Origin of the sequence: Microbacterium sp., from assembly GCF_031180975.1 — a bacterium.
GTDB lineage: Bacteria > Actinomycetota > Actinomycetes > Actinomycetales > Microbacteriaceae > Microbacterium.
Map to the genome: position 1 here is coordinate 227,782 of NZ_JAPSLI010000003.1, position 55,999 is coordinate 283,780.

56 protein-coding genes, 1 tRNA gene and 1 pseudogene (2 of these 58 running past the window's edge) are annotated in these 55,999 nt (G+C 69.6%); 38 read left to right on the forward strand and 20 right to left on the reverse strand.

Features of this window, described 5'->3' with window-relative positions:
• The 3 genes in view from RIF65_RS05860 to ndk are tightly spaced (at most 1 nt apart) and all read left to right on the forward strand, a layout consistent with a single transcriptional unit that may run on beyond the window.
• A protein-coding gene (locus RIF65_RS05860; RefSeq protein WP_309066254.1) for a bifunctional folylpolyglutamate synthase/dihydrofolate synthase crosses the window boundary here: on the forward strand, positions 1–220 show its 3' portion. It extends 1,133 nt beyond the left edge of the window; the window shows 220 of its 1,353 coding nt (coding positions 1,134–1,353); its start codon lies off the left edge, out of view; it ends in the stop codon at positions 218–220.
• On the forward strand, positions 217–612 hold the full coding sequence (locus tag RIF65_RS05865) for a DUF4233 domain-containing protein (protein ID WP_309066253.1): 396 nt from the start codon (positions 217–219) through the stop codon (positions 610–612). The genes RIF65_RS05860 and RIF65_RS05865 overlap by 4 nt, the downstream gene beginning before the upstream one ends.
• A 1-nt stretch (position 613) precedes the next feature.
• Positions 614–1,030 carry a nucleoside-diphosphate kinase gene (gene ndk / locus RIF65_RS05870; protein WP_309066252.1) on the forward strand — a complete coding sequence of 139 codons (417 nt, stop codon included), beginning with the start codon at positions 614–616 and terminating at the stop codon, positions 1,028–1,030.
• A 21-nt stretch (positions 1,031–1,051) separates the two neighbouring features.
• On the opposite strand, the gene RIF65_RS05875 is transcribed toward ndk, so the two are convergent.
• Positions 1,052–1,663 carry a vitamin K epoxide reductase family protein gene (locus RIF65_RS05875; protein ID WP_309066251.1) on the reverse strand — a complete coding sequence of 204 codons (612 nt, stop codon included), beginning with the start codon at positions 1,661–1,663 and terminating at the stop codon, positions 1,052–1,054.
• 271 nt (positions 1,664–1,934) lie between these two features.
• Between RIF65_RS05875 and RIF65_RS05880 the strand changes: the two genes are divergently transcribed.
• Positions 1,935–4,376: an Rne/Rng family ribonuclease gene (locus RIF65_RS05880; protein ID WP_309066250.1), complete on the forward strand. Its 2,442-nt coding sequence runs from the start codon at positions 1,935–1,937 to the stop codon at positions 4,374–4,376.
• Here the strand turns inward: RIF65_RS05880 and RIF65_RS05885 are convergent.
• Positions 4,332–4,607 (reverse strand): DUF4031 domain-containing protein, encoded by a 276-nt coding sequence (locus RIF65_RS05885; protein ID WP_309066249.1) that lies wholly within the window; start codon positions 4,605–4,607, stop codon positions 4,332–4,334. The two genes, RIF65_RS05880 and RIF65_RS05885, sit on opposite strands and share 45 nt — an antisense overlap.
• A 204-nt stretch (positions 4,608–4,811) precedes the next feature.
• Here RIF65_RS05885 and rplU point away from each other — a divergent pair, with 204 nt between their 5' ends.
• The 9 genes from rplU (at position 4,812) to rsfS (ending at position 11,441) form a co-directional block, all read left to right on the forward strand.
• Complete coding sequence (gene rplU / locus RIF65_RS05890; protein ID WP_193596249.1) at positions 4,812–5,120, forward strand: 50S ribosomal protein L21; 309 nt, start codon at positions 4,812–4,814, stop codon at positions 5,118–5,120.
• Positions 5,121–5,141: 21 nt separating this feature from the next.
• Entirely contained in the window at positions 5,142–5,399 is a 258-nt protein-coding gene (gene rpmA / locus RIF65_RS05895; protein ID WP_309066386.1) for a 50S ribosomal protein L27, read from the forward strand.
• A gap of 84 nt (positions 5,400–5,483) precedes the next feature.
• Positions 5,484–6,980, forward strand: a complete 1,497-nt coding sequence (obgE, locus tag RIF65_RS05900; protein WP_309066387.1) for a GTPase ObgE — start codon at positions 5,484–5,486, stop codon at positions 6,978–6,980.
• Positions 6,977–7,765: a glutamate 5-kinase gene (gene proB / locus RIF65_RS05905; protein WP_309066388.1), complete on the forward strand. Its 789-nt coding sequence runs from the start codon at positions 6,977–6,979 to the stop codon at positions 7,763–7,765. Before obgE ends, proB begins: the two co-directional genes overlap by 4 nt.
• Before the next feature lie 50 nt (positions 7,766–7,815).
• Complete coding sequence (locus RIF65_RS05910; RefSeq protein WP_309066389.1) at positions 7,816–9,087, forward strand: glutamate-5-semialdehyde dehydrogenase; 1,272 nt, start codon at positions 7,816–7,818, stop codon at positions 9,085–9,087.
• A 49-nt stretch (positions 9,088–9,136) separates the two neighbouring features.
• Positions 9,137–9,361, forward strand: a complete 225-nt coding sequence (locus RIF65_RS05915) for a hypothetical protein (RefSeq protein ID WP_309066390.1) — start codon at positions 9,137–9,139, stop codon at positions 9,359–9,361.
• A gap of 6 nt (positions 9,362–9,367) precedes the next feature.
• On the forward strand, positions 9,368–9,970 hold the full coding sequence (gene nadD, locus RIF65_RS05920) for a nicotinate-nucleotide adenylyltransferase (protein WP_309066391.1): 603 nt from the start codon (positions 9,368–9,370) through the stop codon (positions 9,968–9,970).
• The gene (locus RIF65_RS05925; protein WP_309066392.1) at positions 9,967–11,055 is read left to right on the forward strand and encodes a hypothetical protein; all 1,089 of its coding nucleotides are present in this window, start codon (positions 9,967–9,969) and stop codon (positions 11,053–11,055) included. Before nadD ends, RIF65_RS05925 begins: the two co-directional genes overlap by 4 nt.
• Positions 11,055–11,441, forward strand: coding sequence for a ribosome silencing factor (rsfS, locus tag RIF65_RS05930; protein WP_309066393.1), 387 nt, complete (start codon positions 11,055–11,057; stop codon positions 11,439–11,441). Before RIF65_RS05925 ends, rsfS begins: the two co-directional genes overlap by 1 nt.
• Positions 11,442–11,539: 98 nt before the next feature.
• On the opposite strand, the gene RIF65_RS05935 is transcribed toward rsfS, so the two are convergent.
• Entirely contained in the window at positions 11,540–11,860 is a 321-nt protein-coding gene (locus tag RIF65_RS05935) for a hypothetical protein (RefSeq protein ID WP_309066394.1), read from the reverse strand.
• 142 nt (positions 11,861–12,002) lie between these two features.
• Here RIF65_RS05935 and RIF65_RS15155 point away from each other — a divergent pair.
• A pseudogene (locus tag RIF65_RS15155) lies at positions 12,003–12,178 on the forward strand (transposase); the annotation flags it as partial.
• 212 nt (positions 12,179–12,390) lie between these two features.
• Here the strand turns inward: RIF65_RS15155 and RIF65_RS05945 are convergent.
• Entirely contained in the window at positions 12,391–13,083 is a 693-nt protein-coding gene (locus RIF65_RS05945; protein ID WP_309066396.1) for a TetR/AcrR family transcriptional regulator, read from the reverse strand.
• Positions 13,084–13,178: 95 nt separating this feature from the next.
• Between RIF65_RS05945 and RIF65_RS05950 the strand changes: the two genes are divergently transcribed.
• Together RIF65_RS05950 and RIF65_RS05955 are read left to right on the forward strand one after the other, a co-directional pair.
• Complete coding sequence (locus RIF65_RS05950) at positions 13,179–14,033, forward strand: nuclear transport factor 2 family protein (RefSeq protein WP_309066397.1); 855 nt, start codon at positions 13,179–13,181, stop codon at positions 14,031–14,033.
• A gap of 26 nt (positions 14,034–14,059) precedes the next feature.
• Positions 14,060–14,965: a VOC family protein gene (locus tag RIF65_RS05955; protein ID WP_309066398.1), complete on the forward strand. Its 906-nt coding sequence runs from the start codon at positions 14,060–14,062 to the stop codon at positions 14,963–14,965.
• A gap of 256 nt (positions 14,966–15,221) precedes the next feature.
• Here the strand turns inward: RIF65_RS05955 and RIF65_RS05960 are convergent.
• Positions 15,222–15,297, reverse strand: a tRNA-Ala gene (locus RIF65_RS05960).
• A 128-nt stretch (positions 15,298–15,425) separates the two neighbouring features.
• On the opposite strand from RIF65_RS05960, the gene RIF65_RS05965 reads away from it, so the two are divergent.
• On the forward strand, positions 15,426–16,493 hold the full coding sequence (locus RIF65_RS05965; RefSeq protein ID WP_309066399.1) for an NAD(P)-binding domain-containing protein: 1,068 nt from the start codon (positions 15,426–15,428) through the stop codon (positions 16,491–16,493).
• Here RIF65_RS05965 and RIF65_RS05970 read toward each other — a convergent pair.
• A complete protein-coding gene (locus RIF65_RS05970; protein ID WP_309066400.1) occupies positions 16,490–17,275 on the reverse strand; it encodes a uracil-DNA glycosylase in 786 nt (261 codons plus the stop codon). The two genes, RIF65_RS05965 and RIF65_RS05970, sit on opposite strands and share 4 nt — an antisense overlap.
• Before the next feature lie 76 nt (positions 17,276–17,351).
• Here RIF65_RS05970 and RIF65_RS05975 point away from each other — a divergent pair, with 76 nt between their 5' ends.
• Positions 17,352–18,503: a glycoside hydrolase family 3 N-terminal domain-containing protein gene (locus RIF65_RS05975; RefSeq protein ID WP_309066401.1), complete on the forward strand. Its 1,152-nt coding sequence runs from the start codon at positions 17,352–17,354 to the stop codon at positions 18,501–18,503.
• On the opposite strand, the gene RIF65_RS05980 is transcribed toward RIF65_RS05975, so the two are convergent.
• The 3 genes from RIF65_RS05980 to RIF65_RS05990 form a co-directional block, all read right to left on the reverse strand.
• Positions 18,493–19,359: a 3-methyladenine DNA glycosylase gene (locus RIF65_RS05980; protein WP_309066402.1), complete on the reverse strand. Its 867-nt coding sequence runs from the start codon at positions 19,357–19,359 to the stop codon at positions 18,493–18,495. The genes RIF65_RS05975 and RIF65_RS05980 overlap by 11 nt on opposite strands.
• 67 nt (positions 19,360–19,426) lie before the next feature.
• Positions 19,427–20,488 carry an App1 family protein gene (locus RIF65_RS05985; RefSeq protein ID WP_309066403.1) on the reverse strand — a complete coding sequence of 354 codons (1,062 nt, stop codon included), beginning with the start codon at positions 20,486–20,488 and terminating at the stop codon, positions 19,427–19,429.
• Positions 20,489–20,501: 13 nt separating this feature from the next.
• A complete protein-coding gene (locus tag RIF65_RS05990) occupies positions 20,502–21,164 on the reverse strand; it encodes a DedA family protein (RefSeq protein ID WP_309066404.1) in 663 nt (220 codons plus the stop codon).
• Positions 21,165–21,206: 42 nt separating this feature from the next.
• On the opposite strand from RIF65_RS05990, the gene pabB reads away from it, so the two are divergent.
• On the forward strand, positions 21,207–22,520 hold the full coding sequence (gene pabB / locus RIF65_RS05995) for an aminodeoxychorismate synthase component I (RefSeq protein WP_309066405.1): 1,314 nt from the start codon (positions 21,207–21,209) through the stop codon (positions 22,518–22,520).
• 31 nt (positions 22,521–22,551) lie between these two features.
• Here the strand turns inward: pabB and RIF65_RS06000 are convergent, their stop codons facing one another.
• Complete coding sequence (locus RIF65_RS06000; RefSeq protein ID WP_309066501.1) at positions 22,552–22,740, reverse strand: DUF1918 domain-containing protein; 189 nt, start codon at positions 22,738–22,740, stop codon at positions 22,552–22,554.
• A gap of 170 nt (positions 22,741–22,910) precedes the next feature.
• On the opposite strand from RIF65_RS06000, the gene leuS reads away from it, so the two are divergent.
• The 4 genes from leuS (at position 22,911) to holA (ending at position 29,582) form a co-directional block, all read left to right on the forward strand.
• Positions 22,911–25,487: a leucine--tRNA ligase gene (gene leuS, locus RIF65_RS06005; protein WP_309066406.1), complete on the forward strand. Its 2,577-nt coding sequence runs from the start codon at positions 22,911–22,913 to the stop codon at positions 25,485–25,487.
• A gap of 98 nt (positions 25,488–25,585) precedes the next feature.
• Positions 25,586–26,206, forward strand: a complete 621-nt coding sequence (locus RIF65_RS06010) for a ComEA family DNA-binding protein (RefSeq protein WP_309066407.1) — start codon at positions 25,586–25,588, stop codon at positions 26,204–26,206.
• Entirely contained in the window at positions 26,203–28,482 is a 2,280-nt protein-coding gene (locus RIF65_RS06015; RefSeq protein WP_309066408.1) for a ComEC/Rec2 family competence protein, read from the forward strand. The genes RIF65_RS06010 and RIF65_RS06015 overlap by 4 nt, the downstream gene beginning before the upstream one ends.
• 50 nt (positions 28,483–28,532) lie before the next feature.
• Positions 28,533–29,582, forward strand: coding sequence for a DNA polymerase III subunit delta (gene holA, locus RIF65_RS06020; RefSeq protein ID WP_309066409.1), 1,050 nt, complete (start codon positions 28,533–28,535; stop codon positions 29,580–29,582).
• Positions 29,583–29,623: 41 nt separating this feature from the next.
• Here holA and RIF65_RS06025 read toward each other — a convergent pair whose 3' ends face one another.
• The 7 genes from RIF65_RS06025 to RIF65_RS06055 form a co-directional block, all read right to left on the reverse strand.
• A complete protein-coding gene (locus RIF65_RS06025; protein ID WP_309066410.1) occupies positions 29,624–31,480 on the reverse strand; it encodes a DUF222 domain-containing protein in 1,857 nt (618 codons plus the stop codon).
• Positions 31,481–31,594: 114 nt separating this feature from the next.
• Positions 31,595–31,855: a 30S ribosomal protein S20 gene (gene rpsT / locus RIF65_RS06030; protein ID WP_309066411.1), complete on the reverse strand. Its 261-nt coding sequence runs from the start codon at positions 31,853–31,855 to the stop codon at positions 31,595–31,597.
• Positions 31,856–31,990: 135 nt separating this feature from the next.
• The gene (locus RIF65_RS06035) at positions 31,991–32,734 is read right to left on the reverse strand and encodes an alpha/beta fold hydrolase (protein ID WP_309066412.1); all 744 of its coding nucleotides are present in this window, start codon (positions 32,732–32,734) and stop codon (positions 31,991–31,993) included.
• A gap of 89 nt (positions 32,735–32,823) precedes the next feature.
• Positions 32,824–34,542, reverse strand: a complete 1,719-nt coding sequence (locus RIF65_RS06040) for an ABC transporter family substrate-binding protein (RefSeq protein WP_309066413.1) — start codon at positions 34,540–34,542, stop codon at positions 32,824–32,826.
• A 149-nt stretch (positions 34,543–34,691) separates the two neighbouring features.
• Positions 34,692–36,617: an ABC transporter ATP-binding protein gene (locus RIF65_RS06045; RefSeq protein WP_309066414.1), complete on the reverse strand. Its 1,926-nt coding sequence runs from the start codon at positions 36,615–36,617 to the stop codon at positions 34,692–34,694.
• A complete protein-coding gene (locus RIF65_RS06050; RefSeq protein WP_309066415.1) occupies positions 36,614–37,543 on the reverse strand; it encodes an ABC transporter permease in 930 nt (309 codons plus the stop codon). The genes RIF65_RS06045 and RIF65_RS06050 overlap by 4 nt, the downstream gene beginning before the upstream one ends.
• Position 37,544: 1 nt before the next feature.
• The gene (locus RIF65_RS06055) at positions 37,545–38,528 is read right to left on the reverse strand and encodes an ABC transporter permease (RefSeq protein WP_309066416.1); all 984 of its coding nucleotides are present in this window, start codon (positions 38,526–38,528) and stop codon (positions 37,545–37,547) included.
• Positions 38,529–38,786: 258 nt separating this feature from the next.
• Here RIF65_RS06055 and lepA point away from each other — a divergent pair, with 258 nt between their 5' ends.
• The 12 genes from lepA (at position 38,787) to RIF65_RS06115 (ending at position 50,806) form a co-directional block, all read left to right on the forward strand.
• A complete protein-coding gene (gene lepA, locus RIF65_RS06060) occupies positions 38,787–40,637 on the forward strand; it encodes a translation elongation factor 4 (protein ID WP_309066417.1) in 1,851 nt (616 codons plus the stop codon).
• A 181-nt stretch (positions 40,638–40,818) separates the two neighbouring features.
• Entirely contained in the window at positions 40,819–41,469 is a 651-nt protein-coding gene (locus RIF65_RS06065) for a DUF1990 family protein (RefSeq protein WP_309066418.1), read from the forward strand.
• Positions 41,469–42,719 (forward strand): radical SAM family heme chaperone HemW, encoded by a 1,251-nt coding sequence (gene hemW, locus RIF65_RS06070; RefSeq protein ID WP_309066419.1) that lies wholly within the window; start codon positions 41,469–41,471, stop codon positions 42,717–42,719. The genes RIF65_RS06065 and hemW overlap by 1 nt, the downstream gene beginning before the upstream one ends.
• Positions 42,720–42,775: 56 nt before the next feature.
• Entirely contained in the window at positions 42,776–43,819 is a 1,044-nt protein-coding gene (gene hrcA, locus RIF65_RS06075; protein WP_309066420.1) for a heat-inducible transcriptional repressor HrcA, read from the forward strand.
• Between the two features lie 34 nt (positions 43,820–43,853).
• Positions 43,854–44,957 (forward strand): molecular chaperone DnaJ, encoded by a 1,104-nt coding sequence (dnaJ, locus tag RIF65_RS06080; RefSeq protein ID WP_309066421.1) that lies wholly within the window; start codon positions 43,854–43,856, stop codon positions 44,955–44,957.
• Between the two features lie 25 nt (positions 44,958–44,982).
• Positions 44,983–45,711, forward strand: coding sequence for a 16S rRNA (uracil(1498)-N(3))-methyltransferase (locus tag RIF65_RS06085; protein WP_309066422.1), 729 nt, complete (start codon positions 44,983–44,985; stop codon positions 45,709–45,711).
• A gap of 60 nt (positions 45,712–45,771) precedes the next feature.
• Positions 45,772–46,119: an HIT domain-containing protein gene (locus RIF65_RS06090; RefSeq protein WP_309066423.1), complete on the forward strand. Its 348-nt coding sequence runs from the start codon at positions 45,772–45,774 to the stop codon at positions 46,117–46,119.
• A gap of 67 nt (positions 46,120–46,186) precedes the next feature.
• Positions 46,187–47,212, forward strand: coding sequence for a PhoH family protein (locus tag RIF65_RS06095; RefSeq protein ID WP_309066502.1), 1,026 nt, complete (start codon positions 46,187–46,189; stop codon positions 47,210–47,212).
• Positions 47,209–47,667 carry an rRNA maturation RNase YbeY gene (gene ybeY / locus RIF65_RS06100; RefSeq protein ID WP_309066424.1) on the forward strand — a complete coding sequence of 153 codons (459 nt, stop codon included), beginning with the start codon at positions 47,209–47,211 and terminating at the stop codon, positions 47,665–47,667. The genes RIF65_RS06095 and ybeY overlap by 4 nt, the downstream gene beginning before the upstream one ends.
• Positions 47,664–48,959, forward strand: a complete 1,296-nt coding sequence (locus tag RIF65_RS06105) for a hemolysin family protein (protein ID WP_309066425.1) — start codon at positions 47,664–47,666, stop codon at positions 48,957–48,959. Before ybeY ends, RIF65_RS06105 begins: the two co-directional genes overlap by 4 nt.
• On the forward strand, positions 48,952–49,845 hold the full coding sequence (gene era, locus RIF65_RS06110) for a GTPase Era (RefSeq protein ID WP_309066426.1): 894 nt from the start codon (positions 48,952–48,954) through the stop codon (positions 49,843–49,845). The genes RIF65_RS06105 and era overlap by 8 nt, the downstream gene beginning before the upstream one ends.
• A gap of 1 nt (position 49,846) precedes the next feature.
• The gene (locus RIF65_RS06115) at positions 49,847–50,806 is read left to right on the forward strand and encodes an alcohol dehydrogenase catalytic domain-containing protein (protein ID WP_309066427.1); all 960 of its coding nucleotides are present in this window, start codon (positions 49,847–49,849) and stop codon (positions 50,804–50,806) included.
• Between the two features lie 15 nt (positions 50,807–50,821).
• On the opposite strand, the gene RIF65_RS06120 is transcribed toward RIF65_RS06115, so the two are convergent.
• A complete protein-coding gene (locus tag RIF65_RS06120; protein ID WP_309066428.1) occupies positions 50,822–51,478 on the reverse strand; it encodes a hypothetical protein in 657 nt (218 codons plus the stop codon).
• Between the two features lie 192 nt (positions 51,479–51,670).
• Here RIF65_RS06120 and leuA point away from each other — a divergent pair, with 192 nt between their 5' ends.
• The gene (gene leuA / locus RIF65_RS06125) at positions 51,671–53,425 is read left to right on the forward strand and encodes a 2-isopropylmalate synthase (RefSeq protein WP_309066429.1); all 1,755 of its coding nucleotides are present in this window, start codon (positions 51,671–51,673) and stop codon (positions 53,423–53,425) included.
• A gap of 99 nt (positions 53,426–53,524) precedes the next feature.
• Here leuA and RIF65_RS06130 read toward each other — a convergent pair whose 3' ends face one another.
• A complete protein-coding gene (locus RIF65_RS06130) occupies positions 53,525–53,905 on the reverse strand; it encodes a VOC family protein (protein WP_309066430.1) in 381 nt (126 codons plus the stop codon).
• Between the two features lie 66 nt (positions 53,906–53,971).
• Between RIF65_RS06130 and RIF65_RS06135 the strand changes: the two genes are divergently transcribed.
• A complete protein-coding gene (locus tag RIF65_RS06135) occupies positions 53,972–54,721 on the forward strand; it encodes a TetR/AcrR family transcriptional regulator (protein ID WP_309066431.1) in 750 nt (249 codons plus the stop codon).
• 151 nt (positions 54,722–54,872) lie between these two features.
• On the opposite strand, the gene RIF65_RS06140 is transcribed toward RIF65_RS06135, so the two are convergent.
• Positions 54,873–55,568 carry a trimeric intracellular cation channel family protein gene (locus RIF65_RS06140; RefSeq protein WP_309066432.1) on the reverse strand — a complete coding sequence of 232 codons (696 nt, stop codon included), beginning with the start codon at positions 55,566–55,568 and terminating at the stop codon, positions 54,873–54,875.
• A 36-nt stretch (positions 55,569–55,604) separates the two neighbouring features.
• Between RIF65_RS06140 and recO the strand changes: the two genes are divergently transcribed.
• Positions 55,605–55,999, forward strand: partial view of a DNA repair protein RecO gene (gene recO, locus RIF65_RS06145; protein ID WP_309066433.1) — the 5' portion only. The gene runs 334 nt beyond the window's last position; only the first 395 of its 729 coding nucleotides appear in the window; it begins with the start codon at positions 55,605–55,607; its stop codon lies beyond the right edge, outside the window.

The window sequence follows — 55,999 nt, forward strand, 5'->3', positions numbered from 1 at the left end:
GGACCGCGCCGCCGACGCCGACCTGGTCGCCGACCTCGTCGAACAGCGCGGCCGCCGCGCCACGGTCCACGAGTCGCTCGCCGAGGCCGCGGATGCCGCACGCGAATGGGCCGCGGCCTCCGACCGCCGCGCCGTCATCATCGCGGGCTCGATCGTGCTCGCCGGGGAGGCGCTGCTGCTCGCCGAGGACGAGGACTGGAAGAGCGGGTGGCGCGGATGAGCGCCCGCGCTCGCGGGACGCGAACCCTGGCGCAGAAGCTCGGCGCCATCGTGCTCGGGTTCGAGGCGATCGTCGTGATCCTCGCCGGCCTCACGATCTACGGGCTGCGGGCACTGCCCGACGGCATCCCGCAGTGGTGGGCGATCGCCGGGGGCGCCCTCGTCGCGGTGGCGATGGTCGCCGTCGCCGGCGCGATCGCGCGGCCGTGGGCCGTTCCGGCCGGCTGGGCGCTGCAGGCCGTGGTGCTCGCGGGGGCGTTCCTCGAACCGGCGATCGCCTTCGTCGCGCTGATTTTCGGCGGCATGTGGGCGTATGCGACGATCGTGGGGGCCCGGATCGACCGACGAGGTCCCGCCGGGACCACGCCCGACACTCAGACAGAGAGCGAATGACATGGCCACTGAAGAAACCCTCGTCCTCGTCAAGCCGGACGGCGTCGCACGCGGCCTGACCGGCGCCATCCTCGCCCGCATCGAGGCCAAGGGCTACGCCCTCGTCGACATCCGTCTGGTCGAGCCCGACCGCGACCTGCTCGCCGCGCACTACGCCGAGCACGAGGGCAAGCCGTTCTACGAGCCGCTCATCGAGTTCATGATGTCGGGACCCTCGGTCGCGATCCGCCTCGCCGGCAACCGCGTCATCGAGGGCTTCCGCTCGCTCGCAGGCACCACCGACCCGACCACCGCCGCCCCCGGCACCATCCGCGGCGACTTCGGCCGCGACTGGGGTCTCAAGGTGCAGCAGAACCTCGTGCACGGCTCGGACAGCCCGGAGTCGGCCGCCCGCGAGCTCGGCATCTGGTTCGCCTGATCCGGCGTCGGGTCGCCGGCGTCAGAACACGAGGCCGGCGACCTCGCCGAGCAGATCGAGCCCGGCCAGCTGCGCCATCGCCACGATGACCGCGTAGGCGAGGATCGTCGCCAGCGGCACCCAGACCATCATTCGTCCGGCCCGCTCGCGTGCGGCGGCCGAGCGCGCCAGTGTGCCGTTGCGCATGAGATGCACGACGGTCGCGAAGAAGGTCGGGATCGTCACCGCCCACGTGGCCATGCACCACGGGCACAGCACCGCCAGCACGTAGATGCTCTGGCCGATGAGCCAGCACACGAATACGAACGCACCGCTCACACCCAGACCGAACAGGCCCCAGAACCACCGCGGGAACCGGGTTCCGGCGAGCACCGCGACGCCCATGACCAGCACGGCCATCCACCCCGTGACACCGAGGATCGGGTTGGGGAAGCCGAACACCTCGCCCTGCCACGAACCGAGGTTCTTGTCGCACTGCAGCATGACGCTGACGAAGCAGCTGGTGGTCTCGCCGGGATTCTCCAGCAGGAAGAACTTCTCGAGGGTGAGCTGGAACGCCGCCCACCAGCCCACCACCGCCGCCACGACGAGCCAGATCCCATAGCCGACGTGACGAGTGCGCTGCGTGGTCATGGCGCGATTATGCCAACGGAATCTATGCGGCTCTGGTGAGGTGCGACCCGCGCGCCGCGGGGCGGATGCCGCGCCGGAGGCGACGAGGTGCGATAATGGCAGGAGATGCCGTCGTGACGTGTCGCGACACGCATCGATCAGACTTCGGGGCCGGACGCCCCATGCGGTCACGGCCACTGAGCAGACCGCAGGCCGATTGAGTTCGCGGTCGCAGTTTCACCGCACGAGTTTTCGCGGAGCACACGATGCCCGCGCAGGGAGCTAGCCAGAGATGGCCGATGAGAACGATGACAACAACACCCCGACCCTCGACGCGACTCCGGAGCACCCGGTAGTCGAGCAGGACGCCGCACCGGCGCCTGTCGCCGAGGCCGAGCAGCCCGAGACCGAGCAGCCTGCGGGCCAGCAGTCCGACGCGGCACAGCCTGCTGAACAGCAGGAGCTCGCGGCCGCCGAGGCGACGGCCGATGAGACCCGCGGCGACGAGCCGGAAACAGCGGCACCGGCATCCGAACCGTCGACTGAGCCGGATCAGTCGGCCGAGCCCGAGCCCGAGCCCGAGCCGGCACCCGAGCCCGAATCCGAACCCGAGCCGGCACCCGCGTCGGAGCAGCCGATCGACTCCGAGCAGGCCGAGCCGCAGCCGGTCACCGCAGTGAGCCTGGGCCTCCTCCCCGAGGTGTTCGTCTCGAAGGTGTCCACCCAGCTGCACTTCTACGCACCCGAGATCGTGCCGCTGCCGGCACGCACCCGTCGTGACCAGGACGACGAGGACGATCGGGGCGCCTCCGGTCGCCGCGGTCGCCGCCGTCGCGGTGGCGATGACGACGTCCGGGACGAGCCCCGACAGCGTCAGCGCACCGTCGAGTACATCACCGAGCCGAAGGCGATCAAGGGCTCCACGCGCCTCGAGGCGAAGAAGCAGCGCCGTCGCGACGGCCGCGACGCCGGCCGTCGCCGTCCGGTGGTCACCGAGGCCGAGTTCCTGGCCCGCCGCGAGGCGGTCGACCGCATGATGGTCGTCCGCTCGAAGAACGGCCGCACCCAGATCGGCGTGCTCGAGGACAACGTGCTCGTCGAGCACTACGTCGCGCGCAACCAGGACGCCTCCCTCATCGGCAACGTGTACCTCGGCCGAGTGCAGAACGTGCTTCCCAGCATGGAGGCGGCGTTCGTCGACATCGGCCGCGGCCGCAACGCCGTGCTGTACTCCGGCGAGGTGGACTGGGACGGTGTGGAGACCGGCAACCAGCCGCGGCGCATCGAACTCGCCCTCAAGCCCGGCGACCGCGTGCTCGTGCAGGTCACCAAGGACCCGGTCGGTCACAAGGGTGCCCGTCTGACCAGCCAGATCTCCCTCCCCGGCCGCTACCTGGTGTACGTGCCCGGCGGGTCGATGAACGGCATCTCCCGCAAGCTCCCAGACAACGAGCGCGCGCGCCTCAAGCGCATCCTCAAGGAGGTGCTGCCGGAATCCTCCGGCGTCATCGTGCGCACCGCCGCCGAGGGTGCCACCGAGGAGCAGCTGACCCGCGACGTGCAGCGCCTCACCGCCCAGTGGGAGCACATCCAGAAGCAGGTGCAGTCGCAGCAGGCTCCCGCGCTGCTGCACGCCGAGCCCGACCTGCTGGTCAAGATCGTCCGTGACGTCTTCAACGAGGACTTCACGAAGATGCTCATCCAGGGCGACGATGCGCAGCGCACCATCCGCGCCTACCTCGAGAGCGTCGCCCCCGACCTGCTCGAGCGCGTCGAGACGTACACTGACGAGGTCGACCCGTTCGACGCGTTCCGCATCACCGAGCAGATCGAGAAGGCCCTCGATCGCAAGGTGTGGCTGCCCTCGGGCGGCTCGCTGGTCATCGACCGCACCGAGGCGATGACCGTCGTGGACGTCAACACCGGCAAGTTCGTCGGCTCCGGCGGAAACCTCGAGGAGACCGTCACCAAGAACAACCTCGAAGCGGCGGAGGAGATCGTCCGCCAGCTGCGGCTGCGAGACATCGGCGGCATCATCGTCGTCGACTTCATCGACATGGTGCTGGAGTCCAACCGCGACCTCGTGCTGCGTCGTCTCGTCGAGTGCCTCAGCCGCGACCGCACCAAGCACCAGGTCGCCGAGGTCACCTCGCTCGGGCTCGTGCAGATGACCCGCAAGAAGCTCGGCCTCGGGCTGCTGGAGACGTTCAGCGAGCCGTGCGAGGTGTGCGCGGGCCGCGGTGTCATCGTGCACCACGACCCGGTCGTCAAGCACCGCAACGGCGGCTCCTCCGGCGGTCAGCGCCGCCCGCGCGGCAATGGCGCGCCGCCGGTCGCCCCGCAGACGCCGGCACCCGTGAACGGGGTCACCCACAGCATCCCCGAGGGGGCGAAGACCGCCCTCGCGCAGATCGCCGCCTCCACGATCCTCCCGACCGCCGGCGAGCCCGCGGTCACGGTTGAGGCGCCCGAACCCGAGCGCCCCAAGAAGGCGCGCAAGAAGCGCGGCGACCGCAGGGCACCCAAGACCGAGGCCGAGCAGCTGCTCGACTCCGTGCTCGACGCGCTACCCGAGCCGAAGGCCCCCGGCCAGGGGCGCAACCGCCGGCGCGTGTCCACCGCGGCGCTCACCGGCACCCCGATCGTCCGCCCGGAGCAGTCCGTGCCGGTCACCGGACCGCTGACCGAGTCAGAGCGGGCGGCGACGCTCCCTGGCCTTGACGCGGAGTCCTGAGCCGATCAGACGCCTGACCAGCTCCTTGCCGCCGACGTGCTCAGCGCCGGCGGCAAGGAGCGCCGGCAGCATGTCCGCCGGAACGTCGTAATGATCCCGATCGAACGCGCGCGCCGGGACGTTCTGCGCGGCCGCGAACGCGTGCAGCTCGTCCAGGCTGGTGTCGCTCACCAGATGCGCCCACAGCCGGCCGTGCGCGGGCCACAGCGGATCGTCGACGAGAACGGCCATGCCGCGATCTTAGGCGGGAGCCGTGTCGCTTTGCGGCATCGCCCCGCATCCGGTAAAGTTGTCCTTTGGTGCGCGACCCCTGTCGTCCCGTCGGTCGGGCAGGAGAAGCCTTGCGTCCGCACCCGTCGCCCCGCGACGACGCAAGCAACAGTCTTCCCGTGAGATTCCCGGAGCCGACGTGCTCCCCAACGAAACAGGTATGAAGTGGTTTACGCAGTAGTGCGCGCCGGTGGCCGGCAGGAGAAGGTCGAGGTCGGCACGATCGTTCAGCTCGACCGTGTTCAGGCTGCCCAGGGCGAGAAGATCGAGCTTCCCGCCGTGCTTCTCGTCGACGGTGCCACGGTGACCACCGACGCCGACAAGCTGGCGAAGGTCAAGGTCACCGCCGAGGTCCTCGGCGACCTCCGCGGCCCGAAGATCATCATCCAGAAGTACAAGAACAAGACCGGCTACAAGAAGCGTCAGGGCCACCGCCAGGAGCTCACGCGCGTCAAGATCACCGGCATCAAGTAAGCACGGAAGAGGCCCCAGGACATGGCACACAAAAAGGGAGCGAGCTCGACCCGCAACGGTCGTGACTCCAATGCACAGCGACTCGGCGTGAAGCGCTTCGGCGGCCAGACCGTCAACGCCGGCGAGATCCTCGTCCGTCAGCGCGGCACGCACTTCCACCCCGGCGTGAACGTCGGCCGTGGTGGCGATGACACCCTGTTCGCCCTGGAGTCCGGCGCAGTGCAGTTCGGCACCAAGGGCGGCCGCAAGGTCGTCAACATCGTCGCTGCCGCGCAGTAAGCACAGCAGCATCCGGACGGGGCGGGCTTCGGCTCGCCCCGTCCGCGTATCCGCGTCACACTCAGAAACCGAGGAAACCCCCGCATGGTCACGTTCGTCGACACCGTCACGCTTCACCTGCGTGCGGGCAAGGGCGGCAACGGCTGCGTCTCGGTGCGCCGCGAGAAGTTCAAGCCGCTCGGCGGTCCCGACGGCGGCAACGGCGGTGACGGCGGTGACATCATCCTCGTCGCCGACCCGCAGGTGACGACGCTGCTGTCGTACCACCACTCACCGCACCGCTCGGCAGGCAACGGGGGGCCGGGCGCCGGCGACCTCCGCGCCGGAGCGGCGGGGGAGGACCTCGAGCTTCCCGTGCCGGTCGGCACGGTCGTCAAGGACCCGTCCGGCGACGTGCTGCACGACATGGTCGTGCCCGGGGAGCGCATCGTGATCGCGCCGGGTGGACGCGGCGGCCTCGGCAACGCGGCGCTGGCCTCGCCCAAGCGCAAGGCTCCCGGGTTCGCACTGCTGGGCACACCCGGATTCGAGGGCGACGTCGTCCTGGAACTGAAGACAGTCGCCGACGTGGCCCTGGTCGGGTTCCCGTCAGCGGGCAAGTCGAGCCTCATCGCGGCGATGTCCGCCGCGCGCCCCAAGATCGCGGACTACCCGTTCACCACCCTGCATCCCAACCTCGGCGTGGTGCAGGCCGGTGACAGCCGCTACACCGTCGCCGACGTACCCGGACTCATCGAGGGGGCGAGCGAGGGTCGCGGGCTCGGCCTGGACTTCCTGCGCCACGTCGAGCGCTGCTCGGCGCTGCTGCACGTGCTCGACTGCGCGACGCTCGAGCCCGGTCGCGACCCGCTGTCGGACCTGGATGTCATCCTCGGCGAACTCGCCGCCTACCAGGTGCCCGAGGGGCAGACGCCGCTGCTGGAGCGGCCGCAGCTCGTGGCGCTGAACAAGATCGACGTCCCGGAGGCGCGCGAGCTGGCCGAGATGGTCCGCCCCGATCTCGTGGCACGCGGGTTCCGCGTGTTCGAGATCTCCACAGTGTCCCGCGAGGGCCTGCGCCCGCTGAGCTTCGCGCTCGCGGAGCTGGTCGACGCGCACCGCGCGGAGGTCGCCGTCGAGCAGCCCCGCGAGCGGATCGTCATCCGCACCAGGGGCGCCGAGGCCGAGTTCACCATCCGGGTCGAGGGCGGGACATACGGCAACGTGTACCGCATCCTGGGCGAGAAGCCGGTGCGCTGGGTGCAGCAGACCGACTTCCAGAACGAGGAGGCAGTGGGCTACCTCGCCGACCGCCTGGAGCGCCTCGGCGTCGAGGACGCGCTGTTCCGTGCCGGAGCGACCCCCGGCTCGACCGTCGTGATCGGCGAGGGCGACGGCGTGGTCTTCGACTGGGAGCCGTCGATCGCGTCCGCGGCCGAACTCGCCACGGCGCCGCGCGGCACCGACCCGCGCTTCGACCGCAGCACGCGCCGTACCACGAGCGAGCGTCGCGAGCGCTATCACGAGCGGATGGATGCCAAGGCCGCGGCCCGCGAGGAGCTGGAGGCACAGCGACGCGCAGCGCGGGAGGACACCGAATGACGGCACGGACACGCGCGGACCTCGCCACGGCGGAGCGCATCGTCGTGAAGGTGGGCTCCTCGTCGATCAGCGGCGAGTCGTCGTGGCGGATCCCGATGATCGTGCAGGCGCTGTCCACCGCCCATCGACGGGGAGCCGAGATCGTGCTCGTGTCGTCGGGGGCCATCGCCACCGGCATCCCGTTCCTCGATCTCGAGGCGCGACCCACCGATCTCGCGACCCAGCAGGCGGCCGCTGCGGTCGGGCAGAACGTGCTCGTGTTCCGCTACCAAGAGGCGCTGCGTCCGTTCGGCATCGTCGCCGGCCAGGTGCTGCTCACCACCGGCGACCTCGAGAACGCCACTTCGCGCAGCAATGCCCGCCGCGCCATGGAGCGGCTGCTGTCGCTGCGAATCCTGCCGATCGTGAACGAGAACGACACGGTCGCGACGCAGGAGATCCGCTTCGGTGACAACGACCGGTTGGCGGCGCTGGTCGCGCAGCTGCTGCGCGCCGATGCACTGGTGCTGCTCAGCGACATCGAGTCGCTGTACACCAAACCGCCCACCGACCCGTCCGCCGAGCCCATCGACGTCATCCGGGCCGACGCCGACCTGGCCGGACTCGAGTTCGGCGCCACCGTGGTCAACAGCGTCGGCACCGGGGGAGCCGCCACCAAGGTCTCCGCCGCGCGGATGGCGGCGGCCTCCGGCATCGGCGTGCTGGTGACCAGCGCCGACCTCGTGGGCAAGGCTCTGGAGGGAGCCGAGATCGGCACCTGGTTCGAGCCCGGCGACGTCCGCTGACCCGCGTCACGGCGGGCGCCGCCCGCACCGCGGCTCGATACACTGACCGGATGAGCATTCCGACCGCCGACGCCGTGGACACCGCCCAGGACCGCCTGGTCAGGGCGAAGGACGCCGCCCGCGAGGTGGCCCGACTGACCAGCAGCGCCAAGGCCGACGCGCTCGAGGCCATCGCCGTCGCGATCGAGCGGAACGCCGCTCGCATCATCGCCGCCAACGACGCCGACATCGAGCGCGGCCGTCGTGACGAGATCGGTGACGCTCTCATCGACCGTCTGCGGCTCGACGACAAGCGCGTCGCCGCCCTGGCATCCGCGGTGCGCGACGTCGCCGCCCTCCCCGACCCGATCGGCCGGGTGGTCGGCGGTCACCGGATGCCGAACGGCGTCGCCCTGGAGCAGGTGCGCGTCCCGTTCGGCGTCGTCGGCGCCATCTACGAGGCCCGCCCGAACGTGACGGTCGACATCGCCGCACTGGCGCTGCGCGCCGGCAACGCGGTCGTTCTGCGCGGCGGCAGCGCGGCCCGGGAATCGAACACGGTGCTCGTGGCGGTGATGCGCGATGCACTGGCATCCGTCGGGGTGACCCCTGAGGCGATCCAGACCGTCGACGACTTCGGACGGGAGGGTGCGAAGGCGCTCATGCACGGACGCGGCTTCATCGACGTGCTCGTGCCGCGCGGCAGCGCCCAGCTCATCGAGACCGTCGTGACCGAGTCGACCGTGCCCGTCATCGAGACCGGCGCCGGGGTGGTGCACATCGTTCTCGACGAATCCGCGCCGATCGATTGGGCCCGTGACATCGTCGTGAACGCGAAGGTGCAGCGTCCCAGCGTGTGCAACGCCGTCGAGACCGTACTGGTGCTGCGGCAGGCCGCGCCCCAGCTGGTTCCGGTCGTGGCGAGCGCGCTGCAGAGCGAGGGCGTCGCGATCCACGGCGACGACATGGTCGCCGGGCTCGTGCCGAACGTCATCCCCGCCACCGAGGAGGACTGGGCGGCGGAATACCTCAGCATGGACGTCGCGATGAAGGTGGTGGACACGCTCGACGATGCGCTCGAGCACATCCGCAAGTACAGCACCGGGCACACCGAGTCGATCATCACCACCGACTCGCGGAACGCCGAGCGGTTCCTCGCGGAGGTCGATTCGGCGGTGGTGATGGCCAACGCGTCCACGCGGTTCACGGACGGCGGCGAGTTCGGCTTCGGCGCCGAGGTGGGCATCTCCACGCAGAAGCTGCACAGCCGCGGCCCAATGGGCCTCACCGAGCTGACCAGCACCAAATGGCTGGCGCGCGGTTCCGGTCAGATCCGCGGCTGAGGACTAGACTGGACAGGCGTTTGCTCGCACGGTCAGGAACGGAGTCAGGATGAACCTCGTCGCACAGCTTGCGATGGCAGCCGCGGAGGCTGAGCACCACGGGAACGTGGCGGCCGAGACGGTGATCTACGGGATCATCGCGGCGGCGATCTTCGCGGTGCTCGCCCTGGTGACGCTGTCCTACCGCAATGTCGCGAACCGTCACTCGGCGAAGGCGGAGGCCTGGGCCGACAAGCACGGCAAGGACGCTCACGGAGCGGGGCACGGCCACTAGGCTCGTATGCACTCCTCGACCGGTCGGGCACCGCGCATCGGCGTGATGGGTGGCACGTTCGACCCCATCCACAACGGTCACCTGGTCGCCGCGAGCGAGGTGGCGCACTCGTTCGACCTCGACGAGGTCGTGTTCGTGCCCACCGGTGAGCCGTGGCACAAGCAGAACGTGACACCCAGCGAGCACCGCTATCTCATGACGGTGATCGCGACGGCCTCCAACCCCGACTTCACGGTCAGCCGGGTCGACATCGACCGCGACGGCCCCACCTACACGATCGACACGCTGCGCGACCTGAAGAGGGAACGCCCCGACGCGGAGCTGTTCTTCATCACCGGTGCGGATGCCGTGGCGCAGATTCTCAGTTGGAGGGACCATGATGAACTGTGGGACCTCGCCCACTTCGTCGCGGTCTCCCGCCCCGGCCACGTGCTGAGCACGGACGGACTGCCCACCGAGGACGTCAGCCAGCTGGAGGTGCCGGCGCTGGCGATCTCGTCGACGAACTGCCGGGAGCGAGTGGAGTCTGGGGAGCCGGTCTGGTACCTCGTCCCCGACGGCGTCGTCCAGTACATCGCGAAGCATCATCTGTATCGGAGCAAGGCATGAGCACATCGGATCAGAACGGACACATGCAGCTCACGCGCAAGCAGCTGCGTGAGCTCCGCCTGACCGGTTCGACGCCGGTCATCAGCGAACAGGAGGCCTCGGATGCCGCCGCGCAGCAGCCCGCACCGGTGCTGCCGCGGCCCGCGGAGCCGGCCCCGGTTGCCCCGGCACCTGCCGCGACGTTCCCCGCGGATCACCCGGTGGACGCCAACGGCGTCCCGCTGACGAGACGGCAGATCCGCGAACTCGAGCGCCTGCGCGAAGCCGGTCAGGCCGGCACGCAGCATCCGACGCCGTCCACCGCCGGGCCGGATGCCGTCGAGCAGCCGCCGGCCGAGAAGCCCGGGGGGAAGTCGCCGGCCGAGAAGCTTGCGGAGCCCGAGCTCGTGTCGGAGGTGCCGACCTTCGCGCCGGCGCCGGCTGTCGCGCCGACCTGGGCCGATGCCGACGCTCCCGAGGCGCCCGCGCCGGAGCCCGCCGCCGCGCAGACGGGGGGAGAGTCCGTCGAGGATGAGGCATCCGCAGACACCGCGCCCACGAAGGTGCCCACCGGCCCGGAAGAGGCACCCGCGGACGAGCCCGCCCAGCGGCCGATGGTGGGCGAGGCGTTCGGTCTCGGCGTCAAGCGGAACCCCCAGCCGCCCGCGATCCCGGCGCTCTTCGACGACCTCATCGAAGGCGACTCGGCGGGGTCGCACCGCACGCCCACCGCACTGATCTACACCCACGCCCCGGGTGTGGGATCGCTGTCCGGTCCGGTGGCCTCCACCGGCGAACTGCTCATCACCGGCAGCTACGAGCTGCCAGAGGGGCTCGGGTCGCAGGGGCACGCTCTGGGCACCACCGACGGCAAGGACATCGACGCCGTGCTCATCGACGGCGAGCTCGCGCCGTCGTCGTCGCCGACCCCGATCGCCGCGAGTTCAGCCATCAGCACCTCCCGGCCGGCCGGTGAGGTCATCCGGCCCCCGGCGCCCGAGAAGGGCAACCGTCTCATGCTCACCCTGGCGATCGTCGCCGGAGGCCTCGCCATCGCGCTGGCCGCCGTACTGATCGTCGCCTTCACCACGAACGTCTTTGGATGATGCAATCACCTGATACAGCAGTCGACATGCTCCAGATCGCCGCGGACGCGGCGGCATCCAAGGGCGGCGAGGATCTCATCGCCCTCAACGTGTCGGGGCCGCTCCCGCTCGTGGACATCTTCCTCCTCGTCACGGGGAACAGCGAGCGCAACGTCGCCGCCATCGCCGACGAGGTGGAGGACAAGCTCATCGAGGCCGGCCACAAGCGGGTGCGCCGCGAAGGCCGCGCCGAGGCGCGCTGGGTGCTGCTGGACTTCGGCGACCTCATCGTGCACGTCTTCCACGCCGAAGAGCGGGTCTACTACGGCCTGGAGCGGCTGTGGAAGGACTGCCCGATCGTACCGATCGAGACATCCGGCCCCGCAGCAGGCTCGATCAGCGGCTGACGCCTCACCGCGGGTTCCGCGTCTTGCGGCGCGTGCGGCGCTCTCGTGGGAGCCGAACGCAGGTTCCGGGCGCTTCGTACCGGACTTAGGCTCCCACGCTAGTCGCGGCGGGTGCCCACCCCGGGGGTGTCGTTCGTCTCCGAGAGGTCCGGGATGGCGGCCTCGTCGTCCGGGTCGACCTGGACGGCATCCGCCGCGCCGGAATCCGCTCCCGCGCCGCCGGCTGGAACATCCTCGACCGCGTCCACGGCGTCCTCGTTGCCCGCCGCGATGCGGTCGGCGTCGGCGCTGTCGATCAGGTCAGGGTCGGCGTCCTCGTCGAGCACGGTCTCCCCGTCGACCTCACGCGTGGGCACCGGCTGCTGCTCGTCGTCGGTGTCATCCGGGTCGGGCAGGAAGTTGGGGGTGGGGTTGCTCATGATCGGCTCCTTCCGGTCGTCCGCCCACGCTAGGGCGGCGGCCCCCGGCGCGCGACGCCGTTGACGCGGTCGCGGGGGAGCGCTAGCGTCGCTCGGATCCCGAGCGTGCGACGCCGGACGATCCGCAGTACGAGATCAAGAGCGCAACGTGCTCGCGAACGTCCCGAAGCATCGGGGCCGATGGTCGCGTCGATCATCCGCACGATCTTCACGCAGCCCGACACGGAACACGTATTCGCGCAGTTCCACGAGGTCGTCCGGATGCTGACACGCCCGCATCCGAGGATCGCCGATGTGCTCGAGGGCGCGAGAGGCGAGGCGCAGGAGCGCTGCGGTGTTCGGGAACGTGCCGAGGACGTCGGTGACCACCGCTACCTCAGCGAACACTCCATGAAGCTCCTGCACGAACTGAACGCGGCCTACTCACAGAAGCTGATCCCGCACGGTGTCGAGAAACTCCGGCCACACAGCGGGACGTCACCCATCGGCAGCACGGTGCGTTCTCTGCGAGAAGCAGGAGTCTTCAGCAGCTACGGGCCCGAGTTCGGTTGAGCCGCATCCTCCACAGGTCGGGCCGCGATCCTCTCGTGCGCGAATGTGCGGTAGAGCTGCTGAACGGTCGGCGGTTCAGGCAAGACCTCTCGCCCGGTCTGAATGGCGTCGATGGACAATGTGGCGACCCTTCTCCAAGCATTGGGCGCCGTGTGTCGTGTGGCATTGGCCACGCCGGCTATTGCCAGCAGGAGCAAGGCCACATCCTGGTGAACGAAATCGGGGCGCAGTCGACCAGTCGCGCGTGCGCGTTCAACAAGCTCAGGTAACAGACTGCCGGCGCGTCTCTGCTCACGCATGAACTCCGGGACATCGGGGAAGCTCATGGTCAGCACATCCGTGAATGCGCAGTCACCAGCCTGCATCTCGAACGCCGTCTCGAGGTACGCGCGGAATCCACGCCATCCCTCCGGGTCATCCAGGGCGCGCTCAATGGCGGCGACGTACAACGCCATCTTCTCGGCGTACGCCGCTGCTATCAGTCGACTGCGTGTGGGGAACCGCCGGAAGAGCGTCGCGATGTTGACGCCCGCGCGACGCGCTACTTCGTTCATGGACGCGGACGAGCCGGACTCTGCGAAAACCTCGCGGGCGGCAGCAACGACCGCCTCGCGGTTGCGCTCTGCGTCGGCACGCAGCACCGGAGTGCTCTTACGGGGTTTGTCGCTCATGTGTCCATCCTATCCGAAACGCAATACCCACTTCACTTCCGTGGTACGCTGAGTCAAGTCAAGTACCCACTGCGTTTCTACCCGAGAGGTTCATCATGTCGTCATCGATTCCGGACGCCACTCACGCCACTCCTGCTGTCGCCGAGCGCGTTGCCGCCTACCAGGGCGTCAAGACGAACAAGGACGTTGCCGCGACGGTCGGCTACTTCTCGCGTGACCTCACCACCTATTCCGACGCGGTGCTGGGCTGGAAGCTTCCGAGCGCCGAAGCGGTGAACGGCCTGTTCTCGCAGTACATGCCGAACTGGGGCGAGGGTCGTTCGTACGCGAAGAAGGTCATCGGCGACGAGAACGGTGCGGTCGTGTTCGTCACGAACACCCCCGAGCTGTTCGGCTCCGAGATCCAGACCATCTCGACCATCGACTTTCGGGACGGCAAGATCGCCCGATTCGTGGACTACTGGGATGGTCGGGCGTTCGGCGCAGAACTCGCCGCACAGCTGCGTGTCCCCGCGGCCGAATTCCCCGACACGTTCGGCGAGGAGCTGCTGACCAGCTCCGCGTCCGCCGAGCTGGCATCGACCATCGACGCGCTCCACGACACCCTCACCGCTAATACTGCCGAATCCCTGTCGGGTCTGCTTCACCCGGATGTGCACTTCGAGGACTTCACACTCCGTATCAGCGTGCGCGGGCGCAAGGCCGTCAGCGAGTACCTCGCCACGGTCGCAAAGTCGCTCCCTTACGGTGCAAGAGCACAGATGCGTCACACCGTCGGCGGCGACCTCGGCGGCGCTTACGAGTGGACCAACCCCTCGCACGCCGTCACCCGCGGGGTGACCGCGATCGAGCGCACGGACGGCCTCATCAGCGGCATCACCGCGGTCTGGGACGGCACCATGGCCGACGACGACACCATCGTCGCGCTCATGACCGCGGCGCGGGCATAACAGCACCCACACGGAAGAGCACACGCATGTTTCCCCAGAACCCGCACCCCGATTCCCTGAAGAAGCGCTCCCGCGACGAGCTCCTCCCCCCGGACACCCGGATGGGTGCCGTCGAGCTGCTGGTGCGGGATCTTGACCTGATGCTCCGGTACTACTCGGAGGCGGTGTCGCTCGACGTGCTCGAACACGTCGGCGACACCGCCGCCCTAGGATTGCGCGACCAGAAAGTCATGACGCTCCGGCAGGAGAAGAACCTTCCCCGCGCCGACCGCCGACAGGCGGGCCTGTTCCACACCGCAATCGTGTTCGACACCCCGGAAGCCCTCGCCGCATCCGTCGCTTCGACCGCGTCGAAGGTGCCGGGGAGCTTCACCGGCAGCGCGGACCACATCTTCAGCGAGGCGTTCTACTTCGACGACCCCGAGGGCAACGGTGTGGAGCTCTACACCGACCGGCCGCGCGACGCATGGCTTCGCGAATCCTCCGGGATGTACGCGCTCGCCTCGAATCCGCTTGATCCGAACAGCTACCTGCGACAGCACCTACCCCCGGCGCCCGCCTCGTTCCGGGGAAACCTCGGACACGTGCACCTCCAGGTCGGCGACATCGCCACCGCCCGCGACTTCTACGCCGGCATCCTCGGCTTCGAAGTCACCGGAGAAATGGACGTCGCCCTGTTCGTCTCCGCCGGCGGCTACCACCACCACATCGGGATGAACACCTTCAACAGCTTGGGAGCAGGGCCCCGCGCGGCCGCACTCGGGCTGGGGCGCGTCGATATCGACGTGCCCACCCCCGAGGATGTCGCAGCTCTCCAATCCCGGTTGAAGGATCACCGGATCGCCACCCGCCACGACGGCCGAACGCTCTCCTTCGAAGACCCCTGGAACACCACGATTCACGTCACTGCGGCTGAGTCGCACCGCTCCTAAACCTGGCAAGTCGGCTGAACCGCCCGGGGTGTCCGGACACCCCGGGCGGTTCACCGCACCCGCGCGAGCCTGCAAGCGATCAACGGTCGACTCCACACGTTGGAAACCCCACCTACGACAAGGCCAAGGTCGCGCTTACGCGATCCTCGGGCTCCTCAGCGACATCGGCGACGCCTACGCCAAGGCCGAACCGTCGGAGCGGAGGATGCTGAACCGGATGCTGTTCGACCCCACCACCATCGAACGTTCAACTTTATGGTGGACCTGAGGGGACTCGAACCCCTGACCCCCTGCATGCCATGCAGGTGCGCTACCAGCTGCGCCACAGGCCCAGACGCTGCTCCGTAGAAGCCCGAAGCAACCTGACAAGAGTACAACAGCAACCCAGGGCGACGCCAATCGGCGCCGGTCGCCCGGGCGTGTCAGGAACATCCCGGCGCTCGCGTGCGTTGAGCCTGGCGTGGACATCCTGGAGAGCGTGGTGATCGGAGCCGGTCAGGCCGGACTCTCCTCGTCGTACCACCTGAGCCGTCTCGGCATTCGTCACGTCGTGCTCGACGCCGACGCGCGGCCGGGCGGCGCGTGGCAGCACCGCTGGGACGCCCTGACCATGCGCGACGTGCACGGTGTCGCCGAGCTGCCCGGCGCCCTTCCGCCGGCCCGCACCGACGCCAGGGCGAACCAGGTCGTCCCCGCCTACTTCGCCGACTACGAGCGCGCGCACGACCTGCCGGTGATCCGGCCGGTCGACGTCGAACTCGTCACCGACGACGACGGCATCCTCGTCGTGCACGCGCCGCAAGGGCGGTGGCGCACGCGCACCCTCGTCAACGCGACCGGCACCTGGACCCGACCGTTCCTCCCGCGCTACCCCGGTCAGGAGACGTTCCTCGGCGAACAGCTGCACACCGTCGACTACCCGGGACCCGAGCACTTCCGCGGACGCCGCGTGCTCGTCGTCGGCGGGGGAGCGTCGGCAGTGCAGTTCCTCGGCGCGCTCGCCCCGTTGACCGACACCCTGTGGGTGACCCGCCGCGAGCCGATCTGGCGTGACGACGACTTCACACCCGAGGCCGGCGCCGCCGCGGTCGCCCTCGTCGAGCAACGGGTCGCTCAGGGCCTTCCGCCGCAGAGCGTGGTGAGCGTCACCGGGCTGATGCTGCGGCCGCAGGAGCAGGAGGCCGCCCGCCTCGGCGCCTACGCCGCCCGGCGCCCGATGTTCTCCCGCATCGAGCCGCACGGCGTGCGCTGGGACGACGGCACCTTCGAGCCCGTCGACGTCATCCTGTGGGCCACCGGGTTCCGACCCGCGATCGCGCATCTCGCCCCGCTGCGACTGCGCAGCGCATCCGGCGGCATCCAGCTCGATCGCGGCGGCCGGGGGACCACCGCGGTGAAGGATCCGCGCATCCAGCTCGTCGGATACGGGCCGTCCGCCAGCACGATCGGGGCTAACCGCGCCGGCCGCACCGCCGCGACGGGCGTGCGCCGCTACCTGTCCGACGAGGCCCGGGCGCTGTCGGCCTAGTCGTCGGTCCCCACGCCGGCAAGCTGCTTCGCCTTGGCGAGCACCTCTTCGACCATCGCCGGCGTGAGCCGGCCGGTGAAAGTGTTCTGCTGGCTGACGTGGAAGCAGCCCAGCACGTCCAGCATCCGTCCGTCGCGGTGCGCGATCCGCACCCGCGCGCCGTGGCCGAACCGCGGGCGCGGCCGGGGGACCAGCCAGCCGGCATCCATCAGCGACGCCATCAGCGCCTGCCAGCCGAATCCGCCCAGCACGACCACCACCCGCACCGTGCCGCCGAGCAGTTCCAGTTCGCGCGCCAGGAACGGCGCGCACCTGTGACGCTCGTCGGGCGTCGGCTTGTTCGCCGGCGGCGCGCAGCGCACCGGGGCGCTGATGCGCGTGCCGTACAGCTCCAGCCCGTCGTCGCGCCACACGGCGACAGGGCGGGACGCCAGACCGACAGCGTGCATCGCGGCGTACAGCACCTCGCCGCTGCGGTCGCCGGTGAACATCCGCCCGGTTCGGTTCGCGCCGTGCGCGGCGGGCGCCAGCCCGACGATGAGGATCGACGCGTCGTGCGGTCCGAACCCCGGCACCGGGCGGCCCCAGTACTCCTGGTCGCGGAACGCCGCCCGTTTCACGCGGGCGACCTCCTCGCGCCACGCCACCAGGCGCGGGCACGCCCGGCACGTCGTGACCAGCGCGTCCAGTTCGTCGAGATCGACCACCGCGGCGGCGTCGAGCGGCGCCTGCTCCGGTGGATGCCGGAACGGGACGCCTCCTGCTGCCTGCTCGGATGCCATCACGGCCATGTCACCACGTAGGCCGGGCCCGCGCAATCCGGGCGGGCGTCCGGCCTGCCGACTTAGGCTGGACGGTATGCCCCGCACTCGTCGCCTGCTCGCCGTGCTCGCCGCGGCGATCGTGCTGACGACCACCGCCTGTTCCGCACCTGCGGAACCGGCGCCCACGCGGACGGCCGCCGAGCGCTCCACCGCGTCGCCGACCCCGAGCCCGACCCCGACGGATCCCGCCGTGGATGCCGTGCAGCGGATGAGCACCGCCCAGCAGGCCGCGACCGTCGTCATGGGACACATCCCGACCGCGGACCCGTCCGCGCTCCGCAAGTACATGTCCGCCGGGCTCGGCGGCTTCATCCTGATGGGATCCAACGTCCCGGCGACCCCGGAGCAGCTGCGCACGGTCACGCAGGCACTGGTGGTCGACGACGCGCTGCCGCCGCTGATCGCCGTCGACCAGGAGGGCGGCGACGTGTCCCGGCTCGGCTGGGACGAATTGCCTGCCGGGCGCACGCTGAAGAGTCGTCCCGCCGCGGAGACCCGTGCCGCGTTCACCGCCCGCGGAAAGCTGCTCGCCGACACCGGGATCACCGTCAACTTCGGAATCGTCGCCGACATCCCGCGGGACGCGTCGTCGTTCATCCACCGTCGCGCGCTCGGCACCGACCCCGCCGCATCCGCTGAACGCGTGACGGCCGCGGTTCAGGCCGAGGCGCCGTTCGTGGCCTCCACGCTCAAGCACTTCCCCGGCCACGGGGCCGCCCCGGGCGACTCGCACCACGGCATCCCCTCCACAGCCGAGACCCTCGAGCAGTGGCGCAACAGCGACGCACTGCCCTTCGTCGCCGGCATCGAGGCGGGGGCGCCCGTGCTCATGTTCGGCCACCTGGCGTACACCGCCGTCGACAGCGCGCCCGCCTCGCTCTCGGCGCGCTGGCACCAGATCGCCCGCGACGAGCTCGGCTTCGACGGGGTGGTCATCACCGACGACCTGGGCATGCTGGGCTCCTCCGGCGTCGACGTCTACCGCGACCCGGTCCGCAACGCGGTGACGGCGCTGACCGCCGGATCCGACATGGTGCTGATGATCGCGGGCTCCACCCCCGACACGGCGGGGCAGATGGTGGACGGGATCGTGCGGGCCGTGGCCGACGGCACGCTGCCCGCCGAGCGCCTCCAGGAGGCCGCCGAACGCGTGGTGCGGTTGCGGATGCAGCTCGCTACGCGCTGAGCGCCGGCGCGCCCAGCCAGGCCTGCAGCATCCGCTCCCGCAGGGCGGAACCGCGCTCGGCGAACGCGCGCTGGCGGCGGACGTACTCGGCCTTGCCCTCGGCGGTCTCGATGCGCACCGGACGTACACCCCACGCGGACAGGTCGTAGGGGGCGGCTTCCATGTCCAGCTGACGGATGTCGCGGGCGAGCTCGAACGCGTCCAGCAGCAGCTCACCGGGGATCAGCGGCCCCAGCTTCATCGCCCACTTGTAGATATCCATGCCGGCGTGCAGGCACCCCGGTTGCTCCAGCAGAAGCTGCGTCTCTCTGGTCGGTGCGAGACGGTTGCGCGGCACCGCGTCCGCGGTGAAGAAGCGGAAGGCGTCGAAGTGTGTGCAGCGCAGCTCGTGCGACTCGACGACGGCATCCGTCCCGGCCTGGCCGAGTCGCAGCGGCACCGGATGCCGGTGCTCGTCCGCCCGGTACACCATCGCCCACTCGTGCAGGCCGAAGCAGCCGAACTGCCCCGGCCGGGATGCTGTGCGGCGCAGCATCCGCTCGATCAGCGCGGCCAACTCGGGCTTCTCGGCGGCGAAGGCGGCTGCGTCCGGGGCGACGGCGCCGTCGCCGACGGGCGAGTACCAGCGCCAGTCGGCGCGCTCGGCGGCGTCCTGCAGCGCGACTCCCGCGCCCGGATGCCAGCGACGCAGCCGCGACGGCTTGTACGAGTAGTACGTGAACAGGAAGTCCCACACCGGGTGCTTCTCGCCGCGCGCGGCCCGCTCGCGGTGCGCGGCGGTCAGTGCGTCCGCCCGCCGCTCGTGCGCGCGGGCGCGCTCCAACCACTCGGGGCGGGGGAGCGCGGAAGCGGGCACCAGTAGAGGATACGGCGGTCACGGGGCCTGGGGGCGACATGCCGCTCCGGCGTGACCTCGCGGCGGATCACTCCGAGTCGATCAGGCCCACCTCGCCGAGCCGCTCGCGCAACCCGGCGCCGTCCTCGGCGCTGACCCAGGGCACCTCGTCCGGTTCGTGGTCGACGGTGGCGCGGCCTCCGGCGAGCATCGCCTCGGCGGGCAGCAGACGCCGGATGGCGACGCCGGCCACCGACTGCGGATGCTCCTGCTGGAACTGCGAGTAGATCGCCTCGTCGTGCTGGCCGTCGTCGCCGATGAGCAGCCAGCGCACCTGCGGGAACTCGGTGGCGAGGCGCCGCAGGTTGGAGATCTTGTGGTCCCGTCCGCTGCGGAACCAGCGGTCGTGCGTGGGACCCCAGTCGGTGAGCAGCATCGAACCGGCCGGGAACAGGTGTCGGCTGAGGAAGCGCCGCAGCGTGGGCGCGACGTTCCAGGCGCCGGTGGACAGGTAGATCATCGGCGAGCCGGGGTGGTCGCGAGTGAGCTGCTCGAGCAGCACCGCCATGCCCGGCACCGGCGTCCTGGCGTGCTCGTCGACGACGAACGAGTTCCACGCGGCGATGAACGGCCGGGGCAGGGCGGTCACCATGACGGTATCGTCCACGTCGCACACCACGCCGAAGCGCACCTCGTCGCCGACGATGAACACGCTCGCCTCGACAGGGTCCTGACCCTCCACCGACATGGTGAAGGTCTGCCACCCGGCGGGCAGCTCCGCGTCGATGACGGTGTCGATGACGCCGCCGCGGTCGGCGACGACGTCGTGCGTGCGCCCGCCGATCTCGACCTGGACGGCGGCGTAGCTGACCGGGATGCTGACGAACGAGCGCCAGCCGCGCACGCCGGCGCGGTCGGCGGCACCGTCCTGCTGCGACGCCTTCCCGCGCCTGCCGCGCGGCTGCTTGCGGGGCGGAGGCACGATCAGCACCCGCCCGACGACGCGCACCCAGCCGGTTCCGCCGTAGCCGGGGAACGGGACGGCGGTCGCCGAACGTCCCCGTCGGCGGGCGCGGCGTTCGCGCCAGACGTGGATGCGGTGCTCGAGTCGAGCGAACCAGTGGATCTTGGCCGCAGAGGCTGGGGACATCGCGTCCAGTCTTTCACGCCTGGGCGGCGGGGTCATCCGACTCCGCCATGTGACGCTCCTCGCGGTGGGCGATGATCTTCTTCGCCACGAGCACCCCGGCCAGCAGCAGCAGGATGATCCCGACGAACAGGTAGCCGGCGTAGTGCGCGGTCTGCGACAGCTCCTTGTAGCCGCCCGCAGCCGCGGAGGCGATCCCGACGTAGATGCCCGACCACAGCACGCAGGCCGGGAGCGTCCAGGCCAGGAAGCGGCGGTAGCCGAACCCGCTCATCCCGACCGTGAGCGGGACGAGGGAGTGCAGGACGGGCAGGAAGCGGGACAGGAAGATCGCGATGCCGCCCCGCCGGCGCAGGTACAGCTCCGAGCGCACCCAGTGCCGTTCGCCGATGCGGCGTCCCAGCCAGGAGTGCCGGATATGCGGCCCCGCCCAGCGTCCGAGCCAGAACCCGATGGACTCGCCGATCAGCGCGCCGACGATCACCGTGACCGCCAGCAGCACCCCCTCCACCCACGAGCTCACGCCGAGGGAGGCCACAAGCACGACCGTGTCGCCCGGCACGAGCAGCCCGATGAGGATGCTCGTCTCGAGCATGATCGCGAGCCCGGCGAGCAGCGTCCGGACGACCGGATCGACCGACTGCACGATCTCGATCGCCCAGAGCACGAAGTCGTTCACCCGACGAGCGTACGACGGCAGCCACCCCGTACGCTGTGAAACGTGCCCGCTCCTCTCGCCGCCCGCCTCGTCCGCGGCTCGGCCGACGCGGAGGCGCTGTTCCTCGCCCTGTTCGGCGGGGCGCCGGCCGCGTTCTGGCTGGATGCCGGAACCGACGCGTCGGGGGGATGGAGCCTCCTCGGGGCGGGACGTCTGGAAGCCGATCCGGAGCGGGTCGCGGCGGTCTCGCTCACCGCCGCCGGGGACGCGGACGACGGCATCCCGTTCCGCGGCGGCTGGGTGGGATGGCTGGACTACGAAAGCGGAGCGGCGACGGTCGGGGCGCCCGTGGCAGGGTCCGCTCAGGGCACGGCCTGGATCGCTGTCGACCAGGCGATCGCGATCGACCACAGCACGGGGTCGGTGTGGGCGCTCGCCGCCGACGACGACCTCGACGACTGGCACCGTCGGGTCGTCGCCGCCCGGGACCACGGACAGCCCGAGCCGCGGCCCGCGGCATCCGTCTCGTCGGCGCGACCCCGTCACGGCGTCGACGACTACACCGCGCTGGTGCAGCGCTGCCGCGAGGCGATCCGCCGTGGCGACGCGTACCAGCTGTGCCTGACCACCCGTTTCACCGCTGACGCGCCCGACGATCCGTTCGAGGTGTACCGCCGGCTGCGCCGCGCCACGCCCGCGCACCATGGCGGTTTCCTGCGCATCGCCGACCGCTGCCTGCTCAGCGCGAGTCCCGAGCAGTTCCTCGAGGTGTCCGGGGGAATGGTGCGGACCAGCCCGATCAAGGGCACCCGCCCCCGCGGCGCGACGCCGGAAGAGGACGCTCGGCTCGCGGAGGAGCTGCGCGCCAGCGAGAAGGAGCGCGCGGAGAACGTCATGATCGTCGACCTCATGCGCAACGACCTGTCGCATGTCGGCGAACCCGGATCCGTGCTCGTGGAGCGGTTGTGGGCGGTGGAGTCGTATCCCGCCGTGCACCAGCTGGTGAGCACGGTGAGCGCCCGCCTGCGTGCCGGTGTCACGTTCGGAGAGCTGTGCGAGGCCGCCTTCCCGGCCGGGAGCATGACCGGGGCCCCGAAGCTGTCGGCGATGACGATCCTGCACGAGCTCGAGCAGGCGCCCCGCGGCGTGTATTCGGGATGTTTCGGCCACGTCGGGCTCGACGGTCGCGTGGATCTCGCCATGGTGATCCGCTCGATCGTCGTGGCCGACGGCGAGGCGTTCGTCGGCGCCGGTGGCGGGATCACCTGGTTGTCGGACCCGCACGCAGAGGCGGCCGAGGTCGCGACGAAGGCCCGCGCCCCGCTCGCGGCGCTGGGCGCGAGCCTTCCGGCATCCTGGGCCGGGCTCGACGGCTGACGGCCGGCGCCGCGACGGTGTCCGCGGTGGGTCAGTGCTCCGCGGCGAGCACGTGCGAATCGGTGCCCGGGTACACGAGGCCCTCGTGCCCGTCCTTCCACCGCACCAGGTACGGCGGCGCGCCGCCCTCCCCGCGGACCTCGACGATCTCCGCCTCACGGCGGGGGTCGGTGTCGGAATGTCCTTCCACGACCAGACGGTCGCCCACCTTCGCCTGCATCACGCTCACCTCCGAGACTCGACGAAACCGGTACATCTCCAGGGTGCAGCGGTTCCCGGTGCGGGACAAGGGCTGTTCGGCCGCTGACCGGCAGAGGCCGAGGACAAGACGCGATACCCTGGAATCTCCCGATTTTCCGGGCTGTTCCGCATCCGTAGATTGGCCGTTCCTTGTCCGAGCATCCGTCCGCATCCACCGTCGAGTCCGTCGAGCCGCTGTCCGCGCACGCCCTTCAGGACAAGTGGCAGCGGTACTGGGCCGAGAACGAGACGTTCCGCGCCGGCGGGGCCGATGACAACCGGCCGCGCAAGTACGTGCTGGCGATGTTCCCGTACCCCTCAGGCGACCTGCACATGGGCCACGCCGAGAACTACCTGTACAGCGACATCGTCGCCCGCTTCTGGCGCCACCGCGGCCACAACGTGCTCAACCCGATCGGGTGGGACTCGTTCGGCCTGCCCGCCGAGAACGCGGCCATCCGTCGCGGCGCGGACCCGCGCGAGTGGACCTACCAGAACATCGAGCAGCAGAAGGAGGGCTTCCGCGCCTACGGCGTCTCGTTCGACTGGAGCCGGGTGCTGCACACCTCCGACCCGGAGTACTACCGCTGGAACCAGTGGCTGTTCCTGAAGATGTACGAGCGCGGCCTGGCGTACCGCAAGAAGAGCCCGGTGAACTGGTGCCCGAATGACCAGACCGTGCTGGCGAACGAGCAGGTCGTCGACGGCCGTTGCGAGCGCTGCGGCGCCGAGGTCGTGAAGAAGAAGCTCACCCAGTGGTACTTCAAGATCACCGAGTACGCCGACCGGCTGCTGGACGACCTGAACCAGCTGGAGGGTCGCTGGCCGCACAAGGTGCTGCAGATGCAGCGCAACTGGATCGGCCGGTCGGTGGGCGCCGACGTCGACTTCCGCATCGAGGGCCGTGACGAGCCGGTGACCGTGTTCACCACGCGTCCCGACACGCTGCACGGCGCCACGTTCTTCGTCGTCGCACCGGACTCCGACCTGGCCGCCGAGCTGGCGGCGGACGCTCCTGCCGAGGTGCGCGAGCGCTTCCAGGACTACCTGGCGCAGGTGCAGAAGGAGACCGAGATCGACCGGCAGTCCACGGACCGCCCGAAGACCGGCGTGTTCCTGGAGCGCTACGCGGTCAATCCCGTGAACGGCGAGCGGATGCCGATCTGGGCGGCCGACTACGTGCTGGCCGACTACGGGCACGGCGCCGTGATGGCGGTGCCGGCGCACGACCAGCGCGACCTCGACTTCGCTCGCACGTTCGACCTGCCGATCAAGGTCGTGGTGGACACCACCGCTCCGGTCACCGGGGCGATCCCGGTCGTGGAGACGGATGCCGACGGCATCCCGGTGCAGACCGAAGGGCTCGACGACCTGCACCCGGCGAAGACCGGCATCGCCCTCACCGGCGAAGGCCGCATGATCAACTCCGGCGACCTGGACGGGCTGTCCAAGCGCAACGCCGTCGCACGCCAGATCGAGAAGCTGGAGCAGTCCGGGCTGGGCCGTGCCGCCAAGAACTACCGCCTCCGCGACTGGCTGATCTCGCGTCAGCGGTTCTGGGGTACGCCGATCCCGATGCTGCACACCGAGGACGGCCGGGTCGTGCCGGTCGCTGAGGAGCAGCTGCCGGTGCGCCTGCCGAGCGTCGAGGGCCTGGATCTGTCGCCGAAGGGTTCGTCTCCGCTGGGCGCCGCCGAGTCGTGGGTGCGCACCGTCGACCCGGCGACCGGAGACCCCGTGCTGCGCGACCCGGACACCATGGACACGTTCGTCGACAGCTCCTGGTACTACCTGCGGTTCCTGTCGCCGGCCAACGAAGCGGCGCCGTTCGACGCCGACGAGGCGCGCCGCTGGGCGCCGATCGACTCGTACATCGGCGGTGTGGAGCACGCGATCCTGCACCTGCTGTACGCGCGGTTCATCACCAAGGTGCTGTACGACATGGGCCTGGTCGATTTCACCGAGCCGTTCTCCAGCCTGATCAACCAGGGCATGGTGATCCTGAACGGCGCGAAGATGTCGAAGTCGAAGGGCAACCTGGTGCTGTTCCAGGAGGAGCTCGACGCGCACGGCGCCGACGCCCTGCGCGTGGGGCTGGCCTTCGCCGGGCCGGTGGAGGACGACAAGGACTGGGCCGACGTGTCGACCACGGGCGCGCAGAAGTTCCTGTCGCGTGCTCTGCGCGTGGCGGGAGAGGTGGCGAGTCCCGCCGACATCTCCTTCGACCGCGGGGATGCCGGACTGCGTCGCGTCACCCACCACCTGCTCGCCGACGCTCCCGGGCTGGTCGAACACACGAAGTTCAACGTGCTCGTCGCGCGCCTCATGGAGCTTGTCAACGCGATCCGCAAGACGATCGACACCGGTGCCGGTGCCGCCGACCCGGCCGTTCGCGAGGCCGCCGAGGCCGTCGCGGTGATGCTCGACCTCGTTGCCCCGCACACCGCCGAGGAGATGTGGGAGCTGCTCGGTCACGAGCCGTCGGTCGGGCTGGTCCCGTGGCCGGCGGCCGACCCGGCGCTGCTCGTCGAGGATTCGGTCACCTGCGCCGTGCAGGTGGGCGGCAAGGTGCGTGCCACGCTCGACGTGCCCGCCAAGATCGGTGACGCCGAGCTTGAGGCGCTGGCCCGCGGTGACGAGCGCGTGCAGCGTGCCCTGGACGGCAAGGAGATCGTGCGCGTGATCGTGCGAGCCCCGAAAATCGTCAACTTCGCCGTCAAGGGCTGAGTCGCACGCTCCTGCACATTTCCGGCGGCAGGACGAGTTCTCCACATTCCCCGTCCCGGCCGGTTCGGCGCGGCCTCGGCGTTGCGTAGCGTGGCGGGGTGCCCGCAGCGGAGTCATCGGATGCTGAGCCGGCGGCCCGCCCGCGCCTCCGGCTGAGCATCGGCGCCGCGGTCACACTGGGGCTGATCGTGCTGTCCGCCGCAGTCGGGTGGGGGCTGCTGCGAGGGCAGACGGCGCCTGTCGAGACCGTGCCGCTGGACACCGGATCCGAGGTGGAGTCCGCCGGGTCGTCCGGCCTGTACGTGCACGTGCTGGGCGCGGTGGAGAAACCGGGACTGTATGTCCTGGATGCCGACGCCCGTGTGGTCGACGCGCTGGCCGCGGCCGGCGGCAGTCTCGACACGGCCGATCTGCAGGCGGTGAACCTCGCCCGCCCGCTCAGCGACGGCGAGCAGATCGTCGTGCCGGTGCAGGGCGCCGCTCCGGCTCCCGGCGAGCAACCGGGCGTCCCGGCGCCTCCGGGTGACGGGAAGATCGACCTCAACACGGCCGATCAGGCCGCGCTCGAGACGCTGCCCAGGATCGGGCCTGCACTCGCGCAGCGCATCATCGAGTGGCGGGAGCAGAACGGCCGGTTCCGATCTGTCGATGACCTGCTCGGCGTCCCCGGGATCGGGGAGAAGCTGCTGGCCGGCATCCGCGAGCAGGTGCGGGTGTGAGGGACTTCCGCGCGACGCTCCTCGCGGGTGCGCTGTGGGCGGCGGCGCTGCTGCTGATCTCTTTCCCCGGCCTCGCACTGATGGCTGCGGTCGTCTGCGTCCTGACCGCCGCCGGATGCTGTGTGTTCGGCGGCCCGCACCGCCGGTCACGCGGACTCGGTGTGGTCGTGCTGCTGTGCTGTGCGGCGCTCGGATTCGGGGTGGCCGTGGCACAGCCGCAGCGCGAGGCGCTGGCGGACTGGGACGGTCGCGCCGTGGAGGTCGTGGTCGAGATCGCATCGTCGGCGTCGACCGGGAAGGACGGGCGGCTGTGGATGGACGCCACGACGGTTCGCGTCGGGTCGCCAGGGAGCGCGACACCGCTGGTCGCCCCGGTGCGGATCGGCATCGACCCGATGGAGGGAGCGGAGCTCGGCGCGACGCTGCGCCTCGTCGGCGAGGCGAAGAAGACGGATGCCGGGGAGCGCGCCGCCGCGGTCGTGTTCGCTCGCCGCGCGGAGGTCGTGGTTCCGGCATCCGGTGTGTTCGCCCTCGCCGCGCAGGCGCGTGCGGACTTCGTCTCCCGCGCGGGCAGGCTGCCCGAGCCGGGTGCCGGGCTGCTGCCGGGACTCGCGGTCGGTGACACCCGCGCGGTTTCCGAGCCGCTGGCGCAGGCGATGCGGGATTCGGGGCTCAGTCATCTCACCGCGGTGAGCGGTGCGAACTGCGCGATCGTCGTCGGTGCGGTGTTCTGGCTGGTCGGGCTGTGCGGTGGCGGGCGGACGCTGCGGGTCGTGCTCGCTCTGGCTGCTCTCGCCGCCTTCGTGGTGCTCGTGACACCAGAGCCGAGCGTGATCAGGGCGGGGGTGATGGCGGCGCTTGCGATGCTCACCGTGCTGCTGGGCCGGCCGAGCGCGGGCCTCGCCATGCTGTCGGTCGCGGTCAGTGGCATCCTGTTGGCCGACCCGTGGTTGGCGTCGTCGCCGGGGTTCGCGCTGTCGGTCGCAGCGACGGGCGCACTGCTGCTGCTCGCCCGCCCACTGCTGCGGGCGCTCGGACGGTGGATGCCGCATCCGTTGGCTCTCGCAGTGTCGGTCCCGCTCGCTGCTCAGGTGGTGTGCGGACCGATCGTCGCGCTGTTCGCTGAGCAGCAGTCGCTGGTCGGCGTCGCCGCGAACCTTCTTGCGGCTCCCGCGGCGCCGGTCGCGACGGTCATCGGGCTGCTCGCGTGCCTGGCCGCGCCCCTGCCCGAACTCGCGGATCTGTTCGCCGCGGCGGCGTGGCTGCCGGCCGCGTGGATCGCGTCGACGGCGCACGTCAGCGCCGGGTTGCCGGCGGCTACGGTGCGCGTCGAGGCGGGACCGGTCGCTGCCCTGGGGGCCGCGCTGCTGAGTGGCGCCGTCGCCGTCGCACTGATCCGACCTCGGAACCGCTGGCTGTGCCTCGTCGCGGCGGGCGTGCTGGTGGTCGCTGTCGGCCTCGGGGGAGGACGGATGCTGCTCACCGGCCCGCTCGCGCCGCTCACCTCGCCCGGGGAGTGGAGTGTGGCGGCGTGCGACGTGGGACAGGGGGATGCCGTGCTGGTGCGTTCAGCCGGGCGTGTTGCGCTCATCGACACCGGTCCCGAACCGGAGGCGCTGCGGCGCTGCCTGTCGGCGCTGGCTGTCAGCCGCATCGACCTTCTGGTGCTCACGCACTTCGACCTCGATCACGCGGGAGGGGTGCCCGCCGTGCTGGGGATGGTGGGCACCGCCGTTCACGGCCCACCCGGGGAGGCCGACGACCACGGCATCCTGCGCGGGCTCGAGTCGGGCGGGGCGGAGCTGGTCGCGGGGGCGGTCGGCACGCGCGGGATGCTGGGTGGCGCGCGGTGGAGCGTGCTGTGGCCGGTCGCCGACTCGACGGCGTTCCCGCCGGGCAACGACGCCAGCGTGGTGATCGAGATCGCGGGCGGCGGGGTGCCGCGCACGCTGTTCCTCGGCGACCTGTCAGCCGCCCCGCAACGCCTTCTGCTGTATGCCGGTCGGGTACGCGGCGGGTACGACGTCGTCAAGGTCGCACACCACGGCAGTCGAGATCAGGAAGCGGAGCTGTACCGCACCGCGGACGCCGCGGTGGCGCTGATCTCCGTCGGCGCGGGCAACGACTACGGGCATCCGCGCTCCGAGATCCTCTCGGTCCTCGACGCGACCGGTGCGCGGGTGTTCCGCACAGACCAGCAGGGGCGGGTGCTGCTGTCCGAGCGGGACGGGCGGCTCGCGGTGTGGACAGAGCGAGCTCCGCCGCCGGGGGAGTGACGGCCACTCGTCGCACCGCGGTCGTCGGTGGCCGCCGGTAGGCTGGTCGCATGCCCGCAGCCCGCTCTTCCGCCCGCGCTTCCGGCGCGCGCGCAGCGGGAAAGCCGTCCATCCCGCAGGTGTCGTGGCGCGAGCCCCGGCCGGCGCCCATCGTGCTGGTGTCGGGGCCGGAGGAGATCCTCGCCGAGCGGGCGATCGCCGGGGTCCGCGACTACCTGCGCGCGGAAGACCCGGCGCTCGAGGTCAGCGACATCCGTGCCGACGACTACGGCGCGGGCACGCTGCTCGCGGTCACCTCCCCGTCGCTGTTCGGCGAGCCCCGGCTCGTCCGCGTGGCCGGCGTCGAGAAGTGCTCGGACGCGTTCCTGCAGGAGGCGCTGAAGTACGTCGAGAACCCGCAGGAGGGGGCGACGGTCGTCCTTCGCCACACCGGGGCAAGCGTGCGGGGCAAGAAGCTTCTGGATGCCATCCGCGGGGGCACCGGTGGAGGCATCGAGATCCCGTGCGCGGCAGTGAAGCGCGACTCCGACCGTGTGGACTTCGCGGCCGGGGAGTTCAAGGCGGCGAAGAAGCGCATCGCGCCGAGCGCATTGCGCGCCCTCGTCTCGGCGTTCGCCGATGACCTCACCGAGCTCGCAGCCGCCTGCCAGCAGCTGATCGGCGACGTCGAGGGTGACATCACCGACGACGTCATCACCAAGTACTACGGCGGCCGGGTCGAAGTATCGGCCTTCGTGGTCGCCGATACCGCCATCGCCGGTCGCTACGGAGAAGCGCTGATCGCCTTGCGGCACGCACTCGCCTCCGGCGCGGACCCGGTGCCGATGGTGGCAGCGTTCGCGATGAAGCTCCGCACGATGGCGCGCGTTGCGGGCAACCGCGAGCCCAGCCGTCAGCTCGCCCAGCGACTCGGCATGAAGGACTGGCAGGTCGACAGAGCGCGCCGTGACCTGACCGGCTGGAACGAACGATCGCTCGGCATGGCGATCCAGGCTGTCGCTCGCGCCGATGCCGAGGTAAAGGGTGCCGCTCGCGACCCCATCTTCGCACTCGAGCGGATGGTCACCGTCATCGCCACCCGCGAACCGTTCGGCGAGTAGCCCGGCGCGGGATGCCGCGTGCCACCCCTTCCGGGTCAGCTCTACTCGGGGGTGGGGATGAACATGACGCGTCGGGTGGGGTGGTCGGTGTAGTGGCGGCCGAGGGGGCTGGTCCAGTGGATGGAGCCGTCCGCGGTCTGACGCGCGGTCCACCGGTGTGCGTCGGGCACGTCGGGGTGTTTGAGGGCGTGGTGGGTGAGGCAGAGGTGGCTCAGGTTGTCGGTGGCGGTGGGGCCGCCGAGGGCGTGGTCGTGGTTGTGGTCGATCTGGCAGCGGTAGACGGGCATGCGGCAGCCGGGGAACCGGCAATGCTGGTCGCGGGCGCGCAGGAACCTGCGCATCGGCTCCGTGGGCGTGTAGGTGTCGGTGCTGGTGACCAGGCCGGTGGGGTCCAGGAACAGGCGGGTCCAGCCGGTGTGGTTCCCGGCAAGATGGCGGGCGATGTCCGGGTCGAGCGGCCCGTGCCCGTCGAGGGAGGCGGGGTGGTCGTCGGCGCCGGTGAGGGTGGTGGCGTTCACGGTGATCTGGATGCGGGCGGTGATGTTGCCCAGTGCGGGGCCGTGCACGGTGGACGGGTCGGTGGTGAGCAGCAGGTCGGTGAGCAGGTCCGCCCGCATCTGATCCAACGTGCGGGTATCCGCTGAGAAATGGATCACATCGGGATGCTCCCCCGCGTCGGCACGCACCCGCGCCAGGATGCCGGCCACTTCGGGGTCGTTCATCCACTCCCACGGATCCTCGCCGGCAGATCCTTCGCCGGGTGGGGAGCCACGATCGGAGAACTCCCCGTATCCGGGCGGTGGGGGTGGGAAGGGGTCGGTGGTGAACGTGTCCCCGTCACCGAAGATCGCGTCCGCGGGATCGCCCGCCTCACCGCCGGTTGTGTCGCGGCTGGTGTCGGCGGTGATGTCCGTGTCGCCGGTCGAGGCGGGATGCCCAGCATCGGCAGCGGTGGAACCAGGGGCCGTAGTGTCCGGGTCCCGGTCGGTGACATCCGCGGGGACAACGCCAGTGCTGGCGGGGTCGGTGACACCGGCCTCCACGTCAGGGGTCTCCGCGTCACGGGCATCCGTGTTGTCCGTCTCGGCGTCTGCTTCCGGCGCCTCCGCCTCCGCGCGCCCGGCCGCGGCCTCGAACTCGTCGTCGTCGGTGATGACCGGTTCGGGCTCGTCCTGTGCGGCGTCGGTGTGGGCGCGGTGTTCGGCTTCGGCGAGGCGGATGGCGAGCAGGATGGCGTCGATGTCGGGTTCCCGGTCGGCTTCCTGCGCGATGCGGGTGAGCCGGTCATGGATCGCCACCGCCAAGTACTCCGGCAGGATCGCGGTCAACAACGCCAACCCGTCCCCGACGGAGCGCACAGTCACGGCGCGTTCGGCTTTGGCGTTGCGGTGCCGTTCGGTCACGCTCTGCCCGGCCAGGGCGGCGGCGACCTGCCGGGCGTGCGCCCGCGTCCGCATCGGGGAGTCGGTCTCGGCGACCACCAGCACGGCGGCCTGGTACAGGTCGATCACGTCGGGGTCGGCCTGACCGGCGCGGATCGCGGCGGTGATGGGCGACAGGGCGCGGGCGATCTCCCGGGCATGCGCGGCGTCGATCCGACCCTCCTCGAACGCAGCCCGCACCGCGGGCAGCTCGTCCATGATCGTCGCCGCGTCCAGGAACGCGTACTCGATCGCCCCCTTCGACACCCGCCCAGCCGCGGAGTACTCCGCCACCATCGACCGGTAGATCGAATCCCGATGCGCCGGATTCTCACGGATGTCCTCATCCAGCATCCGCATCCGCTCCGCCGCCAACCCCGCCAACCGAGCCTCCAACTTCGCGATCTCACGGCGAGTACGCACCCACTCATCCAGCAGCGCCTCACGCCGCTCGAGATCCAGAAGCTCCATCGCCATGCAACCAGTTTAGAACATATGTACGACACCGGCAAGGATCCAAAGCAAGAGTCTTGCGCAGAAACGAAGGAGGCCCGCCCCTGACGGGACGGACCTCCTGACGTGCGATGCGACTCAGAGCGAGGCGACCTGCTTGGCGATGGCCGACTTGCGGTTCTTCGCCTGGTTCTTGTGCACGACACCCTTGCTGACGGCCTTGTCGAGCTTGACGGATGCCTTGGCGAGGGCGGCCTCAGCGGCCTCCTTGTCGCCGGCGACGACGGCCTCGCGGGTCTTGCGGACCCACGTCTTCAGCTCGCTCTTGACGGCCTTGTTGCGCTCCTGAGCCTTCAGGTTCGTCTTGTTGCGCTTGATCTGCGACTTGATGTTTGCCACGTGTGGACACTTTCTATCTGATGATGATCGGATGCCGCCGGCGAGAGAGGGGCGCCGAACGGCGGTCGTGAGGGACGAACCCACACGCAAGCCAAGAGTCAATGTTACCAGCACGGGCGGGACCGCGCGAACGACTCACCCGGCGCGCCCCTCCGCGCCGATCCCCGCCTCGACTGTCGCGACGGCGAGCCGGAGCACCGCGTTGAACGCGGCCGGTCGCATCGTGGTCACGAGGTGCGACGTCTTCGGCACGACGATCAGTTCCGCATGCCGTGCGAGCCGGGTGAACAGCCGCTCATTCACACGCAGCTGATCGAACTGCCCGTTGACGAACCAGAGGGGCACCCGGATGCGGGCCACGGCCGTCGCGAGGTCGAGAGAGGACAGGCTGCTCAGGGCGATGTCCTGGGCGTCGAGCGCATATCCGCCCGCCTCGTAGTCATGGCGCGTCTCGGGCGGCAGCGTCGCAGCCAGCATCCGTCGGGTCAGCCACAGGCCGCGATCCGGCAGCCGATCGATGGTCCTGGCGAAGGTGCGGTACGCGGCCAGTGCGGCTCCGCGAGGGAGGGCCGTGCACGACACGGCCACCAGGCCGCTCACCGGCGGAGGATCGACCGCACCGGTGTACTCCAGGGTGAGCAGACCGCCCATCGAGTGCCCGACCAGCAGCACCGGGCCGCGCTCGGCGGCATCCCGCACCGCCTCATCGATCGTCGCGAACGCGCCATCGATGGTGAAGACCTCGTCGCGACGCGTGCCGTGGCCCGGCAAATCGACGGCGGTGACGGGGATGCCGTTCTGGTCGAGCCACGCGACCTGCGATCGCCACATGGTGGCGGAGGTGCGGATGCCGTGCACGAGAACGACCTGGACAGTCACGCTCCCAAGCATAGGAAAGCGGGGCCGGCGGACGAACCACCGGCCCCGCTCATGGACCGCTTCGACGAGCTCAGCGGCCCATCAGGGAATTACTTCTCCCAACCGACGTTCTCGACCGGCTGAACGCCGAACAGGTCGAGGCCGACGTACGGCTCCGGCGTCAGGTTGGCGAGGCCCTCCTTGACGGTCCAGATCTCCGGGCCGTTGAAGGCCGGCAGCAGGCCCCAGGTCTGCTTGAAGATCTCGGCCTCCATCTCCATGGCCTTCTTGGTCTGCTCCTCGGGGTCGGAGATGGTCTCCAGCTCCTCGTGGATCATCTTGTCGATCTCCGGCGTGCCGGTGCCCGACAGGTTCAGACCGCTGTCCGAGCAGTACAGCTGGCAGAACCAGGCCGCACCGAACGGGTCGGACGACGTGAAGTTCAGGAAGAACATGTCGCCGTTCTGGTTGGTGTAGTCCTCAGCGAAGTCCGAAGACGGACGCTGGTCGACCTTCACCTCGACACCGATCTCCTTCAGCTGTGCCTGGACGGCCACCGAACGCGCACGGGCGGTCTCGGTGTCGCTGTGCACGGGGAAGACGATGGACAGCTTCTGGCCGTCCTTCTCGCGGATGCCGTCCTCACCGGCGACCCAGCCGGCGTCGTCGAGCAGCTTGTTCGCCTTCTCGGTGTCGCCGTCCTTGCGGCCGGCCTTCTCCAGCGAGTTGCTGTAGTGCGGCTGGAACGAGAAAAGCGTGAGCGAGCCGGCGGGCGGCTCGGTGTAGTTCAGGCCGTTGAAGACGATCTCCTTGATCTGCTCGAGGTTGATCGCGGTGAAGATGGCCTCACGGACCTCGAGCTCCTTCAGAGCCGGCGAGGCGGAGTTCAGCGTGAACAGAGCGTTGGCGGTCGCCTGGCCCTTGTAGGTCTTCACGCCTTCGAGGTCCTCGATCTGCGCGAGCAGCTCGGCGCTGCCGGTCTCGGCCATGTCGACCTCGTCGTTGCGAAGAGCGTTGACCGCGGCGGTCGGCTCCATCTGCACGAAGGTGACCTTGTCGAGCAGCGGCTTCTCGCCCCACCACTTGTCGTTCGGAACCAGGTTCACGAAGCCACCGGTCTTGTCGTAGCTCTCGACCGTGTACGGACCTGCGCCCCACTCTGCGTGCCAGTCACCCAGGAACGCGGTGTTGAACAGCTCCGGCGTGTTGACGGCCGGGTGCAGGAGGCCGCCGGTGTACACCATCTCCGGCCAGGCGAACTCGCCGTCGAAGGTGACGATGACGTCCTTGTCGGTCTCGCCCTTCTCGACGGACTTGATCTCCTTCCAGCCGTCGGTCGCGTTCGGCTGGTAGGCCTCGTTCTCGCCGTTCTGCGCCTTCCAGGTCGCCTCGAACGACTTCCAGTCGATCGGAGTGCCGTCGTTCCAGGTCGCCTCCTCGGTGACCTTGAAACGGATGACGGTGTTGCCGTCCTCGACGCCGAACGAGTACTCGTCCAGGTACGCGTCGTTCTTGTATACGGTTCCGTCGGGCTTCATCAGCAGGAGCTGCGGGGTGAACCAGGTGGAGATCTGGGTCACGCGCGCGTCGCCGTCGCTGTGGAAGTGGTTCAGCTGCTCCGCGATGTTGGGCACAGGAATGCGAAGCTCGCCGCCCTGCTTGAGGTTCTCGCGCGGCTGCGGGTTGTAGTCCGCACCGGTGACGGTCTCCTTCTCTCCGTCGCCGCCGCCGTTTCCACCGTTGTCTCCGGTGTTCGCTGCACACCCGCCAAGGGCGAGCGCGAGAGCGCCGCTGATCGCGACCGCTCCCATCAGCTTGTGCTGCTTCATGGTGCTCCTTTCGCCTTTCGGCGTTCGATAGGGGAAGACTAGTTCGCGATCAACCCGCGTAGAGGTGCGCGCAAGTGAATCGTGACTAACTGTTATCGGACGGTGATCCTCTGTGATCGGCCCGTAACGTTCCCCGGTGGTACGGGAGGTCAGACCGACGCGGGGCGCGCCGCCATGGCCTCCGGGTCGAACACGACCCGCTGGCGGGTGCGCTCGATGTCTGGGTCGGGGACGGGGATCGCCGACAGCAGCGCCTGCGTGTACGGATGCTGCGGGTTGTCGAACACGTCGTCGACGTCGCCGTGCTCCACGAACGCGCCCTTGTACATGACCGCGACGCGGTCGGCGATGTGCCGCACGACGGCGAGATCGTGCGCGACGAACAGGTACGACAGCCCCAGCTTCGCCTTCAGTTCGTCCAACAGGTTGATGACACCCGCCTGGATCGAGACGTCCAGCGCCGAGACCGGCTCGTCGAGCACGACGATCTTCGGGTTGGTCGACAGGGCGCGAGCGATGCCGATGCGCTGACGCTGACCGCCCGAGAACGCGCCCGGGAACCGGTCGCTGTGCGCGGGATTGAGGCCGACGATGTCCATCAGCTCGTCGACTCGGTCGTACGCCTCCTCCTTCGGCATCCCGATCGACAGCATCGGCTCGGCGATGATGTCGGACACGGTCATGCGCGGGTCGAGCGCACCCATCGGGTCCTGGAACACGATCTGCAGGTCGCGCCGCACGCGCCGCTCATGGGCGCGGTTGCGGATGTCCTCGACCTTGGTGCCGGCGATCACGATGTCGCCGTCCTCGGGCTTCACGAGGTCCATGATCTGCAGCAGCGTCGTGGTCTTGCCGCTGCCGGACTCACCGACGATCGCCATCGTCTCGCCCTCGCGGACGTCGAAGCTGATGCCCTTCACAGCGTGCACCTCGCCGACCTTGCGCTTGAGCACGCCCTTCAGGATCGGGAAGGTCTTGTTGAGATTGCGCACCTCGAGGGTGACCGGCCGCTGCTCGCGCGGCGTGCGGGTGAGGCTGCTCTCGGGGATCTCGGGGACGGGGTACACGGGCAGTCCGCCGATGACGCCGCCGTCCTCGATCTGGTCCGCGCGGATGCAGGCGGCGGTGTGCGATTCGCCAGTTCCGGTCGCCACAGGTGCGAGATCGGGCTCGCGGGTGAGGCAGGCTTCGACGGCGATCGGGCAGCGCGGCGCGAACGGGCACGCGTCGGGCAGATCGATCAGCAGCGGGGGATTGCCCTTGATCGGAATCAGCGGCGTTTTCTCGCCCTTGTCCACACGGGGGATCGCGCCCAAAAGGCCGATCGAGTACGGCATCCGCGTGTGGTAGAAGAGCTCGCGCACCGGCGCGTGCTCCACAGGCTTGCCCGCGTACATCACCAGCACGTCGTCTGCGGTGTTCGCGACCACGCCCATGTCGTGGGTGATCATGATCATGGCGGCGCCGGTCTCGTCCTGCGCCTTCTTCATGAGGTCGAGGATCTGGGCCTGGATCGTGACGTCGAGCGCGGTCGTCGGCTCGTCGGCGATGATCAGCTTCGGATCGTTGGCCATTGCGATCGCGATGACCACGCGCTGCCGCATCCCACCGGAGAACTCGTGCGGGAACTGCTTCATGCGCCGCTCGGGCTCGTTGATCCCGACCAGCGTGAGCAGTTCGATGGAGCGATCCCAGGCATCCTTCTTCGACAGCTTGCGGTGCACCGTCAGCGCTTCGATCAGCTGGTCGCCGATCGTGAAGACGGGCGTCAGAGAGGTGAGCGGGTCCTGGAAGACCATCGCCATGCCGTTGCCGCGGATGACCGACATCTGCTTGTCGCTCTTGCCCAGCAGTTCCTGGCCGTCGAAGATGATCGAGCCGCTGACGCGGGCGTTCTCATCGAGCAGCCCCATGATCGCCAGCGAGGTGACGGATTTGCCGGAGCCCGACTCGCCGACGATGCCCAGCGTCTTGCCGGACTCGAGGTCGAAGGAGACACCGCGCACGGCGTCGACGCGCCCTGCCTCGGAGGGGAAGCTGACCTTCAGGTCACGAACGGAGAGTACGGTGCTCATGCGCGGCCTCCTGCCGCCGAGGTGGGATCGAGGGCGTCGCGCAGACCGTCGGCGATGAGCGCCATGGACACGGTCAGCAGGGTGAGGACCGCTGCCGGGTAGTAGAACAGCCATGGCGCACTGGTGATGGTGCTCGCGCCGTAACCGATCAGAGCTCCCAGAGACACGTCGGGCAGCTTCACGCCGAAACCGAGGAACGACAGGCCCGTCTCGGTCAGCACGGCGGCGACGATCCCGAGTGTGAAGTTGATCACCAGCAGTGAGCCGATGTTGGGAAGCATGTGACGAAGCACGATGCGCCAGCCGGAAAGGCCCGCGTAGCGCGCGGCGTGGATGAACTCGCGTTCGCGGATGGACAGCGACAGCGTCCAGATGATGCGGGCGGGCATGAACCAGCCGACGATGAAGATCATCACCAGCGAGATGATCAGCCAGTTGCCGCCGACGTCGTTGGAGATCATCGCGAGGATGAGGAAGTTCGGGATGACCATCATGAAGTGGATCACGACGAGCGTCGCGCGCTCGTAGAAGCCGCCGAAGTACGCCGCCGTCGCCCCCACGATGGCGGAGAGCACCGTCGTGCCGACCGCGACGAGCACGGCGATCATGATCGAGCGCTGCAGACCCACGGCGACCTGGGCGAAGTTGTCGTTGCCGGAGCCGTTCGTTCCGAACCAGTGGTCGGCCGACGGCGCCTTGCGCAGGGCGAGGAAGTCGAGGTGCGTGTGACTGTAGGGCGCGATGAGCGGGCCGACGATCGCGAAGATGATCAGCAGGATCAGCACCACGACGCCGACGACGGCGGCGCGGTTGCGCATGAAGCGGCGGCTGTAGAGCGTCCACTTCGAGGTGCGCTTGCGGCTGACCGGCGCGGTGGCTTCGGTGCCTGCGGCCTGGACGGTGGGGTCGAACATCTCAGTGGTCATGTCAGCTCACTCGCACTCTCGGGTCGAGGACGACGACGGCGACGTCGGCGAGGATGGCGCCGATCGCGGTCATCAGCGCGCCGAATGCAGCGATCGCGACCGTGCCGTGGATGTCATTGGTGCCGAGCGTCGTCAGGAAGTATCGGCCCATGCCGTTCCAGTTGAAGATCGTCTCGGTCAGGACTGCTCCGGTGAACACCGTGGGGATGGTGAACGCCACCTGCGTGGCGACCGGGATCAGCGAGGTGCGCAGCGCGTGCTTGCGCACCGCCTGCGCCTTGGTCAGGCCCTTCGCCCTCGCCGTGCGGACGTAGTCGGCCTTGATGTTGTCCAGCAGCAGGGAGCGCTGCAGGAAGTGGATGCCGGCGTAACCGGTGAGCACCAGGGCGAGCGTGGGCAGGATCAGATGCTGCAGCACGTCGATGAGAACGGGGAAGAAGCCGGTGACACCTTGGCTGGCGGAGCCGGTGACATAGAACACGCGGGTGCCGACGGCGTTGTTGAAGTTGATGGCGAGGAGCACGAACGCGAGGCCGGCGACCACGATCGGGATGTTCATCGTGATGATGCTGGTGGCCTGACCGATCCGGTCGGCGAGCTTGTACTGCCGTGACGCGGTGTACACACCGAGCGCGATGCCGATGACGGTCGTGATGAGCGTCGCGCCCAGAACCAGTTCCGCACTGACCCAGATCCGGTACGCGACCTGCTCGTTGACCGATTCACCGGTGGGCCCGAGGCCCCAATCCCAGCGGAGGACGATCCCGGTGATCCACGTCCACCAGCGCTCCAGGAGCGGGATGTTCTCGCTCAGGTTGCGGGGAGCGAGGAGCCGCTCGATCTCCTCGGGGGAGAGCGGCGGGCGGCGCTGGGCGTAGTTGTTCTCGGGATCGAGGAAGTTCCACGCCAGGAAGTAGGTGATGTTCGTCGCGACGACGATCATCAGCGCCCACCCCAATAGGCGGCGCACGAGATACTTGATCAAGGTGATGATTCTTTCTCTGTTCTACAGCCGTGCGCGGGATCTGCCGACGCAACGCTGGGTCGGGATGTATTCAAGCATCATCCATCGTTTTCACGAAGTGACACCGCATCGGGCTGTTACGGAGTCCTAACGCCTGCGGTATCCAGTGTCACTGTTCCCCAGGCAACTTCGGGAGACTATCACCGGTCGGGACGAATCGGGGATTAGGCCCTCCTGAACGTAGAATCGACGGAACCCGACCGCTCGCACAAGGACCGCATGTCACCCCGCGCACTCTCCCCGTTGTCGCCCGCAGCCACGCCCGCGACGCAGATCCGCAACTTCTGCATCATCGCCCACATCGACCACGGCAAGTCGACGCTGGCGGATCGGATGCTGCAGATCACTGGCGTGGTCGCCGATCGCGACATGCGTGCGCAGTACCTCGATCGCATGGACATCGAGCGCGAGCGCGGCATCACGATCAAGAGCCAGGCGGTGCGGATGCCGTGGCAGCTCGAGGACCAGACGTTCGCGCTCAACATGATCGACACTCCCGGCCACGTCGACTTCACGTACGAGGTGTCGCGTTCCCTCGCCGCGTGCGAAGGGGCGATCCTGCTGGTCGACGCCGCGCAGGGCATCGAAGCGCAGACCCTCGCGAACCTGTACTTGGCGCTCGAGAACGATCTGACGATCATCCCTGTGCTGAACAAGATCGACCTACCGGCCGCGGACCCGGACAAGTTCGCGAAGGAGCTCGCCGACCTCATCGGTGGGCGCCCTGAGGACGTGCTGCGAGTGTCGGGCAAGACCGGCGTCGGCGTGGAGGAGCTGCTGGACCGCATCGTCGAGCAGATCCCAGCACCGGTCGGCGACCCGGACGCACCGGCGCGCGCGATGATCTTCGACTCGGTGTACGACGCCTACCGCGGCGTGGTGACCTACGTGCGCATGGTGGACGGGCAGCTGCAACCACGCGAGCGCATCCAGATGATGTCGACCAAGGCCACGCACGATCTGCTCGAGATCGGCGTATCGAGCCCCGAGCCGATCCCCACCAAGGGCCTCGGCGTCGGCGAGGTGGGCTATCTCATCACCGGTGTGAAGGACGTGCGGCAGTCGAAGGTGGGTGACACCGTCACGAGCGCCCGCAAGCCCGCCGAAGAGGCGCTGGCCGGATACACCGATCCCAAGCCGATGGTGTTCTCGGGCATCTACCCGATCGACGGCAGCGACTACGCACTGCTGCGCGAAGCGCTCGACAAGCTCAAGCTGTCGGACGCCTCGCTGCAGTACGAGCCGGAGACATCCGTCGCGCTCGGCTTCGGCTTCCGCTGCGGATTCCTCGGACTGCTGCACCTCGAGATCATCACCGAGCGTCTCTCGCGTGAGTTCGACCTCGACCTCATCACGACCGCGCCCAGCGTGATCTACGAGGTCACCACCGACACGGGGGAGAAGGTCACCGTCACCAACCCCAGCGAGTACCCCGACGGTCGGGTCGCCAGTGTGGCCGAGCCGATGGTGAAGGCAGCCATTCTGCTGCCGAAGGACTACGTCGGCACCGTCATGGAGCTGTGCCAGTCCCGTCGCGGTTCGCTTCTGGGTATGGAGTACTTCTCCGAGGAGCGCGTCGAGCTGCGTTACAACATCCCGCTCGGCGAGATCGTGTTCGACTTCTTCGACCAGCTGAAGTCGAAGACCCAGGGGTACGCGTCCCTCGACTACGAGCCGTCCGGTCAGCAGGAGGCCGATCTGGTGAAGGTCGACATCCTGCTGCAGGGCGAGAAGGTCGACGCCTTCAGCTCGATCGTGCACCGTGACAAGGCGTACAGCTACGGCACGATGATGGCCGAGCGGCTGCGGAAGCTCATTCCGCGTCAGCAGTTCGAGGTGCCGATCCAGGCGGCCATCGGCGCTCGCATCATCGCCCGCGAGACCATCCGTGCGATCCGCAAGGACGTGCTCGCCAAGTGCTACGGCGGTGACATCAGCCGCAAGCGCAAGCTCCTCGAGAAGCAGAAGGAGGGGAAGAAGCGCATGAAGATGGTCGGGCGCGTCGAGGTCCCCCAGGAGGCGTTCATCGCCGCCTTGTCCGGCGACGTCGAAGGCAAGGACAAGAAGTAGCCCGCTGGCTGGGTCCCTACGTCCACGGCATGACGTCGATCTTCCTCGGATCAGGTTGATGCCGTTCCGGGCTGTGGATAAGCCTCGGTTGCAGGTTGGGCCCTTCCACGGGCTCAGGCACCCAGCCGGGCGGGCCGGGCGATTCGGGCGGTGTCCAGCTTGCCTGGGTAGGCTGGACCTCATGCGTCGCGGCACATTCCGAGAAGGCACGGTGGACTACGCCGCGGTCGGGGCGACCCACGCCCCCGATCTCATGCAGTACCCGCCGGAGCGCAGCATCCCCGCCGAGGAGTCATGGCGGATCGGCAGCGGCGAGGAACGCTTCCACACTGCGGGGGAGGCGCTGCTGTCCTGGACGGCGCAGCGCGCCGCCGGCCTGGAATTGATCGACGTACGTCCGGCATCCGGCGCCGGCTACAGCGGCGTGAGCTTCGACGCCGAGGGTGCTCCCATCGCGCCGAACCGCACCACCGTCGAGCAGCGCTACGACGGCGAGGGCACCCCGTTCGTGGCCCCCGGCATGACCCTGAAGGTGCGCGGACGCGTCGCCGGTATGCGGGCCGACGCCGAGCTGCGCGTCATCTCGGTCACCGAGGAGCGTCGCCGCATCGGCTTCGTGCTCGGTACCGTCGGCGGCTCGGTCGTGAGCGGTGAGGAGTCGTTCGACGTGGAGTGGCGCGAGGACACTGACGAGGTGTGGTTCACGGTCCGCGCCTTCGACGCCCCTGTTTCGGTGCTGTACCGCATCCCGTGGCTCGTCAAGCGTCGCCGTCGCGAACTGTTCGCGCGCTACCTCCGCGCGATCTCCCCGCTGTATGCGACCCCCGTCTGATGGCGGGTCCGCTTCCGCTCGGAGACCCCGCTCCGTCCGACGGTCGACTGCCTTCGGATCTTCCGATCGACCCGGCTGTTCCGTTCTCCGCCTACCTGCACGTGCCGTTCTGTCGTGTGCGCTGCGGCTACTGCGACTTCAACACCTACACCTCCGGTGAGCTGCGCGGCGCCCGTCAGGAGGACTACGCGACCACCCTGATCGGAGAGATCGACCTCGCCAGGCGGGTGCTGGCGGAGGCCGGAGGGCCGCGCCCCCTCGACACGGTGTTCTTCGGCGGCGGGACCCCGACCCTGCTCCCGCCCGGTGACCTCGCCCGGATGCTGGACGCCGCGGCGACCGCGTTCGGCATCCGCGACGGCGCCGAGGTCACCGTCGAGGCCAACCCCGACACGGTCACCACCGACGTGATGCGCACACTCGCCGACGCCGGGGTCACCCGGGTGTCCATCGGCATGCAGTCCGCCGTCCCGCACGTGCTGGCGGCCCTGGACCGCACCCATCGTCCGGAGAACGTCGGCGCGGCGGTGCGCGCGGCGCGCGATGTCGGCCTGGACGTGAGCGTCGACCTGATCTACGGTGCGCCCGGCGAAAGCCTGGGCGACTGGGAGCGCTCGCTCGACGCGGCACTGGGGCTCGCGCCCGACCACATCTCGGCCTACGCGCTGATCATCGAGGACGGCACCAAGCTCGCCAGGCAGATCCGCCGCGGCGAGGTGCCCGCGCCCGACGACGACCTGCAGGCCGACATGTACGAGCTGGCCGACGCGCGACTCGCCGACGCGGGATACGACTGGTATGAGGTGAGCAACTGGGCGCGTCGCGCGAACGCCGCGCAGGCGGACGCGGGAACCGAGGATCACCGTTCCCGTCACAACATGGCGTACTGGCGCGGGTCGGACTGGTGGGGCTTCGGCCCGGGCGCGCACAGCCACGTGGCGGGCCTGCGCTGGTGGAACGTCAAGCACCCGGCCGCCTACGCGCAGCGGCTCGCGGGTGCGCAGTCGCCCGCCGCCGGCCGGGAACGACCTGGCGCCGATGCGCGGAACCTCGAGCGCGTCCTGCTGCAGAGCCGGCTCGCCGAGGGGCTGCCGCTCGACGACATCCCTCCTGAAAGGCGCGATCGGGTCGCCGGGCTGATCGCCGACGGCCTGGTGCAGGCGCAACCCGCCCTGCGCGAGCGTCGCGTGCGCCTCACGCTGCGAGGGCGTCTTCTTGCGGATGCCGTCGTGCGCGCCCTCACCGACTGACGGGCATGACGGGTAGAATTGGCACTCGGTAGGACTGAGTGCCAGCGGGAGGGATGATGGTCACAGAGAGAGGACTGCAGGTTCTCCGCGCCATCGTGCAGGACTACGTCGAGTCCCACGAACCGGTCGGCAGCAGGTCGATCGTCGAGCGCCACGCATTCGGGGTCTCCGCCGCCACCATCCGCAACGACATGGCCCAGCTCGAGGACGAGGAACTCATCGTCGCGCCGCACACGTCGTCGGGACGCGTGCCCACAGACAAGGGCTACCGGGTGTTCGTCAACCACTTGGCTCAGCTGCGTCCGCTCTCGGCCGCTCAGCGCAGCGCCATCGAGACCTTCCTCGCCGACCCGAGCGACCTCGACGACCTGATGGCGCGCACCGTCCGCGTGCTCACGCAGCTCACCGGCCAGGTGGCGCTCGCCCAGTACCCGTCGTTCGCCCGCGCCCACATCACGCACGTCGAGCTCGTCGCCATCGCGCCCAACCGCCTGCTCGTGATCCTCGTCACCGACACCGGCGGCGTGTCGCAGCGCATCGCTCACCTGCCGATCGACGTCGACGACGAGGACGTCGCCGTGCTCCGCGCCCGTCTCGCCGCGCTCGTCACGGGCCGGGCAGTCAGCGACGCGGCGGACCGGCTGCAATCCCTCGCCGTGCCGGAGGAGGGCTCGCCCGCGGTGCGCATCCACGCCGCACTGGCGCCGCTCACCGTCGTCATCGCGGAGGAGCTCGACGAGTTCCGGCAGGACCGCCTGGTGATGGCGGGCGCGGCGACGCTCGCCCGCCGCGAGCAGGACTTCCGCGGCAGCATCCATCCGCTGCTCGAGGCGATCGAGGAGCAGGTGACCCTGCTGCGCCTGATGAGCGAGATGGTGACGGACGAGCACGGTCTCGCCACCAGCATCGGCAGCGAGAACGCCCCGTTCGGCCTCACGGAGGCGTCGATCGTGGCCAGCAACTACGCAGCCTCCGGCGGCACGGCGCGCGTCGGCGTGATGGGCCCGACGCGCATGGACTATCCGAGCAACCTCGCAGCGGCCAGGGCCGTGGCCCGCTACCTGACGCGGATGCTCGAGGAAGACGAGGCGAGCCGCTGAGGCGGCGCGCTCAGACGTACCCAGAAAGGCGAAAGTGGCCGACCACTATGAGGTCCTCGGGGTGTCTCGCGACGCCACCCAGGACGAGATCAAGAAGGCGTATCGGAAGCTCGCCCGGCAGCTGCACCCCGACGTGAACCCCGGGGAGGACGCCTCCGAGCGCTTCAAGCTGGTCACGCACGCGTACGACGTGCTCAGCGACGAGGAGTCCCGCCGGCGCTACGACATGGGCGGCGACGACGGCGGCTCCTTCGGCGGGTTCGGCGGATTCGGCGACATCTTCGAGACGTTCTTCGGCTCCGGTGGGGCGCGTGCCGGCCGGCCGCGCTCGCGCCGGGAACGCGGTCAGGACGCTCTCGTGCGCATCAACCTCGAGCTCGGTGACGTGGTGTTCGGCGTGCACCGCGACATCGAGGTCGACACGGCCGTGCTCTGCGAGACCTGCCAGGGTTCGTGCTGCCAGCCCGGCACCTCACCGGTGACCTGTGACGTCTGCGGCGGAAGCGGGCATGTGCAGCGCCAGGTGCGCAGCCTGCTCGGCAACGTCGTCACCTCCCAGCCGTGCGGCAGTTGCGAGGGTTACGGCACGAAGATCCCGTACCCGTGCGGCACCTGCGGCGGTCAGGGACGGGTCCGTTCGCGCCGCACCGTCTCGCTCGACATCCCCGCCGGCGTCGAGACCGGCCTGCGCCTGCAGCTGCCCGGCTCGGGCGAGGTCGGTCACGGCGGTGGCCCCAACGGCGATCTCTACGTCGAGGTCTCGGTCGCCCCGCATCCGGTGTTCAGCCGCGACGGCGACGATCTGCTGGCGACTCTCGAGGTGTCGATGACGGATGCCATCCTCGGCACCACCACGACGATCGAGGGTCTGGACGGCGCGGTCGATCTGGAGATCCGCCCCGGCATCCAGTCGGGGGACATGCTGACCATCTCCGGGCGCGGCATCACGCCGCTGCGCGGCACCCAGCGCGGCGACCTCCGCGTCGGCGTGCAGGTGGTCACGCCGACCAGGCTGGACGCCGCACAGCGCAAGCTCATCGAGGACTTCGCGAAGAAGACCAAGGCGCCGGCGCCGCGGCTCGCGCAGTTCCAGCAAGGCCTGTTCTCCAAGCTGCGCGACCGGTTCCGCAGCCACTGATCTGCACCGAACCGAACGGACGGCCATGTCGCTGCACTTCGTCACCCCCACCTCCACCGACGCGGAGGTGGGCGAGCTCGTCACGCTCACCGGAGCGGAGGCCAAGCACGCCGCCGTGGTCCGCCGGGTGCGTGTGGGGGAGACGGTCACACTGGGCGACGGGTCGGGGGTATGGCTCGAAGGCGTGGTCGAGGACGTCTCGGCCGCACAGGTGAGGGTCCGGGTGCACAGCCGCACCACCCACGACGCCCCGCCGGTGCGCATCGCCCTCGCCCAGGCGTTGGCCAAGGGCGACCGTGACGAGCTCGCCGTGCAGGCGGCGTGCGAACTCGGCGTGGACGAGATCATCCCGTGGCAGGCGGGTCGCAGCATCTCCCGCTGGGAGGGCGCGAAGGCCGCCAAGGGGCGGGATCGGTGGGCCACCATCGCGCGTGAGGCGGCCAAGCAGGCGCACCGGCCGTGGGTGCCGCGGGTCGACGAGGTGCACAGCACCGCGCAGCTTGCAGCTCTCGCCGCCGACCGACGGATGCTGGTGCTCGACCCCACCGCACAGGCGCGGCTCACCGGCATCCGGCCCGACGGTCGCGACATCCTGCTCGTGGTCGGGCCGGAGGGCGGCATCGCTCCTGAGGAGCTCACCCGTTTCGCCGACGCGGGAGCCGAGCGCGTGCGGCTGGGTGACACCGTGCTGCGCACCTCCACCGCGGGTCCCGCCGCGATCGCGGTGCTCTCCGGGGCGCTCGGCCGCTGGTGAGGGCCGGGGCACACCGCCGCACCCGAGGCTCGGGTCCGCCCCGGTCAGTAGACTGAACGCATGACGGAACCCTCGATCTTCACCCGCATCCTGAACGGGGAGATCCCTGGCGAGATCCTCGCCGACACGGACCGTGTCTTCGCGATCCGCGACATCGCGCCGCAGGCGCCCGTGCACCTCCTGGTGATCCCCAAGACCCAGGAGTACCGCGACGTCACCGAGCTGGCCGCCGGCGATCCGGAACTGCTGGCGGAGATGGTGGCCGTCGCGAAGGATCTCGCCACAGAGCACGCCGACGGGGAGTTCCGGCTGATCTTCAACACCGGAGCGGGAGCAGGCCAGACCGTGTTCCACGTGCACGCACACCTGCTCGCTGGCGGCCTCGACGAGAAGAGCCTCGGTGCCTGACGAATCCGCTCCGCAGTTCCCCGCACAGCCCGAGTACACCGAGCGCCTGTACGCCGACGGCGTCGCCATGGTGCAGCTGCTCGGCCCGCAGGACCGGCTGCTGCGGATGCTGGAGAAGCAGCATCCGCGCGTTCAGGTGCTCGTCCGCGGCAATGAGATCAACCTCGGCGGCTCCGCCGAGGACGTCGCCGAGGCGAAGAAGCTCGTGGAAGAGCTCATCGCGATGACCAGGGCTGGCCACGACCTGCTTCCCAGCGACGTCGAGAACTCGGCACGGATGCTGCGCCTGGACGAGGGCCCGCGGCCCAGCGAGGTGCTCGGCGAGGCGATCCTTTCCACTCGCGGCAAGGTCATCCGCCCCAAGACGATGGGGCAGAAGGAGTATGTCGACGCGATCGACCAGAACACCATCGTGTTCGGCATCGGCCCGGCGGGGACCGGAAAGACCTACCTGGCTATGGCCAAGGCCGTGCAGGCGCTGCAGCGCAAAGAGGTGCAGCGGATCATCCTCACCCGCCCCGCCGTCGAGGCCGGCGAGCGGCTCGGGTTCCTGCCCGGATCGCTCACCGACAAGATCGACCCGTATCTGCGTCCCCTGTACGACGCGCTGAACGAGATGATGGACCCCGAGGTCGTGCCGCGGCTGATGACCACCGGCACCATCGAGGTCGCGCCGCTGGCGTACATGCGCGGCCGCACCCTGAACGACTCGTTCGTCGTGCTCGACGAGGCGCAGAACACCACACCGGAGCAGATGAAGATGTTCCTCACGCGCCTCGGGTTCGGCACCAAGATGGTCGTCACCGGCGACATCACCCAGATCGACCTTCCGCACGGCGCGTCCGGGCTGCGCCTGGTGACACGCGTGCTGAAGGACATCGACGACATCCACTTCGCACGGCTGACCAGCGACGACGTGGTGCGCCACTCGCTGGTCGGTCGCATCGTCGACGCGTACAGCGAATACGACGAGCAGCGCACCGCCGCGCGCATCGAGCGCGAGCAGGCGCATGAGTTCGCCAACCGCGCGGAGCGGCGTGCTGCACTGCGGCAGTCGCCCCGCGACCGCAAGCCGAGACGAGGCCTGGCATGATCGAGATCAACAACGAGTCCGCCGTCGAGATCGACGAGACGGTGCTGCAGCGGCTCACCGAGTTCAACCTCGCGCAGCTGCACGTCAGCCCCGACGCCGAGGTCGCGATCGTCCTGGTCGACGAGGGAGCGATGGAGTCGCTGCACGTGCAGTGGATGGACGAACCGGGCCCCACCGACGTGCTGAGCTTCCCGATGGACGAGCTGCGTCCGGGTACGCCCGACCGCCCCACCGCCCCGGGGCTTCTCGGCGACATCGTGCTGTGCCCGCAGGTCGCCGAGACGCAGGCGGCCGCAGCCGGCCACTCGCTGATGGACGAGCTGATCCTGCTCACCACGCACGGCCTGCTGCACCTGCTCGGCTTCGACCACGCGGAGCCCGACGAGGAGCGTGAGATGTTCGGCCTGCAGCGCGAGCTGATCGCCGGGTTCGCCCGGGCCGAACGGCACCGATGACCCCGGCGATACTGCTCGCCGCCGCCGTGCTCCTGGTCGCCTTCGGCGGTCTCATGGCGGCGGTGGACGCCGCCTTCTCGGTCAGTTCCCGCTCCGACCTGGAGGAGATGGCAGAGGACGGGCGCGGCGCGGTCGCGCTGCGCCGCATCGCCGCCGACCCCGACCCGCACGTCAACGCCGTGGCGTTCATGCGTGTGCTCGCAGAGACGACCGCGGCCGTGCTGGTCACCGTGGCGTTCGCGTTCCTGCTGCCGAACATCTGGTGGGCGATGCTCGCCGCCGCCGTGCTCATGACCGGCATCACGTTCGTGCTCGTCGGCTCCAGCCCGCGCTCGTTCGGGCGGCTGCACGCCGACGGGATGCTGCGGGTGTGGGCGCCCACCGTCCGCGGCGTGCGGATCCTGCTCGGTCCGCTCGCGCAGGCGTTGGTGCGCGTCGGGCAGCGAGTGACGCCCGGCACCGGCCGCAGCAGCTTCGCATCGGAGGAGCAACTGCTCAGCATGGTCGACGAGGCCGCGTCGAACGACCTCATCGAGGAGGACGACCGCGACCTGATCCACTCCGTCTTCGACTTCACCGACCAGTTCGTGCGCGCGGTGATGGTTCCGCGTACCGAGATGCTCACCGTGGACGCGGCGGCGACCACCACCGAGGCGATGGATCTGTTCCTGCGCAGCGGGGTCTCGAGGATGCCGGTGGTCGACGACGAGGCGGACGACGTCGTCGGCGTGCTGTACCTCAAGGACCTCGTGCAGTTCGCCTACCGCGACGACAGCGCCTGGCGTGGCGCGCTCGTGCGTCCGATCGCCCGCCCCGCCACGTTCGTGCCGGAATCGATGCGTGCCGAGACGTTGCTGCAGCAGATGAAGCGCGACGCCGTGCACGTGTGCCTCGTCATCGACGAGCACGGCGGCATTTCGGGCCTCGTCACGCTGGAGGACCTCATCGAGGAACTGGTCGGCGAGATCTCCGACGAATACGACCGCGGACCGGCCGAGGTCGTCGACCTCGGCGATGGTCGCTACCGGGTGAGCTCCCGGCTCTCCCTCGAGGACGTCGGCGACCTGTTCGGCCTCGAGCTGGAGGACGACGACGTCGACTCCATCGGCGGGCTGCTCGGCAAGGCTCTGGGCCGCATCCCCCAGCCGGGAGCCACGGCCACCGTGCACGGCCTGGTGCTCACCGGCGGCGCCTCCCGCGGACGCGGCCGCGGTATCGCCACCGTGTTCGTGGAGCGGGTGCCGCAGGACACCGAAGAGGACGATCGTGAAGAAGGAGAGCGGGATGACTGAGACGCGCAGCGGATTCGTGACGTTCGTCGGACGGCCCAACGTCGGCAAATCCACGCTGACCAACGCGCTGGTGGGCGAGAAGATCGCCATCACCAGCGAGAAGCCGCAGACCACCCGGCGGGCGATCCGCGGCATCCTGAACCGCCCCGACGGGCAACTGGTGATCGTCGACACCCCCGGCATCCACAAGCCGCGGACGCTCCTCGGCGAGCGGCTCAACGACCTCGTCGAGCAGGTGCTCGGCGACGTGGACGTGATCGGCTTCTGCGTGCCCGCGACCGAGAAGGTGGGCCCGGGCGACCGGCGCATCGCCGCCTCACTGGACGGCTATCCGCGTGCCAAGAAGGTCGCGATCGTCACCAAGACGGATGCCGCGCACAAGGACGACATCGTCGAGCGGCTCATGGAGGTCGACTCGCTGCGCGAGGACTGGGCTGCGGTGATCCCGCTGTCCGCGCTCACCCGCGAGCAGCTGGACGTGCTCGCCGACGAGATCGTGCAGCTGATGCCGACCGGTCCGCGGCTGTACGACGAGGGCGTCGTCACCGACGAATCCGACGAGGACCGCATCGCGGAGATCATCCGGGAGGCGGCGCTGGAGGGCGTGCGCGACGAACTGCCGCACTCGATCGCCGTGGTCGTCGACGACATCGCCCCGCGCGAGGACGGCGATCTGACCGACGTGCACGCCTCGATCGTCGTCGAGCGAGACAGCCAGAAGGCCATCATCATCGGACGCAAGGGCTCGCGGCTCCGCGACGTCGGCGCCGCCGCCCGCGCCGGCATCGAGGAGCTCCTCGGCACCCGCGTGTTCCTGAAGCTGCACGTCAAGGTCGCCAAGGAATGGCAGCGCGACCCGAAGCAGCTGGGCCGCCTCGGATTCTGACGTGGAACGCCACTGGATCGCCCCCGCATGGGGACCACCGCAGACTTGGCGTTTCGTCGAGACCGAGCCGCCGCCGCCCGGCCCGGGAGAGGTGACGATCCGGGTGCGCGCGGCCGGCGTGAACCCGGCGGATGCCAAGCACGTCGCAGCTCCACGAAGCTCGAGCGGCGCCGATGTTCGCTGGCCGGTCCCCATCGGCTACGAGGTGTCGGGGGTGATCGAGGCCATCGGCCCGAGCACGGGCATCATCACGGGTGAGGCCTCCGTCGGCGACGAGGTGATCGCGTTCCGCGTGCGCGGCGGGTATGCCACCGCGCTCACTGTCCCCGCCGACAAGGTGCTGCACAAGCCGAGCACGCTGACGCACGCCGAGGCGGCGAACCTCCTGCTCGCCGGCACGACAGCCGCCGAGATGCTCGCCGTCGTGGACGCCGCGGAAGGGGAGACCGTCCTGCTGCACGCGGCATCCGGTGCTGTCGGGGCCAGCGTGCTGCAGCAGGCGGCACTGCGTGGCGTCACCGTGATCGGCACGGCCAGTCCCGCGCGGTTCGATGAGGTGCGCCGGTTCGGCGGCATCCCGGTGGCGTACGGACCCGGGTTGTCGCAGCGCGTGCGGGATGCCGCGTCGCAGGCGCACGCCGGCCGCCTGGCGGCGGCCTTGGACGCCGCCGGCACCGACGAGGCGGTGGACGTCTCCCTCGAGCTCATCCCCGACCGCGGCCGCGTCGTGACCGTCGCCGCGGCGGCACGGGCCGCTCAACACGGCTTCCACGCCATCGCCGGATCCCAGCCCGACAGCGCTCGGTTCCGGGACGCCGCCAGGGCGCGCCTGGTCGACCTCGCCGAGCGCGGCCTGCTCACGGTGCCGCTCGCTCGCACCTTCCCGCTCGCTCACGCGCCCGACGCGCTGGGATTCTTGGGGCAGGGGCACCCGGGTGGCAAGCTCGCGCTGATCCCGTGACGGCGTCGCCTCGGGTCAGCCGGCGCTCTCGCGCAACGCGGAACGGATGACCACCACACCGTCGCCGAACTCGGCGTCCGCGGCATTCTGATAGGTGCCGTCGTCCCACAGCACGTCCACCCACAGGTAGCCGCGCTCGGGGTAGGACCCGAAGTACGTCGAGCCGTCGTCGCCGAGCCGCCCGTCGAGTTGCGCCTGGATCTCGAGCAGCCGCTCCTCTGAGGTGTCGCCGGTCTCTCCGCCGGTCGGATCCTCGGGCATCATCGGGTCGTACAGCGCCAGAAGGATCGGCGGCTGGGTCGGCGTGAACCGCTCGCCGTCGTATGTGCCGGTCAGCGCGTACGCGCCCCAGCGCGTCGTGCCGCTCGCCTCGCTGCCCTCGACCCCGTCCCAGCTCCAGCCCTCGATCGGGATGCCGCTGCACTGCGGGGGATAGGACTCCATGATCGGACCGAGGCAGAACTCCACCGCACCGTTCTCGTCCATCACGGTGCCCGTGCCAGTCACTTCTCCGGCCGGCGGTGTCGGCGCCTCCGCGCCCAGCCGGGGGCCGTCGGCGTCGGCCGAACTGGTCGGCGGTGCCGAGCCGGGAGTGCCCGTGCAGCCGTTCAGCACGAGCATTCCGACAAGGGAGACGGCCGCGAGATGCCCGACGCTGCGCAGTGTGCTCATGCTTCGAGAGTGTCGTGCCATGGCCGATCGTCTCACGGTTGCGTGCATCCTGGCATCCGATGCTGTTACGATCGATGCATGCCTTTCGGCGCGCTGCTTCTTCTTAGCTGCCGCGACGAGGCCTGATTCCGGGCCTTCCTCGTCGCGGCGCTCGTGTTGGCCTGACACATTTCGACGAAGAGAAGAAGTCCCATGAAGAACAATCAGCGCCCCTCCTCGATGCCGGTTCACAAGTACCGTCCGTTCCACGAGCAGATCCAGGTCGACCTGCCCGACCGCACCTGGCCGGCCAAGCGCATCACGCAGGCGCCCCGCTGGTGCGCGGTCGACCTGCGCGACGGCAACCAGGCCCTCATCGATCCGATGTCCCCTGAGCGCAAGCGCGTCATGTTCGAGTTGCTCGTGAGCATGGGGTACAAGGAGATCGAAGTCGGTTTCCCGTCCGCCAGCCAGACCGATTTCGACTTCGTGCGTCAGCTGATCGAAGAGAACCTGATCCCCGACGACGTCACCATTCAGGTGCTGACCCAGTGCCGCGAGCACCTCATCGAGCGCACCTACGAGGCGATCGCCGGGGCCAAGCAGGCCATCGTGCATTTCTACAACTCCACCAGCGTGCTGCAGCGCGATGTCGTGTTCCGCTCCGACCGCGAGGGCGTCAAGCAGATCGCGCTCGAGGGAGCCCGGCTGTGCCGCCAGTTCGAGAAGCGCATCCCCGACACGCAGGTGTACTACGAGTACTCGCCGGAGAGCTACACCGGCACCGAGCTGGAGTACGCCGTCGAGGTGTGCAACGCGGTGCTGGACGTTCTCGAGCCGACCCCGGACCGCAAGGTGATCATCAACCTGCCGGCCACTGTGGAGATGGCATCGCCCAACGTGTACGCCGACTCGATCGAGTGGATGAACCGGCACCTGGCGCACCGTGAGAACGTCATCCTGTCGCTGCATCCGCACAACGACCGCGGTACCGCCATCGCCGCGGCGGAATTGGGCTACATGGCCGGCGCCGACCGCATCGAGGGATGTCTGTTCGGCAACGGCGAGCGCACCGGCAACGTCGACCTGGTCGCGCTGGGCATCAACCTGTTCACCCAGGGCATCGACCCGCAGATCGACTTCAGCGACATCGACCAGATCAAGCGCACGGTCGAGTACTGCAACCAGCTGCCGGTGCCGGAGCGCAGCCCGTGGGCCGGGGACCTCGTCTTCACCGCGTTCAGCGGCTCGCACCAGGACGCCATCAAGAAGGGTTTCGAGGCCATGGATGCCCGTGCCAAGACGCAGGGCGTGTCGGTGGACGAGATCGAGTGGGCGGTGCCGTACCTCCCGGTCGACCCGAAGGATCTGGGCCGCTCGTACGAAGCGGTCATCCGCGTCAACTCACAGTCCGGCAAGGGGGGAGTGGCGTACCTGCTGAAGACCGACCACGCCATCGACCTGCCACGCAAGCTGCAGATCGAGTTCTCCGGCGTCGTGCAGGCCAAGACGGATGCAGAGGGCGGCGAGGTCACCAGCGAGGAGATCTGGGAGATCTTCACCGACGAGTACCTGCCCGCCGCGGACCAGTCGGCCAAATGGGGCCGGTTCGAACTGCTCGGCACCGAGATCCGCAGCGACATGTCGGGCGAGGTGCAGCTGGACGTGGTGCTGCGCGACGATGAGCAGCGGGTCACGGCATCCGGCCGCGGCAACGGCCCCGTCGCAGCCTTCGTCGAGGTGCTGCGCGAGCACGGATTCGACATCACTGTCTACGACTACGTCGAGCACGCACTCAGCGCCGGCGGCGACGCGCAGGCCGCCGCCTACGTCGAGCTGCAGGTCGGCGATCAGCGGCTCTGGGGTGTCGGGATCGACGGTGACATCTCTACGGCGAGCCTGAAGGCGATCGTTTCGGGTGTGAACCGCTCGATCCGCGCGCGCGTCGGCGAGCTCGCCGCCGTCTGACCTTCCTTCTTTTTCGGGTTTGGGGCGGATTCTCTCGTTCGGGGCGGTCGGGTGCCGCCCCAAACTCGAGAATCCGCCCCAAACCGTTTCTCAGAGGGGTCAGGAGACCCACTGGACCAGTTGCCAGACGAGGCCGTTGGGGTCGGCGAACTGGCAGTAGCGCTCGCCCCACGGCTCCGTCTCCGGCGGGGTGATGACGCGCGCCCCGGTGGCGGCGATGCGTCCGAACTCCTCGTCGAGATCCTCGACGACGAACACGAGCAGCAGCCCCTGACCTGCCGAGCCGGCGATCTCACGGGGCTTGAACGTCTCAAGTCCCGTGGCGAGGAAGATCAGGTTGGTGCTCGATGACGGATGCTTCAGCGAGACGAATCCGTCCGCCGACATCGCCTCCTGATAGCCGAAGTGGGTGGTGGCGAACTGTGCGGACGCGGTGACGTCCGGCACGTTGAGGGAGACGGCGGTCTGGGTGATGTTCACGAGGACTCCTGTCGATAAACAACGTACGGCGTACAGGGTAACTCGGTGAGGTGAGAGGATATTCCCATGGCGCGAGATCTTCTCGATCTGCTCTGGAGGGACAGTCCGCACGCGGCGACCGGTGGACGGCGCGGGCCGCGTGCACGCGTCGGGGTCGGTGACCTGGTCGCGCGCGCGATCGCGCTGGCGGATGCCGGGGGCCTGGGCGCCGTCTCGGTGAGAGCTCTGGCAGAGGCGCTGGGCATGACGCCGATGTCGATCTACACCCACGTCGACAGCCGCGACGACCTGCTGGTGCTGATGGCGGATCACGTTCATGCTGCCATGCCGGCCACGGCCTTCGGCGCGGCCGGCTGGCGGGTCCGTCTGCGCCGAGTCGCCGACGACAACCTCGCGCTGCTCGGCAAGCATGCCTGGATGCTGGATGTCACGGACCCGCGCACGGCGCTGGGGCCAGGGACCATCGCGAAGTACGACAGAGAGCTGCGGGTCTTCGATGGCACGGCCCTGGGGGACGTGGACCGCGACGCCGCACTGACACTCGTGCTCGACTTCACGCGGGCAGCCGCTCGGCGCATGGCGGAGAAGAACGCCGCGGGGGAGTTCGCCGAGATCTGGGAGCACGCCGCCGGACGCCTCGCGACGTATCTGGGGGAGGACTTCCCGCTCGCTCAGCGGGTCGGCGGCGCGGCGGGCGCGGCGATGGGGGCACCTGCCGACGCTGATGCGGCATGGCGGTTCGGGCTGGAACGGCTCATCGATGGGCTGGCGCCGCTCATCGACCCCGCCCCGACGCCCGGGGTCGCCTCCGCCTGACACCACGCTCTCGGGTTTGGGGCGGATTCTCCCGCTCGGGGCGGTTCCGAGCCGCCCCGAAATCGAGAATCCGCCCCAAACGGGAGGGGAGGAGAGGGGAGGAGAGGGGACGGGGCGGGGCGGGGCAGGACGAGACGCAAGGGCAGGCGGGTCAGGTGTCGGCGGGGGGAGGGAGGCGGATAGCGGACGTCTCGGCGGCGACCTTGCGCCGGTAGAGGCGGCGCTGCTCGGGCAGTGACACGTCGAACACGACGGAGAGCACGCGGATCACCGCCGTGACGGCGATGCCGATGACCGCGGCGAGAGTGATGCCCATGCCCAACTCGTGGGCGACGACGATGAACGCGCACCCGGCGCCGGCGGCGACGGCGTACAGGGAGCCGACATGCATGATCGCCACCGGCAGCCCCACGAGGACGTCGCGCAGCACGCTCCCGCCCACCGCCGCGCACACGCCGATGAAGACGGCGGGGATGGGAGGGATGCCGAGCCCGAGCGCCTTGCTGGTGCCGAACGCCCCGAACATGCCGATCACGACAGCGTCGAGCACGACGATGACGGTGTTCACGCGCTGGAAGACACCCGCCAGCAGCATCCCGAGCAGGGCGGCGCCGCCGGCCGCGAGCAGGTACCAGTTGCTCTGCAGCGTGGCCGGCGGCTGGCCGAGCAGCAGGTCGCGGATGAGGCCTCCGCCCATGCCGATCATGACGCCGATGATGGCGACGCCCAGCCAGTCGAGGCGGCGCTGCCCCTGGAACCCGGACGCGAACATCGCACCCTGGATGCCGCCGAGCCCGACGCCGAGCAGGTCGGCCCAGAGCGGAATGGTGAAGAGCGGTTCGGGCACGCGTCCATTCTCGCGTGCACGGAGGATAATCGTTGAATGCCCACCTACCGAGACGAAGCGGTGATCCTGCGCACCCATAAGCTCGGTGAGGCCGACCGCATCGTCACGATGCTCTCGCGACGCCACGGCAAGATCCGTGCGGTCGCGAAGGGGGTTCGGCGCACCTCGTCGAAGTTCGGCTCTCGGCTGGAGCCGTTCATGGTCGCGGACGTGCAGCTGTACCAGGGCCGCTCGCTCGACATCGTGCAGCAGGCGGAATCCCTCGGCGCCTACGGTGCTGAGATCGCGGTCGACTACGACCGGTTCACCGCGGCGAGCGCGATGGTCGAGACGGCCGACCGGCTCAACGAGGCGGAGGCGACGCAGGAGCAGTACCTTCTGCTCATCGGCGGACTGCGCTCGCTCTCCAGGGGCGAGCATGCGTCGCGCAG

Excerpts from the sequence above, each read along its gene's own strand:
- holA (WP_309066409.1), top strand. The coding sequence starts at position 28,533 with ATGCCCGCAGCCCGCTCTTCCGCCCGCGCTTCCGGCGCGCGCGCAGCG.
- RIF65_RS05875 (WP_309066251.1), bottom strand. The coding sequence starts at position 1,663 with ATGACCACGCAGCGCACTCGTCACGTCGGCTATGGGATCTGGCTCGTC.
- RIF65_RS05955 (WP_309066398.1), top strand. The coding sequence starts at position 14,060 with ATGTTTCCCCAGAACCCGCACCCCGATTCCCTGAAGAAGCGCTCCCGC.
- RIF65_RS06045 (WP_309066414.1), bottom strand. The coding sequence starts at position 36,617 with ATGAGCACCGTACTCTCCGTTCGTGACCTGAAGGTCAGCTTCCCCTCC.
- ndk (WP_309066252.1), top strand. The coding sequence starts at position 614 with ATGGCCACTGAAGAAACCCTCGTCCTCGTCAAGCCGGACGGCGTCGCA.
- RIF65_RS06000 (WP_309066501.1), bottom strand. The coding sequence starts at position 22,740 with ATGCAGGCGAAGGTGGGCGACCGTCTGGTCGTGGAAGGACATTCCGAC.
- RIF65_RS05950 (WP_309066397.1), top strand. The coding sequence starts at position 13,179 with ATGTCGTCATCGATTCCGGACGCCACTCACGCCACTCCTGCTGTCGCC.
- RIF65_RS05885 (WP_309066249.1), bottom strand. The coding sequence starts at position 4,607 with ATGGCCGTTCTCGTCGACGATCCGCTGTGGCCCGCGCACGGCCGGCTG.
- hrcA (WP_309066420.1), top strand. The coding sequence starts at position 42,776 with ATGGTCACAGAGAGAGGACTGCAGGTTCTCCGCGCCATCGTGCAGGAC.
- RIF65_RS06120 (WP_309066428.1), bottom strand. The coding sequence starts at position 51,478 with ATGAGCACACTGCGCAGCGTCGGGCATCTCGCGGCCGTCTCCCTTGTC.
- RIF65_RS06050 (WP_309066415.1), bottom strand. The coding sequence starts at position 37,543 with ATGACCACTGAGATGTTCGACCCCACCGTCCAGGCCGCAGGCACCGAA.
- RIF65_RS05915 (WP_309066390.1), top strand. The coding sequence starts at position 9,137 with ATGAACCTCGTCGCACAGCTTGCGATGGCAGCCGCGGAGGCTGAGCAC.
- nadD (WP_309066391.1), top strand. The coding sequence starts at position 9,368 with ATGCACTCCTCGACCGGTCGGGCACCGCGCATCGGCGTGATGGGTGGC.
- era (WP_309066426.1), top strand. The coding sequence starts at position 48,952 with ATGACTGAGACGCGCAGCGGATTCGTGACGTTCGTCGGACGGCCCAAC.
- RIF65_RS05865 (WP_309066253.1), top strand. The coding sequence starts at position 217 with ATGAGCGCCCGCGCTCGCGGGACGCGAACCCTGGCGCAGAAGCTCGGC.
- RIF65_RS05975 (WP_309066401.1), top strand. The coding sequence starts at position 17,352 with ATGCCCCGCACTCGTCGCCTGCTCGCCGTGCTCGCCGCGGCGATCGTG.
- RIF65_RS05970 (WP_309066400.1), bottom strand. The coding sequence starts at position 17,275 with ATGGCATCCGAGCAGGCAGCAGGAGGCGTCCCGTTCCGGCATCCACCG.
- obgE (WP_309066387.1), top strand. The coding sequence starts at position 5,484 with ATGGTCACGTTCGTCGACACCGTCACGCTTCACCTGCGTGCGGGCAAG.
- hemW (WP_309066419.1), top strand. The coding sequence starts at position 41,469 with ATGGCGGGTCCGCTTCCGCTCGGAGACCCCGCTCCGTCCGACGGTCGA.
- proB (WP_309066388.1), top strand. The coding sequence starts at position 6,977 with ATGACGGCACGGACACGCGCGGACCTCGCCACGGCGGAGCGCATCGTC.
- ybeY (WP_309066424.1), top strand. The coding sequence starts at position 47,209 with ATGATCGAGATCAACAACGAGTCCGCCGTCGAGATCGACGAGACGGTG.
- RIF65_RS05935 (WP_309066394.1), bottom strand. The coding sequence starts at position 11,860 with ATGAGCAACCCCACCCCCAACTTCCTGCCCGACCCGGATGACACCGAC.
- lepA (WP_309066417.1), top strand. The coding sequence starts at position 38,787 with ATGTCACCCCGCGCACTCTCCCCGTTGTCGCCCGCAGCCACGCCCGCG.
- RIF65_RS05925 (WP_309066392.1), top strand. The coding sequence starts at position 9,967 with ATGAGCACATCGGATCAGAACGGACACATGCAGCTCACGCGCAAGCAG.
- RIF65_RS06040 (WP_309066413.1), bottom strand. The coding sequence starts at position 34,542 with ATGAAGCAGCACAAGCTGATGGGAGCGGTCGCGATCAGCGGCGCTCTC.
- RIF65_RS06105 (WP_309066425.1), top strand. The coding sequence starts at position 47,664 with ATGACCCCGGCGATACTGCTCGCCGCCGCCGTGCTCCTGGTCGCCTTC.
- RIF65_RS06065 (WP_309066418.1), top strand. The coding sequence starts at position 40,819 with ATGCGTCGCGGCACATTCCGAGAAGGCACGGTGGACTACGCCGCGGTC.
- RIF65_RS05880 (WP_309066250.1), top strand. The coding sequence starts at position 1,935 with ATGGCCGATGAGAACGATGACAACAACACCCCGACCCTCGACGCGACT.
- leuA (WP_309066429.1), top strand. The coding sequence starts at position 51,671 with ATGAAGAACAATCAGCGCCCCTCCTCGATGCCGGTTCACAAGTACCGT.
- RIF65_RS06095 (WP_309066502.1), top strand. The coding sequence starts at position 46,187 with ATGGTGCAGCTGCTCGGCCCGCAGGACCGGCTGCTGCGGATGCTGGAG.
- RIF65_RS05945 (WP_309066396.1), bottom strand. The coding sequence starts at position 13,083 with ATGAGCGACAAACCCCGTAAGAGCACTCCGGTGCTGCGTGCCGACGCA.
- RIF65_RS05985 (WP_309066403.1), bottom strand. The coding sequence starts at position 20,488 with ATGTCCCCAGCCTCTGCGGCCAAGATCCACTGGTTCGCTCGACTCGAG.
- rsfS (WP_309066393.1), top strand. The coding sequence starts at position 11,055 with ATGCAATCACCTGATACAGCAGTCGACATGCTCCAGATCGCCGCGGAC.
- RIF65_RS06085 (WP_309066422.1), top strand. The coding sequence starts at position 44,983 with ATGTCGCTGCACTTCGTCACCCCCACCTCCACCGACGCGGAGGTGGGC.
- rpmA (WP_309066386.1), top strand. The coding sequence starts at position 5,142 with ATGGCACACAAAAAGGGAGCGAGCTCGACCCGCAACGGTCGTGACTCC.
- RIF65_RS06135 (WP_309066431.1), top strand. The coding sequence starts at position 53,972 with ATGGCGCGAGATCTTCTCGATCTGCTCTGGAGGGACAGTCCGCACGCG.
- RIF65_RS06025 (WP_309066410.1), bottom strand. The coding sequence starts at position 31,480 with ATGGCGATGGAGCTTCTGGATCTCGAGCGGCGTGAGGCGCTGCTGGAT.
- RIF65_RS05910 (WP_309066389.1), top strand. The coding sequence starts at position 7,816 with ATGAGCATTCCGACCGCCGACGCCGTGGACACCGCCCAGGACCGCCTG.
- RIF65_RS06090 (WP_309066423.1), top strand. The coding sequence starts at position 45,772 with ATGACGGAACCCTCGATCTTCACCCGCATCCTGAACGGGGAGATCCCT.